The following is a 57,671-nucleotide window of genomic DNA, read 5'->3' as shown; positions in this document are numbered from 1 at the left end:
CCGTTGGCTTGTGCCCGTACCCGGAGATGTAAACCGGCAGCAAGCACATCCACCAGAGCTTCATGTTCTCCCGAGGGCACCGGGGATTCAACTTCTTCGTATTTCGGACTTGAATCGAATGATCGTACAACAGCAGCGTACATAAATAGGCCTCCATTTGCCCGATCGGGCGTTTTTTTTGTTTGTGGAACAAACTAAAAAGTTTGTAATACAAACAATATAGTTTGTTCCACGTACAAAGTCAATGGCTGCTGTGGTACAATAGTTGCAAACAGGTCTGAACTACAATAAAGTCCGGAGTGAAGCCAATGAGCAATTACGATGATTCATTTGATAAACTGGAGGAACTGTCGATGGTCGACAGCCTTGTACAGCTTTCTTTTGTTATTCAGAACATCCTTGCCAAAATAGGAACGCAGCATGATCTGTCGATCATTCAGATCCGTCTGCTAGGGATACTGCGCGACCGCGAGCCGAGTATGCTTCAGCTGGCCAAGCATCTGGGCCTCGACAAATCCAGTATTACGGGACTTGTGGACCGGGCGCAGCGCCGCGGGCTGGTTGAACGTACCGTTTCACAGAGTGACCGGCGGGGGTTCAATGTGAGGGCGACCCCGGCAGGCTGGAAGATCATCCATGAGGTCGGCGAGCAGATTGAGCGTCAGATAACGCTGGTAACCGAAGGTCTTACCGGGGAGGAAAGGGCGCAGCTTATTGCTCTTGCCAGCAAAATTCTGGTCACCACCCCAGGGGTGAGCCGTTGATTGTATGGGGTGAATAGGGAGTGACCGTTTAAGTAGGGAACGAGTGTTAATCAACGGGACAGTTACAACAGTGAATGGAATTGATATTCCTTTATGCTGTTCATATGCTGCTACCTAAAAGTGTGGAAAACGCCTAAGCAGCGAGATTAGAAGCTGGGAGCAGCGTGGCCACAGGTTTGGTGCACCTGTGGCTGCACTGGCTGCACTGGTTGCACTAGCTGCAAAGCTCGAACTGGCTGTACTGGCTGTGCTGGCCGCACCGGCGACACTGTCCTAGCTGGCTGCAATGCTCGCACTGACTGCACTAGCCGAACTGGCTGCGCATATTGTACTGGGTGCGCTGGTTGCACTAGCTGCAATGCTCGCACTGGCTGCACCTGTAGCCGGAAATAGTTGGATTTTCAGCACTTGTTTATGAGCAAAAGAGAGATTGAAAGGAAGCAGTTGGAAAAACAACACTTAATAAGCTGTAAAATAATCAGAGTAGTGGAAATGCAGGAAATTAAATGACGTTTATACAACTAATCACCTCAGACGCTCAAAAACGTCCCCAATAAGATACGTTTATCCAACTGCTGATTGCGGAGTCAGAGCCCACTGCCGGTTCGCCCGCATTCCAGAAATAACAAGACAATTCCACACGATCATGATATGCTATTATCACTTACCGACAGACAGTCGGTCGGTATATAGATAGATAAATAGGTACTTGATACAGGCGGAGTACTGCAGAACACCACAGATTGCACCAACGCACTACGTTCCGGCGCCAACGCACTACGTTCCGGCGCCAACGCACTACGTTCCGGCGCCAACGCACTACGTTCCGGCGCCAACGCACTCCGTTCGGGCGCCAACGCACTACGTTCGGGCGCCAACGCACTACGTTCTGGCACCAACGTACTACGTCCCGGCACCAATGCACTACGTTCTGGCACCAACGCACTACGTCCCGGCACCAACGCACTACGTCCCGGCGCCAACGCACTAACGTTCCAGCAACGACTAACTACGTTTCAACACACACCAACTACGTTTCGACTAATTACAGCTACACTATAAGGAGAATAGACGATGAGAATTGTAAAAGAAGCGGAAGCCCGCAGAAATGAAATTCTGGATGCAGCAGAGGAGCTTTTCAGCCAGAAGGGCTTCGACGGGACCAGCACGGGCGATATTCTGGGCAAGGTGGGCATAGCCCGGGGAACGCTGTATTATCACTTCAAATCGAAGGAGGATATTATGGATGCGCTGATCGAACGGACGAATGTCAATATTCTCGGGGAAGCGCAGCATATCGCTAATGATCAGAGCATCCCCGTAATCGACCGGATTCTCCGGGTGGTCATGGCGCTGAATATAAACAGTGGAAGCGGCGGCGGCACGGAAATAATGGAGCATATTCACAAGCCGCAGAATGCGCTTATGCACCAGAAGATTCAAAAGGCGATCATCAGCGGCGTTCCGCCGATTCTGGCTCCTATCATCAGCGAGGGCATCCGGCAGGGATTGTTCAATACACAGTATCCGTATGAATGTATGGAGATGGTGGTGATCTATGCGAACACCATTTTTGACAATGATATGGTTGAGTTGACGGATGACCAGCGGATGTCGCGCATCCTGGCGTTTATCGCCAACCTGGAAAGACTGCTCGGGGCCGAGAACGGAAGTCTGATGAGTGTGATGCAGATATTCGGCAGCGCGGAGGGAGCGGAAGGGGGTTCCGGCGATGAGTAGAGCAGATACAGGATTCGGCAGATTTCTGTTTCTGTGGTCAGGACAGCTAATCTCAGCAGTTGGCAGCGGGCTTACCTCGTTCGGGCTGGGCATTTATATCCTGCAGCAGACCGGGCAGGCATCGGCGATGGCTCTGGTTACGCTGCTGGCGTTCATGCCCTCGCTGTTGCTGAGTCCGGTCGCGGGCGTGCTAGCGGACCGCTATGACCGCAGGCTGCTGATGGTGCTGGGCGACAGTCTCTCTGCCACAGGACTGATCTATATTCTGGTCTGCCTGCTCAGCGGGGAAGCACAGCTCTGGCAGGTCTGCGTGGGGGTGACCGTTAGCTCGGTATTCTCCTCGCTGCTTGATCCCGCCTACAAGGCTACCGTTACTGATCTGCTCACCGAGGAGCAGTACACGAAGGCAAGCGGTTTCGTTCAGATCGCCGGGTCCGCCAAGTACCTGATCTCACCCGTCATTGCCGGGCTGCTGCTCGCCGTGTCGGATGTGAAGCTGCTGCTGATTATCGACATCTGCACCTTTGCCATTACGGTTCCGACAACGCTTGCTGTACGCAGCGGACTGGCTTCCAAGAAGGCGGAGCAGGCGCAGGCTTTTATCCGTGAATTCAAAGAAGGCTGGAGAGCCGTTTCCGGTAAACGGGGGGTGCTTGTCCTTGTGATTATGACCTCAGTCATGACCTTCTTCATCGGGTTCATTGAGACACTGTCGATGCCGATGATTCTGGCGTTCTCCAGCACTGCTGTCTTGGGGACGCTGGAGACCGTTATGGCTTCGGGGATGCTTGTGTCGAGTGTGATTATAGGGATGCTGCGGCTACAGAAGAATTTTGTCACCATGCTGTCGGTGTCGCTGTTTGCCTCAGGACTCAGTATTGCGGCGTTCGGACTGCGTGAGAATATTGTGCTGATTGGAGTTGCGGGGTTCCTGTTCTTCGCCATGCTGCCCTTCACGAACACGGCCCTCGATTATCTGGTCCGCACCAATATTGACAATTCCGTGCAGGGCAGAGCCTGGTCACTGATTGGACTGCTCTCCCAGCTTGGATTCGTTGTGGCCTATATGCTGGCGGGAGTGCTGGCAGATTACGTATTTACGCCACTCCTGGTGACAGGCGGGGTGCTTGCGGACAGTGTCGGCAGAATAATCGGCACCGGCAGCGGCCGGGGGATGGGATTCCTCATTATCATCGCCGGGCTGCTGTTAAGCGCCGCTTCCGTAATAATCTATCAGCTTAAGTCTATAAGAAGCCTGGAGAGCAGAGGTGAAGTATGTACTACCGAATAATCCGGAATGATATCCGCAAAAGCAAAGCAACCACATTAACTACGATGTTATTCGTCGCTGCCGCAGCAATGCTTGTCTCGCTGTCGGCTATCCTGATCGTTAATCTGACCGGGGCGATTGATACGCTCATGACGCAGGCCAAGACGCCGCATTTCCTGCAGATGCATTCAGGGCAGCTGGATAAGACGCGATTGACGGCGTTCGCGGAGCAGAACCGCAAGGTTGAAGAATTTCAGGTACTCGATTTCCTCAATGTGGAAAACGCGCAGATTGTCATCGACGGCCAATCGCTGGCCGACAGCGTTCAGGATAACGGCTTCAGCACGCAAAGCGGGGCCTTTGATTATCTGCTGGATCTGGACGGGAAGGTGATTACGGTACAGGACGGCGAGATTTATGTTCCGGTCACCTACATGAAGGATGGCTCGGCGAAGACCGGGAGTACCGTAAGGGTTGGAGACAAGAGCTTCAGTGTAGCAGGATTCCTGCGGGATTCCCAGATGAATTCGCTGCTCGCCTCGTCGAAGAGATTCCTCATCAGCCCGGGGGATTATGCGGAGATTCAGCATTCCGGCAGCACGGAGTATCTGATTGAATTCAGACTCAAGGACTTATCCTCGCTTGGAGCCTTCGAGACAGAATATACCGCAGCGGGGCTTGAAGGCAACGGCCCGGTGATCACCTACCCCTTGTTCAGGGTGCTGAATGCGATCTCTGACGGGCTGATGATTGCCGTTATTCTCATGGCGAGCGTGCTTGTCGTTATTGTCGCCTTCCTGTGTATCCGGTTTACCCTTCTGGCGACCATGGAGAGCGATTACCGTGAGATTGGTGTCATGAAGGCGATCGGCTTACGTGTCTCAGATCTGAAAAGGTTGTATCTGGCAAAATACGCAGCAGTTGCCGCTCTGGGCAGCATCCTCGGCTTGGCGTTATCGTTCGTCTTCAAGGGCCTGCTGCTTGACAATATCAGGCTATACATGGGCGAAAGCGGGAATCCTGCACTGGCCTTGGCCTGTGGAATCCTTGGCGTACTGCTCGTATTCCTTACGATTGTTGCTTATGTGAACAGGGTGCTGAAGCGTTTCCGCTGGATCTCTGCGGTAGAGGCCATCCGCTTCGGCACCGCGCAGGAGAAGCCTGCGGGCTCCGGAAGGCTGACATTAAGCGGCAACCGGCTGCTGAACACGAATGTGTATCTTGGCCTGAAGGATGTCTTATCCAGGAAGGGTCTATACGCAACGATGCTTGCTGTTCTCGTAATCTCTTCCTTCATTATGATTGTTCCCCAGAATCTCTACACTACGATATCCTCCCCGAGCTTCATTACCTATATGGGCATCGGAGACAGTGATCTGCGCCTGGATATCCAGCAGACCGGCAATATTGAGGAGAAGACGACAGCTATTGCGCAGGTGATGGAGAGCGATGTGATGATCTTCCGCCATGCGGTGCTTACCACCCGGGCGCTTAAGGTGAAGCTGGAGGATGGAACCGAGGAGCGGCTGAAGGTGGAGTTCGGCGATCATTCTTTTTTCCCGGTAGCCTATTCGGAAGGGCGGAGACCGGAAGCAGCGAATGAAATCGCGCTCTCCGCCGTGAATGCCAAGGAACTGCGCACCAAGCCCGGTGACTCGCTTACCCTCCTCGTTGACGGAGAACCCAGAGCGCTTGCCGTAAGCGGAATCTATTCGGATGTGACCAATGGCGGCAAAACAGCCAAGGCCGTATTCCCTGTGAATTCAGCGGAGGTGATGTGGTCCGTTATCTATGCCGAGCTGGCAGATTCATCGCTGGTCAGCAGCAAAGTAACCGAATATGCCGAACTGTTCAATTATGCCAAAGTATCAGGAATTGATGAATATGTGACGCAGACCTTCGGCTCTACCATAAGTTCAGTAGGCAAGGCTGCATGGGCGTCCATGGCGGTGATGCTGCTGATCAATGTGCTGATTACGCTGCTGTTTATGCGTATGCTGGTGGCCAAGGACCGGTATTCCATTGCCGTCATGAAATCCCTTGGCTTCCGGAATTCGGAGCTGACGGCGCAGTATTACGCGCGTTCGGTAGTGGTGCTCATCGTCGGGGTTGTTCTGGGCACCCTGCTGGCGAATACCCTGGGGCAGCTTCTGGCAGGAGCAGTTATCTCTTCGTTCGGCGCTTCGTCGTTCAAGTTCGTGGTGGACCCGCTCTCGGCATATGTGCTGTGTCCGCTGATCATGACAGGCTCCGTATTCATTGCCACGATTATCGGCACATCGGGAATCGGACGAATCCAAATATCCGGGAACATTAAGGAGTAGATCATGCAGATGAAGAAGATTATTTCGGGTGAAAATATAATCAAACAATACGGCACCGGCGGGGAGCAGCGCAAGGTGCTGGACGGGGTATCCGTCGATATTCACGAAGGCGAATTCGTGTCGGTGATGGGACCTTCAGGCTCAGGGAAGTCCACACTGATGTTCGCCCTAAGCGGTATGGACCGGATAGATGAGGGCCTTGTTACTTTTGAGGGCAAGGATTTGGCATCCCTGGAAGACGATGAGCTTGCCGATCTCCGCCGGACGGGAATGGGCTTCGTGTTTCAGCAGCCGACGCTGATGAAGAATCTGAACATCCTGGATAATATCATTCTGCCGTCTATGCGCGGCAACCGGCGCAAGGCCGCAGAGATTGCAGAGCAAGCGAGACAGCTTATGCAGAGGGTGGGGATTGCGGAGCTGGAGAAGCGGGATATCACGCAGGCTTCAGGCGGGCAGCTTCAACGGGCCGGTATCTGCCGGGCGCTGATGAGCCGTCCGCGGATTATTTTTGGGGATGAGCCGACCGGCGCACTGAACTTGAAGGCTGCCCAGGAGATTATGGAGCTGCTGTCTGACATCAATGAAGAGGGTACAGCGGTCATGCTGGTCACCCATGATGCCGTCATTGCGGCGAAGACGGAGCGGATTATGTTCATGTGTGACGGTAGTATTGTCGATGAACTGCGTCTTCCGAGATTCAGCGGCCAAGACATAGAGGAGCGGATGAACAGAGTCATTGCAAAAATGCGGGAAATTGGGATTTAATTACAATGAACGATTGGCGCGTGCTATTCGTAATATAGTTATTTGCTAACACCAAGGAAGAGGTGAGAGGAAATGCTAAGGATTCAACATTTTACGAAGAGCTATAAGGGCGGCCGTAAGGCAGTGGATGACCTCAGTCTGGTAGTCGAGCCGGGCGACATCTATGGCTTCATCGGGCATAACGGAGCGGGGAAAACCACGACCATCCGCGCTGTGGTAGGCGTACTCGATTTTGAGGAAGGGGAGATTGAAATTGACGGCATCTCTGTGAAGGCAGATCCGCTGGCTTGCAAGGCGAAGCTTGCTTATATTCCGGATAACCCCGATCTGTACGATCATCTTACGGGTATTCAATACCTGAATTTCATCGGTGATCTCTTTCACGTCTCCAAGGCGGAACGGGAGCGGCTCATCGGCAAATACAGTGATGATTTTCAGATTACGGCTAATCTTGGCGATATGATCTCCTCGTATTCCCACGGCATGAAGCAGAAGCTCGCTATCATCTCTGCGCTCATTCATGAGCCGAAGCTCTTGGTGCTGGACGAACCCTTCGTGGGGCTTGATCCCAAAGCAGCACATACGCTGAAGACTATCATGACGGACTTGTGCAGCAAGGGCAGCGCCATCTTCTTCTCCACGCATGTACTGGATACCGCAGAGAAGCTCTGCAACAAGATCGCTATCATTAAGGACGGACGGCTGATTACCCACGGCAAAACCGAAGTGGTACGGGGCGAGCACAGCCTGGAGGACGTATTCATGGAGCTGATTGACAATGATTAATATCTGGAGGTTAACGAAGCTGCAGCTATTGTCCTCCTTCGGCCTCAATAAAGCACTGCATACGAAAGACCCTGCGGAGAGACGGAAGGCGCTGCTGCTCAGTATCGCGATGATCGCCGGTATACTCATGATAGGATTCGTGTCTTACGGCTACAGCCTCATGATGGCGAAGACGTTCGAACAGCTCGGGCGGCTGGATCTGCTGCTGGCGGTGATGATGACGGTCACTTCGCTGGTCGGATTCTTCACTACGGTCTATAAGGCAAGCGGGGTATTGTTCAGCTATAAGGACTACGATATGATCATGTCGCTTCCCGTGAAGACCAGCCATGTGGTGGCGAGCCGTGTGCTTCAGCTCTATGTGATGAACCTGTTCTTCACGCTGCTGGTCATGCTTCCGGCGGGGGCTGTATATGCGCTGCTTGTGAAGCCGGGTGTACTGTTTTATCTGTTTTTTCTAATGACACTCTTATTCATCAGCTTACTGCCGATTATAGCGGCTACGATTGTGGGCTCCTTGATCAGCTGGGTCTCTTCCCGGTTCAGGGCGAGCCGGATGCTCAGCATTCTCTTCACGTTTGTCTTCATGATTGCCCTCATGCTGGGCTCATTTATGATTAACGGAGAGGAGCAGCAGCTCACGGATGTTGGAGAGGGCTTGGGTAAAATGATCTTCAAGCTGTATCCGCTGGCGTCCGTCTATGTTGATGCAGTCTGTTCGTACCGGGTTCCTGCATTAATTCTCTTCATCGCTGTCTCTGTACTGGCCTTTGTACTCTTCTCCACCGTGCTGGCAACCCGGTACAAAGCCATTCATACGGGACTGATGACCAGCCGTGCAGGCCGCAAGTACACCATGAAGCCCTTGCAGGAGAGCTCTGTGTTCAAGGCCTTGTATCTCAAAGAGCTGCGCCGCTACTTCAGCTCCGCCAATTATGTGCTGAACACAGGCGTTGGTATGGTTCTGCTCTTATTAATGTCGGTTTCATTATTGTTCGTCAGCTCAGAGAAGCTTGGGACCATCCTTGCCATTCCGCAGTTGTCGGAATATTTGAATACGTTCAGCCCGCTTGTGGTGTCCTTGTTCGTCATACTGAGCTGCACCACATCAAGCTCAATTTCGCTGGAAGGGAATCATCTGTGGATATTGACAAGCTCCCCCGTCTCCAAGCAGGTGATTATCCTCAGCAAGGTTGCCGTGAATCTCACCATTACGTTGCCGGTGATAGCCGTAAGCTCGGTGCTGTTTGTTGTTACGCTGGAGACCGGATGGACCGAAAGTCTGCTCCTGCTTGTGATCCCTGTAATCTATGCCTGTTATTCAGCCATGCTGGGCGTAATTGTGAACCTGAAGCTGCCCAAGCTGGAATGGACCAGTGAAGTTGCAGTCATCAAGCAGAGCGCAGCGGTGCTGGTCTCCATGGTTATCGGAGTCCTCACGCTGGCCGTTCCCGTCATGCTGTTCCTACTTATTGAACAGCTGAACGGCGATCTTCTTATGCTGATATACGGTGTTATTATAGCAGCGGTATGCGCTGGCATGTACAGATATATACAGACCCACGGGGAGCGGTTATTTGCGCGGCTGTAATCCTAACAGCCACTACTAGAGATAGAAGTCTGATCTAATTGTAACGTCCGATCTTTAATTTTACCTTCTTAAGCAAAGGTGCAGCTATGGCTCTTGCCTTCCGGGCACCCTCATTTAGGATGTCATCAATTTGCACTGGCGCAACCATCAATTTATTATATTTTTTACGCGGCTCCTCCAGGTAAGCATTTACCACCTGGAACAGTTCTTGTTTGGCATCTCCCCAACTGATACCGTTTAAATATTTGTTCCTGAAATCCTGTACTTGGGCAGGAGTCGCAAACTCTTTGTACAGTAAGTAAATATTTGAGGTATCCGGGTTTTTTGGTGCCTGTGGAGGCGTTGAGTCCGTTTTAATTTTGTTGATGAGCTTCTTCAAGTGTTCTGCTGGTTCAAACAGCGGAATCGTATTATTATAGCTTTTGCTCATTTTTCTTCCGTCCAGACCCGGAATAACTGCTGTTTTCTCATCGACAATATAGTCAGGCAGCTTGAAGGTATCTCCATAAATCCTGTTAAAGCCTTCGGCGATATCTCTGGCGATCTCCACGTGCTGTATCTGGTCTTTACCGACAGGGACCTTGTCTGATTGAAACAGAAGAATATCCGCTGCCATCAGAATCGGATAGGTGTAGAGGCCCATATTGACCCCGGTATCTGAATCCAAGCCTAATTGTTCATTTTTGTCATGAATGGATTTGTAGGCATGGGCGCGGTTCATTAGTCCTTTGGAGGTTAGGCATGACAAGATCCAGCTAAGCTCGAAGATTTCCGGCACATCGGATTGTCTATAAAAAATTACCCGGTCCGGGTCGAGTCCTAAAGCCAACCATGTAGCTGCAATGCTGTAAGACAAAGTATTGAACTCATCTCTATCCTGAATGAAGGTTAATCCATGGTAGTCTGCGATGAAGTAAAGAGAGGTGCAATCACTGGTCCCGGCAATTTGCAGCGCGGGTTTGATCGCTCCGATGTAGTTCCCCAGATGGACTTTGCCTGTAGGCTTAATTCCTGTTAACACAATTTCATTACTCATTTTATCCCTCCGTCTATGTAATCAAAAAGGGGTCCTCTCATCCTGAAAAGGACGAGAGAACCCCGTGGTACCACCTTAATTAGCCCGAAATTGGATCGGACCCGCTTAAACGTATCGAAATATCACTGGATATCTGAATACGCGTCTCTTGTAACGACGAGACTTTCGCCAAAGCCTACTTCCTAAGGTTCGGTTTGGATGCTCAGAAGTCCACTTCGGCATAGTCCCTACACTGATTCGCACCATCCATCAGCTCTCTGAAGTATTCGTTATGCGTACTCTCTTCGTCATTGCAAAGTTGTATAATATTGTATTACTGTATTTTTACAACACATTCGTGCGAAAGTCAATTTTATATTATATAGGTTTATGAGATTACTCCTTGAACTTGACGCGGCGTCAAGTGATACGATAGCTATGAGATCGAAGAGAGGAGGTAGAAATGAACAGGACTGTTGTTACCATACAGCAATTGTCAGAGCAAATGGGGCTGACGAGCCGCACGTTGCGGCACTGGGAAGCAGAGGGACTATTTCATAGCGGCAGAGATTCATCGTCGGGTTGGCGCACATACGATGAGGATGCGCTTCAATGTATCAGGATCACGGCTCTGCTGCGGAGAATGGATATTCCGATCAAAGAAATACAGCCTGTCGTGGAGAGAAAATCAGTATTTGAACTCATACGGGTCATTGAGAACAGGATAGCGGCTCTACAGGTGCACCAAAAAGGCTTGAAACGGGTTGAACAGCAATTACTTCATACCCTTGAATACCTGAACATTACCAATAAGAGGACCTCTGTCCTGGAGGAACTGCTTAACGAAATGGAGAATGTATTTATGAGTAATGTAACCGAGCGGTCAACATTCAAAGTGATTACACTGCCTGCGATGAGGGTTGCCTTTCATATCGTGGTAGACGTTTCTCCTGAAGACAAAGCGATGGGACCTTTAATGGACTGGCTGAAGTCTGCGACTCTCTTGGGTACGGCGCGGTTGTTCGGCGGGAATATGAAGCCCATGCCAAGTAGTACAGGTAAGCCCTATGGTTATGGAATGTGTGCGACAATTCCTGAGGGGGTCGTTGTACCGGAGCCATTCCAGGAGATGCTGCTGCCCGGCGGACTCTATGCCAAGCTTGACAGCGATGAAGACATTGGCGGCTCTTGGAACAACCTGATGAATCAATTATCACACAGTAAGAAATACACTTCGGACCCTACCCGGCTTTGCCTGGAAGAGCATATCCGCAATGATCATCCAGAGAACAGCGGCAATCTGTATGATTTGAACCTGCTGGAGCCGGTGAAGGCGAAATAAGTATAGACAGGCGGGCTTCTGAGTTAGTGAAGTACCGTCTTTTTGCGTCCAAAACTTACATGCAATATGTCATGGTGGAATTGTGTGATTAAATATAATATTTGTAAGTGAATTCAAAGAAGATATGGAGGGCGCATGGATATTGAATTTAAGAAAGTAAGTAGCTTAGAGCGGGGAATACTGGTTGAGCTATTGAAAGATGCCTATTCCTTTGATACCAGGTATGAGCATAGCTGCATTACGGATTGGCAGGCGTTTGACAGCTTTTTCTTTGACCATCTGCAAATTGCGGATAAGTATGGTTTTATAACAACGCTTAACGGTAAGGCCATTGGCTTTGTTTCATGGGACCCGAGGAATATGCCCCGATATGTGGAAATTGGTCACAATTGCATTGCTTCAGCATACAAGGGCAAAGGTTACAGTACGATGCAGCTCCAAGAAGCGGTCAATAGAATCCTCCAGAATGATGTGCAGCAAATTATTGTTACCACGAATGATGATCTGATCCCTGCCCGACGGATGTATGAGAGCATCGGATTTACTCTATCGCATAGAAGACAGAATAATCATATTGCAGGACTTGCTGGTGAACACTTGGATTATGTATATTTTCGATGAATTTGGAGGTACATACAATGGGGATTTCAACGGTTACGTTAAGTAAAGCGACAGTGGAGGATGCGGCGGTTATTCATGATATGCAGATCCAAGCCTTCCTGCCGCTCTTGGAGAAATATCAGGATTATGAGACCAGCCCGGCCAATGAGACTGTGGAGAGAGTGGTGGAACGGATCAATCAGCCTACTGTAGATTATTACATCATCCGGTATGCCGGTATCGCAGCAGGTAGTATTAGAGTCAAAAAGAAAGAAGAGCATGAATATTGGCTCGGGCAAATATTTATCCTGCCAGAACATCAAGGCCAAGGTATCGCCCAGCAGGTGTTCGCTCAGATTGAGCAAATCTATGCTGATGCTACAGTCTGGGGGCTGGCTACTATCATGCAAGAAGAGAGGAACTGCTACTTGTATGAGAAGCTGGGCTACAGGAGAACGGGTGAGATGCAAGTGATCAACGACAGGCTGACCTTGTGCTATTACGAGAAAAAGGTTATTTAAAGTTAACGCTGTAGATTATAGCAACGAAATACTGCATAAATTGCAACTCTGGTTCAGAGACACAGGCGTATTCAGGAGGATTGTTGTAAGAAAAGCAGGAATTATCCTGCTCAGTGGCTTGGTGGAGGCGGAAAGCTGACTTTTGTACAACAATTGTTAATCATGGACCTTACAATGAGGAGAATGTTGCAATATGAGCAGGATTGTTTCAGTCCCGGGCCGAAAACAGCTTTACTACATTCACTAATTCCCCTAAATCATCAATTACAGCATCAGCTTCAGTAATAGCTTCCCGTGGATCATTTCGTTTCCAAACCGCCTTCATCCCAACGTTACGGCTTGCCCGTATATCGTTATCAGGATGATCTCCTACAAAGAGAGCATTCTCAGCAGAGACTCCAAGTTTAGTTAGAGCACGCATGAAAATCGCTGGGTCAGGCTTCCGCAGCCTTTCCCATTCTGATATCAGCACCTCATCGAATAGATGCGCGATATGTAATGCCTTGAAATTATCATATTGAAATTGCCCGTAACCGTTGGAGACTAGTGCCAGCTTAATATCTTGTTTCTTCAAAGCGGTAAGCATATTCAGCAAATTCGGAAAACCTGTACAATGCTTGTGGAAATTGCTTATGTAATCCTCTAAAAGCGCCGTCCAGTCCAAATTTTGAATGGAGAACTCATGGATGAGCTGCTGATATACTTGATCCTTCCATACGGAACCATGATTATCAAGCTCAATGAACCGCTCCACAAAAGCATGTTCATCAACGATCTGCAACGGGGAGTAGCGATGGTATTGCTCTCTGGCAAACATTAATAGTGACGAGTCACGGTCTAGCAGTGTTCCATCCAGATCAAAAAGAACCGCTTGGATTATCATTTGAATCACTCCTCTTGAACTGAACCTTCGTCATACATAAACAGTATTCCTGCAAGGCAGGAGGCACAATATGCGTGGGGAGTAAATTGATTAGCATAATGAGCATAAAAAATCGACGAATGTGCCATCCCTTGTCCTAGTGGGAAAATGGCTTGTTCGTCGATAGAACTTCGTTCATTTCCCTCTACGGCCAGCAACGCGCTGAATTTTTACATCATCTGGTTCTAACTTAAAAGCCACCAGCCATGGCTGGAGTTTGATTGGTTATAAAACTATCATATCCATTTCCTTTATATACATATACAACTCCTTTAGCTGAGTAATTACCATATCCGTAAGTATTAATTTCAGTTGCTACGTGTGCGTAGGTTGGGAAATCAGTATAAGATGGAGAAGAACTGGCTACTAAAGCTCCATCTTTGTATAAAGCCGTTTGTGCACCAATATAACCTGCTGGAACTGCTTCCCATTCAACTTGGTTGTTGATGTACGTTTGACTTTTCATATTATTTGCGGCTGTTCTATCAATCTCACTCCAGGCGGTGTATCGGTAGTATTGATTGTTTACCACGTAGGTCGGTGTATTTATAAAGGGACCTCTTAAAGGAGCCGCCGATGCCAAAGTAGCCGTAACGCCAATCAGAAAACCCGCCATTAACACACCTGTAACTTGCTTGATTTTTTTCGAGAACATAGGATTATTCCTCCTTAGTATCTACGGGTTTAGTTTCGCCTGCCGTAAAAGTTCCGATCACCGTTTTGCCGTCTTTTTCGTACAAGGGGATTTGCCTCGGGCCTTCCGCTTGTTGCTTGTTCATCAATGCGGTTGCTTCTTCAGGTGTTTTTGGCATGTCGCCATCCAGATCTTTTTTACGGATATAACCTGTAACACCGTCTTCGCCGACCGCTTCAATCAAATCCGGTTTCTCTTCATTTGTACTTGCATGGAATGCCGAACCGTAGGTATCGCCGTTCTCATTTTTCGGATAGACAGTCACAGCTTTGGAGGACTTCTCGGTCAGAGCAATAGTTGATTCTGCTGCAATCGTTCCCAAGAGAATCCCCGCTGTCAAGATACCGCCGGCGATCAGAATCCGTCCTACGAGAATCGGAAAAGCCAGCTTCATTTTTCCACCCCTTTCAAGTTAGATTGGCCGTAAATGAATAGCGGACTCGCAAACAACAAAATACATAAAAAGGATTTATTTACAAGTAAAATTTTACCACAAATATTGACAAAAACAAGAACAAATTTTATGGATCTCCACGATGGTCAGGAGCAGCTTGAATGGCAGGCGTTTGTGCATGATAATGGGGATGGGATGACGCTTATCCAGAAAAGAGGAGGCACAATTATGATTTCGATTGATCCACTGCAAGGCACCGAGCGGGATAATTATAAGCTTCTGGTCGGGACGATTATTCCGCGGCCGATCGCTTTTGTCACCACGCTGGGGGATGAGGGGGTATTGAATGGTGCGCCGTTCAGCTACTTCAATATCGTATCCTCTAACCCGCCGATGATCTCTGTCTCCATCCAGCATACTGGTGCGGGCCAGTCCAAGGATACAGCGCGGAATATTAAGCATACGAAGGAATTCGTGGTTCATATTGTGGATCAGCAGAATGTCGGGCAGGTGAATATGACTGCGGCTCCTCTGCCGCCGGATCAGAGTGAGGTTTCTCTAGCCGGACTGACGCCTGTGGATAGTCTGCACATTGTCGTGCCGGGGATTAAGGAAGCGAAGGTGCGGATGGAATGTGTGTTGGAGCATTGCCTGGAGCTGCCTAATAATGATCTGATTATCGGCAGGATCGTGCAGTTTCATATTGATGAGGAGATCTATGAACAGGGAAGAATTGATCCGGTACAATTAGGGGCGGTAAGCCGGCTGGCCGGGAATAACTATGCGGGGATCGGGGAGATTTTTGAGATCGAGAGACCGGTATAATAGGACAGGTTATCATCTGAATAACAAAGCCCTGGCGCAAGCGCCAGGGCTAATTATGTACGAAAAATTATTGCATACAAAGAAATAATATGCTAATGTTATAAGACTGTTGACTATTTCAACAAATTAGATCGTAGGTAACGCATCATATTTATATCTTAATTATAGCAAAGGGACATCCGGTTTGTCAACCCGCCTGTTTGGGACTATTTCAAGAAAGAGGAGTGATCCGGTAATGGAGAAGGTAAGCAGCTGGGAGCAGGAGCAAGAGTGGCTGGAGCAGGTCAAAGAGAAGCTGAAATCGGGGATCGCAAGCCTGGAGCCGGAGGTTGGCCAGCTGAAGGACCAGGCCACGGACATCCGCCGCAGATTCTGGGAAGAGGTTACGGTCAATACGAGTACGGAGGAGGATTTCGAAGAGAGCTTCTTCACGATTACCCAGCAGGACGCCGTCCTGTCTGAACGGGAACGCAGTCATGCGCGGAAGCTGCGGCAATGGAAGAATATGCTGCGACTGCTGCCGTCGCCTTATTTTGGCCGGATTGATTTTCACGAGGGGGGTCAGAAGGCGGTGGAGCAGGTCTATATCGGAGTGTCTTCCTTCATCGAAGAGGATGGTCTGAGCTTCGTGGTCTATGACTGGCGGACCCCCATTGCGAGCCTGTATTATGACTATCCGCCGGGAAAAGCAGCCTTCGACACACCGGGAGGACGGATTAGCGGAACGATGGAGCTGAAGCGGCAGTACCAGATCCGTGACGGTCAGCTCCAGCATTTGTTCGATTCGAGCGTTACGATCGGAGATGAACTGCTCCAGCAGGTACTAGGCAAAGGCGCAGATTCACAAATGAAAAGCATTGTGGCCACGATTCAGGCGGAGCAGAACGCGATTATCCGTAACGATACCAGCCGGATGCTTATTGTGCAGGGAGCGGCGGGCAGCGGCAAAACCTCGGCAGCGCTCCAGCGCGTAGCCTATCTGCTGTACAAACACCGGGAGCGGCTTACGGCGGATCAGATTGTATTATTCTCCCCTAACCCGATGTTCAACAGCTATGTGTCTACCGTCCTTCCGGAGCTGGGTGAAGAGAATATGCAGCAGACGACCTTTCAGGAATATCTGGAAACGTGGCTGGGTCGGGATTACCGGATAGAGGATTCCTTCGACCAGATGGAATACGTGCTTACCGCTCAGCAGGAAGAGGGTTATGAAGCCCGTCTCAAGGGAGTCGGATATAAGGCGTCGGAAGCCTTCCTCCGGGCACTTCAGGGTTATGCGCAGTGGCTGAAGCTGGAGGGGATGCTGTTCAAGGACATTCGCTTCCGGGACCGCGTGTTAATCTCGGGGGAGCAAATCAAGAGCAAGCTATACAGCTATGATCCTTCGATTCGTCTGCCTAACCGGATTACGCTGGTGCAGAAATGGCTGCTCGAAGAGCTGACCCGACTGCAAAAGCAGGAGCAGGGAGCCGCCTGGGTAGAGGAAGAGATGAATTACCTCGACAATGACCAATACGCTGAAGTGCACGGTAAGCTGCACAGAGAGCAAGGGGTGTTTGATTTTGCCGAGAAGTACCTCCGTCTGCAGGAAATGCTGGTGCACAAGCGGCAACTGGATGAAGGGGACTTCGATTACGCCGAACGGGAGGAAGAGCTGCTGAGCGAGATGATTGTGAAGGAGCAGTTCAGACCGCTGAGACGGGGGATCAAGAAGTTCACCTTCATTGACATGAACGGGTTATACCGCGGGCTGTTCACTGATGAACGAGCCTACCGGGAGATGACAGGGGAAGCGGAGGTGCCGGAGCTGTGGCCAGAGATCTGCCGGCAGACGAAGGAAAAGCTGAGCGGGCAGGAACTCTTTTATGAAGATGCGACCCCGTATTTGTATTTAAAAGAGCTGATCGAGGGTGTGCGGACGAATACGCAGGTGCGGCATATTTTCGTGGACGAAGGTCAGGATTATTCCATGTTCCAGTATGAGTTCCTCAAAAAGCTGTTTCCGCGTGCCCGCATGACGGTGCTGGGAGACTTCGGCCAGGCGATCTTCACGCAGGCGACGAATCTGTATGGAAGCAGCTCACCGCTGCTAAAGCTCTATGGAGAAGAAGAGACTAACCAGTTCCTGCTGGTCCGCAGCTACCGCTCGACCTTTGAGATTGTGGAGTTTACGAAGCGGCTTCTGCCCGGCGGTGAGGCGATTGTGGCTTTTGAGCGGAGGGGCCGGAAGCCGGTGTTGGCTAAGCTGGGCAATCATGAGTTGAAAGCAGAGCGCATCGTGAAAGATCTCGCGGAGCTTCAGGCTGAAGGTTATAGCTCCATCGCTGTGATTACGAAGACGGCTCAGGAGAGTAGAGAAGCTTACGAGTGCCTGACTGCCCAAGGTGGCGCCCTGGAGCTGAGGCTGATTACGAAGAATACGCCAACTTTTGAAAAAGGAATACAGGTAATTCCCGCCTATCTTGCCAAAGGTGTCGAATTCGACGCCGTGTTGATCTACGACGCTTCTCCGCAGACGTACCACAGGGAGAGTGAGCGTAAGCTCTTTTATACGGCTTGTACACGGGCTATGCATCGGTTGCAGCTGTATTCGACAGGGGAATGGACGCCCTTTGTGGATGGGGTAGACGGGGAGTTGTATGAGCAGACAGTAGTTACGCTATAAATCTAAGAAGGCCACTCCAATTTAATGGAGGGGTCTTTGCATGTTGAGCCTGGTTCAACTATGAGAACACAGTGAATGCTCTGTGATATTTTTTTCATATCAAAATACCCGTTAAAAGATATTTCACCTATTAAAAGTGATTTGTTACGCTTAGATGGCTATTAAAAGGAGGTAAGAAGATGGAATATCGGAAATTGGGAGCTAGTGGTTTATCGGTTAGTGAGATTGCTTTTGGAAACTGGATTACGCATGGGGCGCAAGTGGATAATGACACGGCCAAAGCATGTGTCCATGCTGCATTGGATGCGGGAATTACTACATTCGACACCGCAGATGTATATTCGGATACGAAGGCGGAGACGGTGCTGGGGCAAGTCTTAGCAGGAGTGCGGCGGGAAAGCATCGAGTTATGTACCAAGGTCTATCAGCCTACAGGAACAGGCCCCAATGACCGGGGATTATCCCGGAAGCATATCATGGAAGCTTGTAACTCCTCGTTGAAAAGATTGCAGACGGATTATATAGATGTTTATTATGCCCATAGATTTGACAAGAAGGTATCGCTGGAGGAGACCTTCCTGGCATTCTCAGATCTGGTGCGTCAAGGGAAAGTTCTGTATGTGGGGATCAGCGAATGGACGGCGGAACAGATCACACAAGCAGCGGTTTTGGCCCGGGAGCTGAAGGTACCTCTGGTCGCTAGCCAGCCGCAATATTCGATGTTATGGCGGGTGATCGAAGCGGAGGTGGTCCAGGCTTCCGAGCGGGAAGGGATCGGGCAGGTCGTCTGGTCACCGCTGGCCCAAGGCATTCTTTCCGGGAAATATCTGCCGAATCAACCTGTTCCGCAGGGGTCCCGCGCTTCGACCTCGGCGGGTTCTCCGTTTTTTGAACGATTGGCTGGGCAGTGGCTGCATACAGAGGTTCTTACGGCGGTATCCCGGCTGTCCTCGCTTGCACACGAAGCGGGGCTGACGCTGCCGCAATTGGCCATCGCCTGGGTGCTGCAGAATCCGCAGGTGTCGTCTGCAATCATCGGGGCATCCAGACCAGAGCAAGTACAAGAGAATGTTAAGGCTTCAGGGGTGCGTCTTGGACCTGATTTGCTGGGTGAGATCGACAGCGTACTGGAGGGACTGGTTGAACGTGATCCTGCGAAGACCGGCTGAATCACTCTGTTCGCGCACTTTTACCTGAAATTATGATCTTGTAAAATCTCTACAAATGCAGAGATGATGGCCTGATTCGTATCCGTTCTCCAGGCAGCATAGAAGGGGACAGGCGGCACCTTGTCTTCAAAGGGTCTGAATACGACTCCGCTGCGCTGGAACACGGAAACCGAAGAAGGGACAATGGAAACCCCGAGGTTCGCTGCTACAAGGTTTACAATGGTATACATTTGTACGGCTTCCTGTACAATCTGAGGGTAAACATCATGTTCTGCGCAAAAACCCATAATAAGATCATGAAAAGGAAGCCCGTGCTTACGCGGAAAGAAGATAAAAGGCTCGGCACGCAAAGCGGAGACGGGCAATACCGGCAGTTCAGCCAAGGGATGCTGATCAGGCAATACGGCAACCAGAGTTTCGTTGATCAAGCTGCAATGGTTAATATTCTTGGCCGGCTCAATGAAGCGCATGAATCCAATATGGATAGTACCGTCATGCAACGCCTGCCATTGCTGGGCAGAAGTCATCTCCAGCAGGTTCAGCTGTATTTGAGGGAACCTTTGCCGGAATATTTTGAGCACATCGACCATGATTCCGCCCTCTGCTGAACCGATGAATGCAATGTTCAAATGTCCAATGATGCCTTGGCTGGCCAGTCGTACAGTTTGAATAGACCGCTCCAGTTGAGCTAAGATCCGGGTGGCTTCCTCCCAAAAAACAGATCCCGCCGGTGTGAGGCGGACTTGACGTTTGTTCCGTTCAAACAGCTTCACACCCAGCTCTTGTTCCAGAGCTTGAATCTGCTGGGTCAACGGAGGCTGTGTCATATTTAATTTCTCTGCGGCACGATGGAAATGAAGCTCTTCCGCAACCGCAATAAAGTATTGTAATTTTCGTATATCCATTGTTGTGGTCCTCATTCCCGGCGAATAAAGATTTGACGAGTCGTGAAAGCTGCTGTTACATGAATTTTTACAGGCAGTTCCCCTATTCCTCTTGGCATTATAACATATAAAGGAGAGCGGGGAGGGCGGCAGCCGGGGAGCAGAAATCCCATGAAAATGTGAGCGGTGTCTTATTGACATTGCCAAAAAGTTACACTACACTGTAACCGATACAGTATAGTGTAACTTTTGTTTTAATAAGAAAGGTGAGTACTATGAATACGTACACGGCGAAGCAATTGGCTGAGATGCTGCAGAATGAAGATCCGCAGATGAATCTGCGGACGGTCAGGTATTATACGCAGATTGGAATGCTTCCCCCTCTGGAGCTGGCCGGTAACAAGCGGGTCTACACGGATAATCATCTGCATTTTTTACGCGCCATACTTGTATTGTCCAAGAGTGGTGAGACGCTGGCCTCGGCGCAGGAGAAGTTGGCGGGCCTGCCGATGGAGGAATTGGTTAAAATTGGGGAGAATCTGCGGATGTACCAGTCGGATCAGCTACTGCGGAACGAAACGCATGTTGTCAGTGAGGATGTGATTCTCTCGGTTAGTCCGCGCATCTCACCGGTGCTGAAAGAAAAGATGATTGAGACCGTCACCCGATTACTTCAAGAGGAGGGAGACATATGATCCAGGTCCGCTATGCCAAATCTGCCATGGAGAACGAAGAAGGGATGAATCATCTCTGGATTCAGATGGTTCCGCCGGGGCCTGTGCAGAATGCCCGCTTGCAACTCCTTCTTCCGCCAGGACTTCACCGGTCGCGTAATCTGAGTGGTGTAGATGAAGACAGCGACGGGGTGATAAGCATCGGGAATACGTTGACTGTGACAGATGTATTCATTGAGATTTTCACGCTGGAGCCGGTCCCTTGCGGAGAGCATATCATTCAGGTTGAGCTGTCTTACACAGGTGCCGATGGAACGGTAACCCATGTGAAGCAGGAAACCATGCTTAAGGTCGTATCCGAGGAAGAGTCGGCGGAGATTTGTACGGATGATGAAGTGGTGCGCAGAATCAAAGCGCTGCAAGGGGTATGCGGTAGCAGTGAACTGAGACAGTACAACGAGTACACCCCCTCCAAGCTGATTAGGCTGGACTCTAGCCAGGTGTCGGAATGGGAGAAGAAGTACCGCGTCGAAGGGGCCACCCGATAAGGAATGGAATCTACAGGCAGGGGAACCTATGAATTATGAGAACGCCGGGGATGTTTTGCCGGAGCGGGAGAGGATGATGGAAATGAAATTGCCATTGTTTATTATCACGGGAGCAAGCGGCGTAGGCAAGACAACGGTTATGCACGAGCTGAGGAAGCAGCTGCCTGAATTTGTGCTGTTCAGTACGGATGATGATCATTTCGGAACGACAGGGAAGAAGCTGGAGTATCAGGACCGCTACAACCTGCTGCTGCATGCTGCCCATGCTGTTGCTTGGTCTGGACGAGGGACGGTGATCTGCGGGACTATGATGCCATGGGATGCGGAGAAATGTGATGTTTACGATGCGTTTAGCGAAGTTCACTTTATTAACCTGCATTGTGACGATGCCACCCGAAATGCCCGCCTGCGGGGCCGGGAGGATGCGGCGACCTGGACAGAGGACATGCTTAGGCAGCATGAGGTATTTGCCCAGTGGCTGCTGGATCATGCGGAGACGGATTATGATCCGCCGATGCCTACCTTCGACTCGGCTTCTACGCCGCCAGCCCAGTTAGCGGAGCAACTCAAGGAGTACATTACGTTGAAATGGCAGGAGAGTGTCGGGAAAGAGGAGAAGAGTAAGGTTGAATGAATGTGAAGCTGGAGAAATGAAGAGCAAGCGGATGAAGAGCTTATGGATAAATGAAGAGCAAACGGACAAATGAAGAGCAAAGGGTAAATGAAGAGCAAACGGACTAATGAAGAGCAAACGGACTAATGAAGAGCAAACGGTAAATGAAGAGCCAGCGGCAAATGAAGAGCCAGCGGTAAGTGAAGAGCAAACGGTAAATGAAGAGCCAGCGGATAAATGAAGAGCCAACGGACAATTGCCCGTTGGCTCTTAAAGTAACCGCACCTTATCGCCCCGATCGTCCCCGAACCTGATATCACACCTCGATGAGGTCCCCCCGCCTGCCTTGCCAGTAGGAAATAAGTTGATTGGAGTAGTTGGATACGCTCAGGAGGAGGGTTAGCTGAAGTAGTTGGATTTCCTCCACTTGCTGATGGCCGATTAGGTAGCTGCTACAACAACAGTTGGAAAAATGGCACTTAAATCTGCCCAGTTCACCCACAGTAGCGAAAACTAACTTTATTAGATGCTGTTTTTCCACTTGCTTCCGTATATTCCGGAGAAAGGGGCGAATTAAGATACCTTTTTCCATTTGCTTGTTGCCGGGGTGGGGATGGGGATAGGTGGGGCGGGGAGAGCTGCTCGGGTTCTTCCCGGGTTCTCCCTGCCTGTAACTTGTGTCACCCGATTGGACCGTCACGGTACCAAGAGATGTCAGTTTTCTGCTCTTAATCCTTTCACTGTTCGCTATCCGGCAGCCGCTTAAGGCTTCATGCTGTTCCACAGCGCCTGGAATGCCCCGGACTCAACCTCGAAGAATACGGGAGCCGTGCCGTAACGCACAAGCCCCTGACCGAATAAGGTCAGCTCCACCCGGGCTTTGTTATCGAGCTCCAAGTAGATAATCTTGCGGTCTTCGCTGTCATAGATGCCTTGCTCTGTCAGCGGCTCCGCTGCCAGCGGCTTCGCAGTCATGAGTGCTGCAAGGAAGCCGTCCCGTGCTGCCCCTTCCGGCAGCGCCAGATATTGCTGCTGGCCGTTATTCCAGCTGCTGAAGCTCTCCCACTTGGCAGAGGCGATGTGGCCTTCGAGATTCAGCTTGCCGAACAGATCGGCGCCGCTGTTAATCGTAATGCCATTTGTGTGTTCGTACAGCTCCGCGAACACCTGGCCGTCAGCCTCCGTATAGGACATGACCATGAACCCGGAATCATAACCCTTGACGGCATAGATATCTGTCTCACCGATGTTCGAAGCCAGCTCGATATATTGATCCTTGCCGCTCCATTCGTCGATTCCGCTGGTCGTCCGGCCCAGCTTCTCGCCGCGTAGTGCGGCGGCATCGGCCGCATCAATGCGGGTCGCGGCTTGCGTATAGATATTGCCTTTGTATACGACAAGTCCGACCATATCTACTGCAACGCCGGTACTCTTATCCGGCAGCTCGATCTTGGGAATGACTATCCCTGCGGAATTGCCCGGTGCAGGCGTGCCTGGATCTACCTGGGCCACCTGACCCGGGGCAGACGTTCCATTCAGCTTCTTCATAATGTCCGGTCCGGCCAGACCGATTCCGGCAGCAACCAGCAAGCTTGCTGCGAGATAGGCCATTCTACGCGGACGGCGTTTCTGTTCCATTTTATTGACCAGTCCTTGCTTCATCGTTTCATTTGATTTCATAGTATCCACCGCTTTCTTGTATGTTGTCCGAAATTGTTCTTCCTTCACTCCGGTTCCGCTCCTTCCAGCTCCAGTTTTAACAGCTGCCGCCCACGCTGTAGTCTCATCTTCACGGCAGACTCGCTGATTTGCAGAATCCTGCTGATCTCCTGGATGGGGTAATCCTCGTAATAATACAGATGAATCACAGCCTTATACTTCACTGGCAGTGCCAGCACGAGCTGCAGAATAGCCAATTCTTCGGGGTTATCGGACGTTACCGGCTCCACGCCTTCGAGCTTGACCTCGCGCTTGCGCCAGCCTCTGCCCAGCAGATTCTTACAATGGTTGGTAATTACACGGATCAGCCATGCTTTCTGATGTTCGTCATCCTTGAATACTGGAGCTTTCTCCATCAGCTTGATGAAGGTATCCTGAGTTGCTTCTTCGGCATCCTGGCGGCTGCCCAGATGAACCAGGGCAATCCTGTACAGCATTTCAGCATAGACTTCGTAACTTTGTATCACATGATTGCCCGGCCGGGTCATGGGTTGCTGCATGAGGTTATGCCCTCCTTTATCTATAACACCCTTTAGGACGGCATTCGGTCACATTTTGTTTCCGGTAAATTCTAATTGCTGCATTCCTGTTGTCCGGCGCACAAAAAACAAGGGAGGAAGAAGTCCTGAGACTTCCTCCTCCCCTGTGACAGAGGTCATATGAAGCGGCTGCACATCCGGTTACTTATCTGTTCAGGCCGTGCTGCGGTTATTCGGGGGTTCCCTGGGTCACCCCATGCACATATGTCTGCCAAGGGGAATCCAGCGCCCCTTGCCCTGGATTATAGGTGAAGGAGTACTCCACGGTATCCCCTTGCTGTAGGTTATTTACCGCATAGGTATAATTACCGTTACCCGCAGAGGTCATAGCCACGTTCTGCTGGCCGCCGTTGTTGATTTTGTAATGCAGGTCCGCGAAGGTAGCGCCGTTCACGTAGAAGAGCAGGTTATTTCCAGTTTTTTTGAGGCCGCGCACCTGATCGCCGATCACAATGACCGCCGGAGACGGTGCGGTCACGGTAATGGTGCTGCTGGCTGTTTTGTTACCGTCCGCTGTTGTAGCCGTTACGGTTGTTGTCCCTGCGGCCAGCCCGGTGACGAGACCGCTCTGGCTTACAGAGGCGGTATTACTGTTCGCAACGCTCCAGGTAACCTGCTTGTTGGTCGCACCGGACGGCGTCACATTGGCAGTCAGTTGGACGTTCTGTCCGGTCTGCACCTGGGCAGTAGCAGGAGTGACGGAGACACCGCTGACGGAGACGTTGCCCGGATTACCTGGGTTCCCGGGATTCCCGCCGCCGCTGCCTTCCTTGTACACCCGTACATAATCTACCAGCATCGTTGCCGGGATATCGGCTGGAGCAGGGGAGAGCCCGCCGTCGAAATGTCCGCCGACCGCCAGATTCATAATCAGGTAGAAAGGCTGGTCGAACGGGGCGTTCGGATTGTTCGGTGCAGCAACGGAATACCACTGCGCTCTGTTGACCTTGAAGAAGAATTTGCCGTCCACATACCACTTGACGTTGTCTTCTTCCCAGACCATAGAATACACATGATAGTCATTGGCAAAAGTCTGGCCCTGCGGGAAATGATATTCACCGGCAATATACTTGTTCACAGGCCATTGTCCGCCGAAGTGTACGGCGCCGCTGGTCGTGCCGGGAAGCCGTCCCTTGGCTTCCATAATATCAATTTCACCGGAAGCCGCCCATGCCCCGTAAGCGGCATCCTTCGGCAGCATCCAGAGTGCGGGCCAGATCCCGTTGCCTGTCGGCAGCTTGGCACGGATATCTACTCTGCCGTACTGGAAGGACAGATGATCCTTGGTGTTGATTTTGCCGGAGGAATATTGTGCATACCGGTTCGGGTCCTGCGGGAAGGACTTCGGATCGTTCTTGGCCCGGATATTCAGTTGTCCGTTCTGGACAAATACATTCTCGGTACTATTCGTATAATGCTGTAGCTCGTTATTCCCCCAGCCCCAGCTATTGGGGTCATTCGTAATATAGTAGCCTTGTTCATAATTCCATTTGCCGGTATCGAGCGTGGTCCCGCTGAACTCATCCTGCCAGAGGAGGTTCATGCCGGCGACAGCCGGGTCTGACGGGGTTCCCAGCGTAATATCTTCCTGGTCGCTCTCATCCGGTCGAGGAGCATTCGGATTGCCGGTGAAGGTGTAATAGACATAATTGCTGCCGACATTTCCGCCTTGCTGCCCGTTCAGCGGATAGCCGATGCGGATCTCCATATTTACCTGGATCGGCTGGAACCACAGTCCGTAGACATGATCGGCCCAGTAGCCCCACTGGTTGGCGGCGGACATATTGTTGTAGCCGTTACCGGCGTAGACGAATCCGCTCTGGCCGGAATTGCTCAGATCCACCCACTGGCCGCCGGTTTTGATCTGATAGACGAATTTGCTAAGCTCGGTGCCAATGGGTGCGCCCCCGTCAATCTTAGGCAGGGGGAAGCCGATGGAGCCGCTGTTATCTGCGGTGTAAGCCGTGCCGTCATAGGCTGTCAGGACATATGAATTACGGACCGGCTGATTGAAGGTGATCGTATAGACGAGACTGGCGGAGGAAGTCTTCGAGGCCAGCTTGACGTTGATGGATTCGGTTACGGTGAACCAGTACCCGCCGCCGCCGTCGGTGAACTGGCCGAAGTTGCTGTCATAGATCCAGCCGCTCGCTGCATTGTTGTCAATGTCAATCCAGGTGCTGCTGCCCACCGGTTTCACGAATACTTTGAGATCATCTGCCACGGCTTCATAAGTTAAGGCCGGATCATTGTTGAAGGTGGGGTAGGTGAAGCCTGCACCGCCCGTAAAGCCTGCTGTAATCTGCGGCCCTTGGGTAGGTGCCATTGCGGAGATCGTGGTTGTGTTCAAATTCTGAAAGGCAAGGGTATAGTTCAGCGTAACTGCACTATTCGCTTTGGAGTAGAGCTGGATTTCGGTTGTCGCCGAGAGGGTGAACCAGTAGCCGTTCTTCCCGCCGTCGCTCCAGTGTCCCCAGTTCTGGTTGTAGACGTAACCGCCTGCGCTGTCGATGTCTACCCAGTTGCCATTTACTTTCACTTTGACGCCCACATCATCCGACACATCACTCCAGGTGGCCGAGCCACCGTTGAACACAGGCATAACGAAGCCATAGCTCGCTTGCCCGACGCCGGATTTGGAGATTACAGGACCGTCTGCTGCTGAGAAATAAGTCATGGAGCTGACCGTTACACCTGCTGCGTCCGCCTTCTGAATTCTTGAAGCAGGTAACAGGCCGGTGCCGGCCAGCATCACCATAACCAGGAACACACTGAGTACCATCTGCATGAATCCGTGATCCCTAAGCTGAAGTCGTTTCATACTTGCCCTCCTTTAATTAAATGGTAGTGAAGGTAACCGCTTACATATGAGAGAACATCTTTATTCTATCGAATCTTATATACCGCTAAAAGGGACAATCCTTTTTGTTATGACCCAATTTTTTGTGTTCTGCTGCAAGTGAAGGGCTGGCGCGGGGCGTGGGGAGGGAATGTAATCGGAAAACCGAACACAATTGGACTGGACGCGCCATGGAGGCCGAATGTAATCGAAAAACCGAACACAATTGGACTGGACGCGCCATGTAGGCCGAATGTAATCGAAAAACCGAACACAATTGGACTGGACGCGCCATGTAGGCCGAATGTAATCGGAAAACCGAACACAATTGGACTGGACGCGCCGCGTAAGCCGAATGTAATCGAAAAACCGAACACAATTGGACTGGACGCGCCACGTAGGCCGAATGTAATCGAAAAACCGAACACAATTGGACTGGACGCGCCGCGTAGGCCAAATGTAATCGAAAAACCGAACACAATGGGACTGGGAGCGCCGCGTAAGGTGAATGTAATCGAAAAACCGAACACAATTGGACTGGACGCGCCATGTAGGCCGAATGTAATCGGAAAACCGAACATAAGTGGCCAGCGCGAGGCGTATGGGCTGAATGTGCGCACATATTTTTGGAGAATGAACTGGGGATTCCGCTTAAACAGAGGAGCGTCCACCCCAGTGCTCACGTTGATCTTACCTCGAAATCGTGGGTGTCCCGGTAATCTTCTTCCCGTTCCAGCTTCCGGCGGGTCAGCAGACGGTATTCGGTGGGCTGCATATTCATGGCTTCGCGGAAGGCCCGGGTGAAGCTTTTGTAACTCTCATACCCGACCATGGAGGCAATCTCCAGGATTCTCTGGTCGGTCTCGGCCAACAGGCGCCGGGCTTTGTCCAGCCGCACATCACGCAGGTATTCGGCGAACCCCTTGCCGATATTCTTCTTGAACTGGTTGGAGAAATAAGCATAATTCAGCGAGACATGGTTGGAGACCATCGCCAGATCCAGCGGCTTGTGGTAATTCTCGTGGATGAACCGGATGGCCTCGTTCAAGTCCTGGGAGCTGCGGTAGCTGCACTTGTAATCGTAGTAGAACTGGTTCAGCCGCAGGAGCTGCTGCTGCAACGCCTGAATGTAATCGCGGATGCCGGGATAATCGAACAGGTTGCGCAGGCACTGGAGATCGAGCGCTTCTTCGCCCATATATGGACGGATGACACGCTCATACTCCTCCATCATCTGAACGACGGCACGGCACAGCTGCTGGGTGTAGCGGATATGGTAACGCTGCAGCACATCCTTGTGGAAGAGGCCGGAGATCCCTTGGGCAATGCTGCCGCTGTTCTTGGTGCCGGCCAACTGGAACAGGGCATACAACTCCTCATAAGGAAGCTCCCATTGCTGCTCCAGCCGCTCGATGTGCCGGGGGAGAAGGCAGCGCTTCTCCGGAAAAAGGAAGCTGTGGCGGTATAGCTCAACTCCCTGCGTATAGCTGCCCGGCAGGCTTCTTAATCCCTGCTGCGGGCCGGTCATGGCGGTAATCACTTCAACCTGCTCAGCGGCGAGCGCAGCCGGGAAGACATCAGGATCAACGGCTGCATCCACCGCCAGAATGAGATAAGGACGGTGCTGGAGACAGATACAGCCCTGTCTGCCATATACCCGATAGGCAATGGATTCTATGCTATGGCTGCTGCTGGCCCCCGGCTGGTTAATCCACAGCTCCTCGCGCAGCAGGCAGAGGCGGTAGCTGCGCCACAGCTCCGTGTTCTGCTGCTCGGTCTCCGCAATCCAGGTCTCATCTCCCGCCGCACCCTGCATATACATGCGCAGCTCCTTGCGGTCCGCCTCCCGGGCCAGACGGGAGAGCTGTTCGAGGCTGCTGGAGAGCGACCTTCGCGTCTCTATCTCCTGCCAGACATGCTCTACCGAGGCTTGCAGATCCTCGCGCTTCACGGGCTTAAGCAGATAACCTTTGGCCCCCAGCCCGATGGCCTTCTGGGCATAGGCGAAATCGCTGTAGCCGCTAATAATCAGGTAATCCACTGTCAGTCGTTCCTGACTGGTCTGCGCCATAAGCTCCAGGCCATCCATATCCGGCATACGGATATCGGTAATTACGAGCTGGATGTCGTGCTGGCGCAGCAGCTCCAGCGCTTCGATTCCATTGGCAGCGCTGTAGATATGGCCGGGCTGCAGCGGGAATTGGCGCAGCATCGCCTGCAGCCCGTCGCGGATATGCTTTTGATCGTCCACAATCAGAATGTTGATCATGTCTACCAACCTCCAAGATTCACATTTTCCCAGGGCAGCCGGATGGTTACAGAGGTATAGGCTCCTTGTATGCTGTCGATCCAAAGACCAGAGTCGCTGCCGTAGTGCAATTGCAGGCGCTTATGTACATTCTCCAGCCCCAGGCCGCTATTGCTGCTGATAATCGGTGTGTCCGAATGGCCGAGCAGTACAGACTGCAGACTGTCCAGCATCAGCGGATCTACTCCGGTACCGTTATCACGGATCTCGATCAGCAGCAGGCTGTCCTTCTCTACACGTACCGAAATGCCGATATGAACACTGCCACCCGAGGGGGCCGCATGGTGTACGGCGTTCTCGACGATGGGCTGCATGCACATTTTGGGAATATTATAGCGCTGCACCTCAGGGGGAAGGTCCGCCGCGAGTTCAATATTTCCGCCCTCCATGAAGTTGATGAACCGGATGTAGCTCTGAATGTTGGCCAGCTCTTCACCGAGGGTAACGGTGTCGCTGCGCCACATCATGCTGTAACGCAGCAGCGAACCCAGCGACACAAGGGCACCGGCAATCGCAGGCTGCTGCTCAACCTCCGCGCGCATTCTGATAGACTCCAGCGCGTTGTAAAGGAAATGGGAATTGATCTGTGAGTGCAGGGAGTGGAGCTGGGCGTTCTTGGCGATTAGCTGCTTATCCACCACCTGGGTCATCAGGCGCTGGATTTCGTCCAGCATATTATTGTAACTGACCGCCACGTAGTCGATCTCGTCACCGGTTTCGTTCTCCCGGAGTCCCGTATCAATCTTGGCATCGAGCTGGCCCCTGCGCACCTTGCGCATGGAGACCAGCACCTTCTCCAGCCGGCGGAAGATCCGCCGGGTCATCCGGGAGACGAGCAGCAGCATCAGCAGCAATACACAGGAGGTGACGGTGATCACGATCAGGTACCAGTTCCGCGGGCCCTGCATCATCACCTGGCGGGAGGCGATATCGACCACATAGGCGTTCAGCGGAGCAATGTAACGATACAACGCATAGTAGGTCTGATCCCCGGAATGAATCTTAATCGGGGTCTTCTGCTCCAGCACCTCCAGTTGCTCATGAACCCCGGTCAGGATGTCGTCCAGCTTCTCCCCGGCCTTCTGCGGGAACTCATGCCCCGGGAGGTATACATTGCGGGAGGCATCCGAGCCGTCCATGATCACCGTGAAGAAATCCCGCCCGCTGTCCTCCAGCAGATCGCTGAAAAAAACACTGTGCCTGGCGCGGATCTCCATAATGGTCGGGAGCTTCTGCTGTTGGCCCTGAAGCCGCACCAGCCTGTAGTAAGACAGCGTATCACTGCCATCCCTGAAGGAGAAAAGGCTGAAGGCGGCGCCGCCTTCATCGCGGAGCGTCATCCAGTAATCCTGCGGCCGGAACTTGGAATAATGATAGATTTCCGGCCAGATCTCATACACCTCGGGGTTATCGACATAGAAGCTCAGCGAGCTGATCATCTCATGGCTTTGAATAATATTGTGCATTTGCTCATACTGGTTCTGCTTGAATTTCACGAGCCGCAGACCCTCTCCGCGCATATTGGAGTGAATGAAATCCACAAATGCCTTTTGGGTCAGGGCGGTCGCGGAAGCGTTCTCAAGAATGTCCATCCGGCTGCGCAGCCGTTCGTTCAGCCGGGCGACATGATTGCTGCCTTCCGCCATGGCTTCCTTGTAGAGCTGACTCTCCTGGGTGCGGATGAACAGGAAGGAGACCACAATGGCAGGGATAGCAATCATCAGGCTGAAGGCCAGGAAGAGCTTTTGCGAGATGCGGGAATTGCGGTATAGCCGCCTTGCGGTTGTCAGCGTAGCCTTCATCTGGAATCCCTCCCATCCCAGTAATATAGCACAGATTACCAATCGGCTGGTAGGGTATAAGGCATTGCAGCCTGAGGCGGATTCCTATCTAAGCAGGGAATACCGGCAGCCCTTCCGGCCGCCGGTACACAGTAGGTTATAGGGGTTATTCCTTTTCCTTATTCCGCCATTTTGGCCTTGCGGGCATCCAGCTCCGTCTGGCGGAACTCCATGACCTGCGCGAAGCCGTAGCTGTCGCGGCGGGAGAGGAAGATCTCGAAGATTTTGTCAAAAGCCGCTTCGTCCTTGGCCGTAATCAGCTCAGGCAGCACTTCCTCCCAGTTCTGGGAGATGCGTGACCAGGCAACCGCCACCTCGGAATCGCCCAGCGGGTCGAGCCCCTTGTAGATCCCGCTGTCGATATCGGCCTGTGCGTTGGCGAAATCCTCCATCTGCTTGATCACAGGCGCTTTCTCCGGTCTCCACTGGTTGACGATGACCGGATTGCGCATCATCCAGTAGGTGTCCAGAATGCCGTATTCCTTCTCCAGCTTCTCGATATTGCTGCCCAGCATGTCTGCGAATTCGGCCTTCAGCTGCGGCTTGCCGTCCACGTTATCCCAGGTTTCGCCTTCCTTGCCGAGGAACAGGTCACGCTGGCCTTCTTCACTGGCGAGGTAGGTCAGGAAGCGGATCGCCCGCTCCGGATTCTCAGTGGACTTGCTGATCATCGTCACCATCCAGCCGTCCATGTTGCCGGGGAACAGCTTGGCGCTGTCGCCCTTGCTGTTCTGTGGCCCGTCAACTGCGATGTAATTGGAGTCCGGATTTGCGCCCGCAGCCAGCATCGGATTGACAGCGGTCATGCCGGTCCATTCGCGGATCATCATGAAGTAGCGGGCATTGTTCGTTTTCTCTTCCACCTGGGTATCGGAATCGACCAGGAAGTCCACGTTAATCAATCCGCGCTCGTAAGCGGTGCGGAAGGTCTTGAGCCAGGCGATATAATCGGGATCGGTCATGCGGTCATAGATGCTGCCGTCCTTTTCATGCGGAACGGCCAGCAGATTCTGGAGATATTCCGTCATCCCGTAAGGGACATTCCCCTGGGCGAAAAAGGGGCTGATCGGCTGACCCTTATACTCGGCATATTTGTCCTTCAGCAATTGCAGCGCCCCCAGGAAGCCGTCAGGGGTACTGAGATCCGGTCTGCCCATCTCCTCATACAGATCCTTTCGAACGAGGAAGGTCTGGTTGGCTGCGGTCATACCGGTCTCATGCATCAGATTGGGGCTGTAGGAATCATTCGGAACCCCGTAGGTGTTGCCGTTCTCCTGCCGGTACCACTTCAGCGTACCGTCTCCGGCGACCTTGAAGAAGTAGGGATCGTACTGATCGGCCAGTTCATTGAGGGCATAGACATGATCGCCTTCCCACAGCTTTTTGACGGCGGTCTCCCAGGAACCCATGGTGATGAGGTCCGGCAGCTTGCCCGAGGTCATCATCAGCGTGATTTGCTCATTCGCTTCACCGGAGGGAACCTCCAGCTTGACGTTAACACCTGTTTTCTCCGTGACATATTTGGAGGCGAGGCTCTCGCCCCAGGTGTGGGCATACCAGTTCGCGCCAACGAACCAGGTTAGATCTACCGGACTGGTATCGAGCTTCCAGGCAGGCTCATCACCGTTCAGCTTGGCTTCGGCCGACGGCGAGGGCGAGGCTTCAGCCTGCGGTGCAGCCGTTGGGGTATTCTCCTTGCTTGCGGAATTGCTGCTGCAGGCGGCCAGCGTTAACGTTAAGGTTACGGCCAGCAGAGTGGCTAAGACGGGTCTTACAGGTTTGCTTTTCACGGCAGAATCATCCTTTCAGTATAGAGTTCAATGGAATGACTGGGTTAGCCCTTAATCGCGCCGATCATCACGCCCTTGACCAGATAACGCTGAATGAAGGGGTAAAAGATAAGGATAGGCAGCGTGGCCACCATCATCGAGGCGAATTTGATCGAATTGCCGGGCAGCCGGGCACCGAATTGGGCCATCGCCTGCTGCTGCATGAAGGACATGGTGTTCTCGGCGATGATTTTGTACAGCATCGTCTGCAGCGGGAGCAGCTCCTGAGAATGAATGTAGATGACGCCCTGATAATAATCATTCCAGTGATAGACCGCAGAGAAGAGGGCGATAGTGGCAATGACCGCCATGCTGTTAGGCAGTACAATCCGGAACAGCACACCGTAATCCGAGGCACCGTCGACCTTGGCGGATTCCTCCAGGCTGTCCGGAATAGTGCGGAAGAAGCTCATAAATATAACCATATTGAAGAAAGTATACATGGACGGGATGATGAACACCCAGAAGCTATCATACAGGCCCAGCTTCGTCATGAGAATGAAGGAGGGAATCAGCCCGCCTGAGAACAACATCGTAATCAATGAGATTTTGAGATACAGCTTGCGGCCCATGAGACTCGATTTGCTCATTCCGTAAGCAATGATTGCAGTGAACAGCACATGCACTACCGTTCCGATTACCGTACGCAGCGTTGTGATGTAGAAGCCGTTCATCAAGGTTCTGTCGTTAAAAGCAACACTGTAGCTGGCGAGTGACAGCTCTTTGGGAAACCAGTTGACGGTACCCAGCGAAGCCTGCGCCGGTGAATTCAGCGAGTTGACGAGCACGAACCACATCGGGTACAGCGTCAGGAAGCAGACTGCCAGCATCAGCAGGGTGTTGATAAGATCAAAAGCGCCAATCCGCCGCAAACCTCCGCGTCTTGCCATGAATCTGTTGTCTCCTTTCCAGGGGGAGTCGGCTTCGCCGCTCATAATCCGTTTCTCCTAAAAAATACTGTCCCCCGTCAGCTTCTTGGACGTCTGATTGGCTAACAGGAGCAGTCCCAGCGCGACAATCGAGCGGGCAAACAGGACTGCGGTGGAGAAGGAGTGACGCCCGGAGACCAGCCCCATGTTATAGATGTAGAGGTCCAGACTCTCCGCCATCTTCATGTTCATATTGTTCTTCAGCATGAAGATCTGCTCAAAGTTGCTGCCGAGAATTCCGCTGACGGCGAGGATGAACAGAATCGCAATCGTGGGGCGGATGCTCTGAACCGTGATATGCCACATCCGTTGCCAGCGGTTCGCTCCATCGAGTTCGGCTGCCTCATACAGCCCCGGATCAATGCCGGCTATGGCTGCTATGTAGATGATGGCACTCCAGCCGGTCTCCTTCAGCGTATCAGTGAAAAAGGTAATCCACCAGAAGTACTTAGGGTCGCTGTTAAACAGGATCTCCCGGTCCTGAAGCCCCAACGCCAGCATCAACTGGTTGATTACACCGCCCTCGCCCAGCCAGTTGAGTGCGATGCCGCCGAAGATCGTCCAGGCAATGAAATGGGGCAGGTAAGAGATGGTCTGCACCGTACGCTTTAACTGGAGACTGCGGATCTCATTGAGCAGCAAAGCGAAGAAAATAGGGATGGGAAAACCCAGCACGAGCTTGATCGTACTCATGCCGAGGGTGTTGCGGATTGAACGCCAAAACCGGTCATCTGTGACGAAATCCTGAAAATGCTTCAGACCGACAAATGGAGACTCCAGCATGGGCTTGGCGATACTGAAGTCCATAAAGGCAATGATCAGCCACAGCATAGGGACGTAACAGAAGATGAACATCCAGAGGATGCCCGGGATCACCATGCTTTGCAGCTGCCATTGCCTGAGAAGCGCTTTCATTTGTTCCGTTCTCGTGTGGAACATATCTTGTGCCCCCTTCCTCTATCATCGTATGAGAAAAGGGCTGAGGAAAAAAGGCCATGATTATTGACCCTATCCCAATTTTTTGGATTCCGCCCACGGGGGCCGGAAATTCATTATGCTGTGATTAAACGAAAGGAGTGTGCAGTGGATGAACAAGCTTGTATGGGAGCAGGATTTCACAAGTGAAGCGGCGGATTTGAAGCTCTGGAACATTCGCCTGGGTAACGACCTGCTGGACAATGACGGGAATCCCGTATTTCCGGGCTGGGGCAACGGGGAGCAACAATTCTATACAGGGCATCGGGGGAATCTGTCTATCGGAGAGGAAGGATTGCAGCTATGTGCGCGCCGCGAAGTGACGGAGCAGGAGGGGCGGAGCTTCGAGTATACCTCGGCACGGCTGGATACGAAGAACCATTTCGCTTATTGCTACGGCAGGCTGGTCGTGCGCGCCAAGCTGCCGGTAGGGCAGGGGCTCTGGCCTGCCATCTGGCTGCTTCCGCAGGATCAGGCTTACGGCCCTTGGCCTGCCTCCGGTGAGATCGACATCCTGGAGGCGAAGGGCCGCCTGCCCAGGCACATAGCGGGGACGCTGCACTATGGGCCGGATCTGGAGCATAAGGTCGTCGAAGAATTCACCCATGAGCTGGAGCGCGGAATGATTGATGAGTTCCGGGAGTATGCGCTGGAATGGGACGAAGGCTCCATAAGGTGGCTGGTAGACGGGCACTGCTTCGCGGAGCGGCGGCTGGAGCCGGGTGTCATGCCGTTTGATCAGCCGTTCTATCTGCTGCTTAATCTTGCTGTTGGCGGGTGGTATGATCATGTGGAAGTGGACTTAGCGGTTTTTCCGGCCGTAATGACTGTGTCAAGTATCCGGCTGTACCAGAATTGAGCCCGCTCAAATTCCGGCAAGAAGATCCTCCAGGCGGTCCCAGTTGGCGGCGACCCAATGATTTTCGTGGCGGAACCTTATGAGCGGCGTGAATTCATCCGGCTCAGGAACCGCGATCCATTCGGCTTCTCTCCACCAGGTTAATTTAATGGAGCGGATCAATTTGCTGAGCGGTAAGGGACTATATTGGCGGTAGCCTGTTACAAAGGCCTGAACGCGGTCCAGCCGGAGCTGATTGTCTGACAAGGCGCAGGAGAGGAGGGGCCGGGAGATATCGAATTCAGGATAGATGAAATGCAGCCTGTCGAAGTCAATGAGGGCCGCTACCTCATCTGCACGGAATAGAATATTATCCACGAACAGATCCCGGTGTCCCCAGCCCCGCTCGCAGTTTGCGAAGATTCCGGTATCCATTCCATCAATGATCCGCCGCTGAAGCTCAAGTGCTGCAACCGTTTCGCCATTATGAAGGGCGGTGGCCTGAAGGTATCTTTTCTCCCAGTTGCTCACCATAGCTTCTTGGGTCCGTATATTCCAGTGGAGCGGCAATGGAGTCAGATCTGTGTTCAGCACCTTATGCATCCGGCCGACGACGCTCCCCAGTGTATACATTTGCTGCACCGTTGCCGAGCCGGGCGCAATACTGTGTCCGTCACATAGTTTCATCAGCACATACCGTTCCTGTGAAGGCGTTCTCAACACATAGTTGCCCTGATGGGAGAATAACTTCGGAACCGGGAGTCCTTGCAGGTGCAGCCGATCCTGATGGGTCAAGGAGACCTCAAGTCCGCGGGTAAGGTGCTCCGGGTAACGGACCTTGCTGTACTGCTTCACGAACAAAGGCCCGTGGTCGCTTGCGAGCTTCCATTTCAGATTCAGGAACCCCTGATTAATCTGCACAGCTTCAGTGACATGTACCCCGAAAAATTCAGTAATGGAGCCCAGGATTTCATCCCGGATTCTTGCGGCGGTGTCTGACATACCATATCTCCTCACCAGGGTAATATAGGGGCTGGGTAAGCGAAGTGTTCACACTAGTGTAAGCTTTGTATTCTTGCGATATGACTTTATTTTCGCCGGAGTGAGGAGATAATTCAAGATAAATATTGGGCGGGAAAATGAAGGGGGAATGCAGCAGTTTACCGTCCGGTTGATCTATGTTCATAGATGAGTGAATGCAGCAAGCGGGTTCTTAAGATTCAGCCTGCATAGGCTCAAATGTTGTACAAATTGCAGCTTGGTTTCCTGGATAAATAGGTGTTGGGACAGATTGTTGCAGGAATTGCAGGAATTGTCCCGCTAAGCTGCTTGGAGAAGGGGAGAATGCTGCAATTTATACAACAACTGTGGATTATAGCGGCAATCATAACGGAAATGTTGCAATATGAGCATGATTTGGTAATGGGCAAGCAAAAAAGGGGTGTCCCAAGCCGCAGTAACTGCTGGGGACACCCCTTAATTGAAATATAACTCTATCCTTCTATTTCCCGCTGAGGCGGTTTATAGCAGGGACAGCTTGAACTTGAAGGCATAAGGACGGTTAGCCGGCAGGGTGAACTGCTCATGGGTTGGAGCACCCCAGCTGTCGTCGCCGCCGACGCCCATCTGCTTGTAATTTACACGCAGCACCGTTCTGCCGGACGCCGGAAGCTTATAGCCGTGGTCGCTGGCCTCAAGCTCGGCGGGAGTCCAAGGAAGCGCATTGACTTCGATAGGGACAGCGCTCTCCACGGACAATCCTTGTCCTTCACGGCCTGCGGTGACGGAAGCAAAGCGGACATCCGTCTTATTGCCGCACTCCTGAGGGCGGAGGTAATTCGTGAATTGCTCACTCACCTTGCCGGTATAGCGTCCCAGCTTAGCTCCGGCTTGCCGGTCCCAGTAGTTCTCATGCGGCCCGCGGCCGTACCAGGAGACCGTGTCCAGGCTGCTGTCCAGCTCGAAGACCAGCCCGAATTCCGGGATCTCCGGCAGGCTGCCGCTGCCCGGGTTAAGCTCTTGCGCAATCTCGACAGAACCATCTGTACGAATCTCATAATGAACACGCAAGGTGGATGCCGGCAGTGTATCCAGCAGGTAGTCAACGGTTACGAAGCCGAGGTTGCCTTCAACCCGGCAGCTGAATCGGGCCAGCTGGCGCTGGTAAGAGGCTTCCTTCCAGCTGGCGCAGCGCTCCGGATGCTTGTTGCCGAGATCGTTGTCCGTTACGGCTCTCCAGAAATTGGGTCTGACCGGTGCAAGCAGATACTCCTTCCCGGAGGACTTCAGAGAGGTCAGCGCGCCGGTGGCAGTCTCGAAGGAGAGTGCAAAGCCATTGCCCTCGAAGGTCAGGAAGCCATCCTGCTCGTTCACCTGTAGCGTACTGCCTGAGCTATCCGGGTTGCCGGATGGAATGTACGGTGAGAGTACGAACTGTTCCCAGGCAATCTCATGCTCTGGAGCCGACCAGGAGGTTGCCCCGTCTTGAACCAACGACAGGGTAAGCACAGCTTCCTTATCTGCCTCCAGCAGGCCCCAATCCAGCGGGATCGTGAAGCTGGCTGCTTCGCCGGGTGCTACGGAGAGCGGCAGCTGTCCTTCACGGGCAGTCTCGCCATTCAGAGCGAGATTCCATATCAGCTTATAGTCTTCCAGGTCTGTGAACAGGAAGTTATTGCGGGCCTGGAAACGTCCGCTCTGGAGATCCAGCGCTGTAAAGGTGACGTTCTGGTAGCATTTTTTAACCTCGTAGAGCTTGGGAGTAACGGTCCGGTCCGCGAACAGCAGCCCGTTGCCGCTGAAGTTGCCGTCATGCGGCTTCTCCCCGAAATCCCCGCCGTAGGCCAGGTAAGAGATCCCTTCGGGAGTGGAAGTGCGGATCGCTTGATCCACCCAGTCCCAGATGAAGCCGCCCTGGATGCTGTCATATTTGTCGAACAGCTCTGTATAGAGATGCAGACCGCCGCAGGAGTTCCCCATAGCATGGCTGTATTCACACAGAATGTACGGCTTCTGCGGATTGCTGAGTGCGTACTTCACCACATCATCGGGCTTGATATACATGGTCGATTCGATATCACTGGCCGCTTCCGAAGGTCTGTAATGATAGATCCCTTCATAATGTACCGGACGGGTCGGATCGGCTTCCTTGAGATAGTCGTACATCGCCAGGAAGTTATCGCCGCCGAAGGATTCGTTGCCGAGCGACCAGATGATCACAGACGGGTGGTTCTTGTCCCGCTGCATCATGGAGTTACAACGGTCGATTACATTCGCACGCCATTCCGGGCGGCTGCCGGGAACATTGCCGTCGTGCAGCTCCTGCTGCCCGTATTGCCAGGAGCCGTGGGTCTCCAGGTTCGTCTCATCAATGACATAGAGACCGTATTCGTCGCAGAGCTCGTACCAGACGGATTGATTCGGATAGTGGGAAGTCCGCACGGCGTTGATATTATGCAGCTTCATGAGCTTGATGTCGGTGATCATGTCCTCTTTGGAGAGAGCACGGCCGGTATCGCAGGAGAATTCATGGCGGTTGGTGCCCTTGAATACGATCCGTTTGCCGTTGATCTTCATCAGGCCGTCCCGGATCTCGAAGGTCCGGAAGCCTACTTTGCAGCTAAGCGCTTCCAGTAGTTGTCCCTGATCATCCTTCACCGTAATCAGCAGGGTGTAGAGGTTAGGCTTCTCCGCGCTCCACTTCTCCGGATTACTCACCGCTGCGGACAGCTTCAATTCCTGAGTGCCATCCTGCTCAAAAGCAAATCCGGCTGACAACGGCGCTGTCCATATCGGCTGCTGCTTACTATCGTACAGCTGTACCTCTACCGAATGCGCCGCGATGATGCGGTTATCATAATTCTCCACCTTCAGGTCCACCTGGAGCTGCGCATCGGTGAAGCTCTTGTCCAGCTCTGTGCGGACGAAGAAGTCGGCAACCCGCACGGAAGGTGCGGTATACAGATAGACATCGCGGAAGATTCCGCTCAGCCGCCAGAAGTCCTGGTCTTCGAGCCAGCTCGCATCGCACCAGCGGTAGACTTCAACGGCAAGCTTGTTCTCGCCGGGAAGCAGGTAGGCTGTGATATCGAATTCTGACGGAGTGAAGGTATCCTCACAATATCCGGCCAGTTCACCGTTCACCCATACATAGAAAGCGGATTCCACACCCTGGAAGCTGAGGAACACAGGCTGGCCGTCCCAATCCTGCGGAACACTGAATGTACGGATATAAGAGCCTACCGGATTGTATACTGTCGGTGCATACGGAGGCTTCAGATCCGGCTCGGATACTTCCCAAGGGTAACGCACGTTAGTATATTGAGGATAATCATACCCCTGGAATTGCCAGTGGGAAGGGACCGTAATCTCTGCCCAATCCGCTGAGTCATAGCCGGTGGTATAGAAGTCTTTGATCCGCGCATCTGCGGTCTCGGCGAAGGCGAATTTCCAGGTTCCATTCAGAGACTGGTAACGGGAAGAGGCTTCTTTGTTCCCCTGCAGGGCATCGGCTGCTGCCGGGAAGGACATCATGGAGGCGTGTGCATCTATACGGTTCAATTGAAAAATCTCGGGATTATTGTTCCATTCGGGATATCCGTTGGCAGGCTGCTGATACGAGAGTTTGTTGCGCAAGTTAACATCTCCTTATATTGTTATATTCATATTATAGAATGGGAAATGTTCTGGGTATATATAATGATTTTATTCGGATATAATAGAATATGAAACTAAGGGATGCCAGTTTGCATCCGGAGGGAGGCTGCTATGGACAGTAAGATGATCTTTTGCGAAATGGAAGATATGCTTCTGCTGCCCCTGTATGCCATGACCATCGGGTATTGGGAGCATCAGGGCGAGATGTCCCGGCCTGCGGGCTTCCCGGATTATCAGCTGCACCAGGTTCTTGGCGGCAAGGGTGAGGTGATTATTAGGGGAAAATCCTATATTGCCGAGGCGGGCGATATCTTCTGTCTCTACCCGGATGTGCCCCACTCCTATACGCCGCTTACCCGCGAATGGGAGCTGGCCTGGATCTCCTTCAACGGGAGAGAAGCAGCCCAGATGCTGCTATACGCGGGAATACGGGAGTCCGGGGTGGGACGTCTCAGAGCAGAATCCATCCTTGCTCCGCTTGAGGAGATGCTTACGCTCTCCTGCGGCAATGAGCTTCAGGACAATATGGAGCGTGCCAAGCTGCTGTACGCGCTACTGCTTGACCTGAAACGCAGCCTGCTTCCTGCCTCGAATGCAGACAATGAGCTGGAGCGGGTGAAGCCGGTGCTGCAATATATTGAGCTTCACCTGCACCGTCCGCTGCTGCTGAGGGAGCTGGCCGAAGTAGCGGAGGTCTCCCCGCAGTATCTGTGCCGGCTGTTTCAGCGGACGGTCCGTGAGCGGCCGGTGGCCTATATTAACAAGCAGCGGATCAACCGGAGCAAGCAGCTTATGTTCAGCAGCCGGGGGCAGCGGATCTATGAGATTGCCCAGCGGGCAGGGTTCGAGAATGTCAGCTATTTCTGTGCCGTGTTCAAGCGGGTCACCGGGATGCAGCCGGAGGAGTGGAGGGGGCTGCACGGCCTGGACTAGGCTGGCAGGCCCCTTTTATAGCGCGAGTGGAGAATACAGGGCGAAGTCTGTTAAAATAGAATTACTGTATCATACATATCAAAGGAGAACTGAATGTGAACGATAACCTGAAGCAAGCGTACGTGCGGTTAGACTTACCTGAAACCGTAACCAGAGAGGAACTGAACAAACGGTTCGATCTGCTCCTGAAGCGCAGACGGGCCCTTTCAACGGATGAAGAGATAGCAGCGTATGAGGCGGATTTCCGGGCGTACAAGCTGATTCTCGATACCTGGGATGAGCAAGAGATTCAGCAGGCTGAAGATGAGCGGCTGGCCAAATACGGGCGCTTCTCCGGTACGGCAAGCAAATGGGAGACCTTCATGCGGCTGTACAAAACCCATGTGATTCTCGGCATTATCGGTGTGCTTGTGCTGATCTTCGGCGGGAAGGCGCTCTATGATAACTACCAGCACCGGCAGTATCTCGCTTCTCTGCCTCCGGTGGATGCGACGATTATGTTCATTGGCAACTTCGGAGCCAAGGATACCAGCGGCAAAACAGATGAGCTGGAGAAGGCCATCGTCGCTGCTTATCCCGAATGGAAGCGGGTCGAGGCCAATATTGTGTATCTTCCCCGGACCGGGGAAGGCTCCGATACGCTGGATATGAACCACATGCAGAAGGCTGTAGTGGAGCTGGCAGCGAACCGGCCGGATATCCTCATTCTGGATGAGGCTACCGTCGATTGGATCGGCGGACAGACAGGATTCCAGAATCTGGAGCCGATTACGGCGGATGGCAAGCTTGCCGCTGACGATACGCGCATGAAGTGGGGAGTCAATGAGGAGACCGGCAAAAACGAACTGTTCGGTGTCGATATTCTCAAATCACCGTTCATCTCCGCCATGCCTATTGATTATAATGCGAAGTCCATTATTATCAGCGTGCTTGGCGAGAGCAATAAGGATAAGCTGATGGCCTTTGTCAAGCATATAGCGGAGGAACCCGCAGTTAAGTAGGACACGCAACAAGAAACAAAGAAACCTCTCTTCGAGGGCTGTTCACCCAGCCGTTACGAAGAGAGGTTTTTGTGTACGGGTATTTAAAATTGTCAACAGTCCGGTCTTACTGCTCCAGGCGGTAGCCGCCATGGAATACAGGGCCGACATATTGGTTGAAGGCATAGCCGTTACGGATGGCGGCGGACACGAAATCCTTCGCTTTAACGACAGCTTCCTTCACCGACAACCCGTTGGCCAGTCCGCCGGTAATCGCGGCAGCGAAGGTGCAGCCGGCTCCGTGGTTGTGGGCAGGCTCAATCTTCGCCGTCTCCAGGATAACATATTCGCTGCCGTCGAAGAAGATATCAATTGCTTTATCGCCGCCCAGCGCTTTGCCGCCCTTGACGACTACATTCTGTGTGCCGAGCTGATGAATCAGTCTGGCAGCTTCCTTCATCTCTTCAAGGGTAGTCAGCTTGCCCAGGCCGGAGAGAACACCGGCTTCGAACAGATTCGGTGTAGCTACAGTAGCCAGCGGCAGCAGCAGATCGCGGATTGCATTGGCGCTCTCCGGGTTCAGCACTTCATCTTCGCCTTTGCAGACCATTACCGGGTCGATCACGACATTGGTCTGGAGGTTGTTCTTCAGTGCCTCTTCCGTCACCTGAACAATCTCCACGCTGCCCAGCATACCGGTCTTCATGGCATCCACTGGACCGCCGGCGAAGATGGTCTTGAGCTGCTCGGCAACGATTGCGGCATCAATCGGATATACATTATGATGCCAGCCCCGGTCAGGGTCCATCGTAACAATGGTAGTCAAGGCACTGAAGCCATAGGTGCCGTATTCCTCAAAGGTTTTGAGGTCAGCCTGAATGCCTGCGCCTCCACTGGAGTCACTGCCGGCAATAGTTAGCGTCTTAATTATTTTTGACAAAGCAAACGTCCCCTTTTGGTATATGGATAGTATGCTGCTTATTATAACAAAAATCACGGCCGGAGTCCGCAAAAAAAGTACAGCTCCCAAAACACCCGGAATCTCTGGGTTAGAACAAGGGGTCCCTGTTAGTTGCACTGCATATCATGATAGCACAATGGATCATTCATTGAGGAGGCTGCCATGATAGAGATCAGTTTGTGCATGATTGTCCGCAATGAGGAAAAAAGCCTGCCCCGCTGCCTGTCGTCCGTGAAGGGACTTGTAGACGAGATCATCATTGCCGATACGGGATCGACCGACCGCACCAAGGAGATTGCCGCTTCCTTCGGGGCGGTGATTTATGATTTTGCCTGGATTGAGGATTTCTCGGCGGCACGCAATTTCGCCTTCAGCAAGGCAACCAGGGAGTACATCTTCTGGCTGGATGCGGATGACTATCTGCAGGAGAGAGATCAGGCGCTGTTCAGAGAGCTGAAGCCATGGCTGCCGGGAAATGTGGACAGTGTGAATATGCAGTACAATCTCGCTTTTGACGGGGAGGGCAAGGTGGTTACTTCCTTGCGGCGCAACCGGCTGGTCCGCCGGGCCTGCGGGTTCAGATGGATCGGTCCGGTGCATGAATATCTGGAGGTGTACGGTCCGTCGCTCAGCAGTGACGTCTGTGTTACCCATGACAAGGATAAAGAGCATACCGACCGCAATCTGCGTATCTACCGCAAACGGGCGGCAGAGGGGGAGAGCTTCACTCCGCGCGATCAATATTATTATGCCAACGAGCTGCGTGATCATAGACTTCTGAAGGAAGCTTGCCATTACTATGAGTTGTTCCTGAATGGCGGGCTGGGCTGGATTGAAGACAATATTCAGGCCTGCCTGCGGCTGGCCGAATGCCGGGAGGGTCTGGGGGACAAGGAAGCTTCGTTCACGGCTATCGCCCGCACGCTGCAATATGATTCTCCGCGTGCCGAAGGCTGCTGCCGGCTGGGAGCCTGGCATCTGGAGAAGGGCCAGCTTCACCCGGCCGTCTACTGGTATGAGCTTGCACTTGTGCTGCCCGACCGGGCGGAATCCATGGGGGTGAGAAACGAAGCCTTCAACACCTGGATTCCGAATCTGCAGCTTGCACTCTGTTATGACCGGCTGGGCCAGCATGAACGGGCGAATAGGTATAATGAAACTGCGCTGCTTCTATTTCCCGGCCATCCCAGCATGATTTACAACCGTACTTACTTCCAGCAGCTTCTGGGTGACAGGTATGTCTCGCTGTAGCCTTGAGCATATAGAAGCGCTCCTCCTGCCGAAGCTGGGGGAGCGCTTGAATGTTGAGTTGAGTTTATCATCCACGCCCCGGCATGGCCGCAGGGTCCAGCAGCAGCTGGGGTTCGCTGGTGCGGATGAAATCCAGAACCTTGTCATAGATAATCCGGTGCCCTTCCCGGTTGGGGTGGATGCCATCCCGGCAGATGAACTTGGTGTAATCCGGCTGCTGGAGGAAAGCGCCCCGGACATCAATAATCTTGGTCTTGGTACTCTCGGCAACCTTGATGATCGCGGAGTTGTAGCGTTCCTGCCACCAGTAAATCTTGGTGACGCTGCCGAGGAATTTCATAATGTTGACCTCGGAATCGGGATTATTGCCGCTGACCCACTTGAAGTAGTTGTCCGCATTCAGCGGGGGCAGACTCATCAGAATAGGGGTGATCCCCTGGTTCTTGAGGAAATCAATCATATCGAGCAGCATCCGCTCGAAGGCCGGAAAATCTGTTTTGGGACTATGCTCAGCTTCGGGGTTGCTCGCAATCTCTCCCCAGTGATAGTCACAGTCATTGCCGCCGTATTCAATCAGGACCACATCCGGTCTCTCCTTGAGTACATCCCGCTTCAGGTTGCCGAAGCCCTTCATCAGCGTATTGCCGAATCTGGCTGTGTTGCGCATTGCCCCCTTGAGCTTGCCCTGGAGCATAGATACATAATTATCTTCCAGAATGACATAACGGCTTCGTGCCTCATCATAGACAACGCCCTTGGAGATAGAGTCTCCGCTCACCATGTATTTGAACTCAGGTCCCGTGGGTTCCTTGTATTCTTCATTCGTATTCATTGTCCCGCCTCCGATAACCCTAGTGTATATAAATTCAGTGTAAACCATACATACAGCCGTGCCTATGTATAGATGTCATGGTTTCGTACGGCTGGGTGTTACATCCCGTTGTTAGTCCAGTCAGCAGATTGAATTCTTCATAGAATAGAGAGAATGAATTTGATACTGGGAGGTTACAGGATGACTCAAATCATTGATTTCAGTAAAAGCACAATCACAAGCTTCAGCCAGTCCATTGCCATACCCGTTCTTGCTTCGCCCTCCAGCAATACGCTTACCCAATTTGGCATGGCGACAGCTCTGGGCGGGAGTGTTCTGCTTAATGCTTCGGTAGGTGTGCAGACGGTGTTCGGCACTCCAGATCTGTTATTCACTATCCTCCGCGGAGCTGCGCCGGTGTTCACACTGCGGACCACGGTGCCTGGTGCCGGGCTATTTGATCTGATCAGCCTCTCCTATGTCGATACTGGTTTTGCCGCAGGATATTTCGCTTACACCTTAACGGTGTCACTAGTGAATTCCTCCGCTTCTAACGCTGCCAATCTGATAGGTCCCGTGGATTTCTCGGGACTCTCGCTGGTGTGATTGATGATGAACGTTATTGATTTCAGCAAAAGCGTCCCGTCGAGCTTCAGTCAATCCGCTTTACTTCCTGTAATAGCCCTGCCGGGCAGTACCATTCTGGGACAATTTGGAGTGTCTGCCGGACCGAACGGGCTGGTATTGCTTGAAGCAACGCTTGGCTTGCAGAACAGCCTGACTAATGCTTCGGATCTGATCATTACTATTGTTCGTAATGCGGTACAGATTTTCACCGCGCGGTCCAGTTCATTGACCGGGAACAGCTATGAAGCCATTCATCTGGCGTTCACCGACAGCGGTCTTCCCGCCGGTTACTATGGATATGCCCTCACTGCATCTGCAGTCAGCAGTGTGAATCCGCCGACGATTATAGGACCGCTCGTGTTCTCGGGCCTATCCGTTTCTTAGCATTACGCCGGGGAGGCTTCATTTCCCCGGTTTTTTGATGCTGGAATATAGATTTCCTCATCGGACAAATCGAGGGATACATATACATAGGCAATTGGAGAAGTCTGCGGCCGGGAAGGGGGGCAGAGAACCTGATTTAAGAAGGAGCTATCTTCCGAAAAACGGGAAGGAGTAATTGACTTATGCCTTACACAACGGGAGCGGTCTACAATTCGCCTGCCGGAACATCACATATCGACCGGATTCAAATTTCCTGCCTGAATGATTCCATTATCGCAGCCATTAATATTAATTTGCAGATCTTTCATTTCATCGGCAGCAATTTTACGCGGGTGCCTGTGGGAGAAACACTATTCCAAGTGAATCCTCAGCAACTGGTGGTACAGACGTTCTCGGTTAATGCTGCCAGCTACTACGAAGCCCAGATTAACTTTTACAGTGCGGTCAACACTATCATAAATGTGTTTGCACTGGATGCCGCAGGGAATATTATCGAGCAAATCCTTCAGCATGAACTTACATACATTGACCGGTTGTCCATTATTAACACTTGAAACGGGGTGATGTCTATTGGCGAATGTCAATGTTACAGCAGGACTTCCGGGGAATCATATTGAGCCTTCTATTGCGGTAAATGAACTGGATCCCAATATCCTGTGCGCAGTAGCGGTAGATTCCAGTACCGGCACAGCTTTGACCGGATTCTACCGGTCGGTTGACGGCGGAGCCACCTGGTCCTCAACGATCCTGCCACAGGCACCGGGATTTATGAGTGCGGAAGCACCGACGATTGATTATACTTTTCCTGATACATTTATCGTAGCGGTCCATTTTTTCAATGAATTCAATGACGGGACCATTGCAACGTACACCACATTTGACAACGGGCTGACCTTCAATCCCCCTGTTATCGTCCAGCGGGGCTATGGCTTGTATGTCCATAATGACGAGCCTTTTCTTGCTGTAGACCGTTCTCCGTCCAGCCCCTACAGGGGCAACGCATATGTAGGCTATACCCCACTATTCTATTTAGGGACTAATGCTGCGATCTTCTTCCAGCGTTCGCTGGATCAGGGACTGAGCTGGGAACGGCCACAGCGTATTTCTGATCCCCGGGGGGATCTGGAACGGGCTGCACTTATTGTCGGACTGGCGGGAGAAGTCTATGTAGGATATATTCAGCTTGGACCAGGTCCGAAATATGCCTATATCCGTGTCTCCCAGGATGGGGGAGTCAGCTTCAATCCTCCGGTGACCCGGGGAGCGACTTTTCTGGCGAGTACTGTTCCCGTGCCCAGCCCGCTGCCGGTTCCGAATTATAACTTCCGCGTACAGACCAATTTAGCCCTTGGAGCAGATATTTCCAATGGTCCGTTTGCGGGTTTTGTCTATGCGGTGTGGAATGATTTCCGGCTGGGTTATGCCGATATTTTCTTCTCGCGTTCCCCGGACGGGTTGCTGTGGTCCCAGCCGGTGAGCATCACAGGGGCTCCGTCCGGGTCGCAGAATTTCTCGCCTGCGATCACAGTATCCCCCTCAACGGGTACGGTGCGGGTGATCTATTATACCAACCGGCTGGACGGCTTCCTGCTGGATGTGTTTGTGGCCGAATCCATCAACAGCGGCTTGTCCTTCACGAACCGGAGGGTCTCAGATGTGTCTACCAATCCGAACGGCAATTCCCCGGTTCCCACTCCGCTGATTGGGGACTACATTACAGCAGCTACCATTTTCCCTGATACGCTGGCGGCGGTGTGGAATGATACCCGGCTGAACAAGCAGGATGTTATTTTTGGCAATTGAGGTGCGATGAAGCACAAGTAGATATGCAGAAGCAGGCCCAACCTCTGTCCATTCAGGTTGGGCCTGTTGCTGCATCCCCGCTCATAACTGCAATTTACTGCTTGCGCACTCTGGAGCTGACCAATCTCTGCAAAAGGGTGGACGAAGGCGGATGAGTAACACCATTCCCCGTTAGGAAGGCTGCCGTTGTCTGTTCCATAATTCTTACACTGTTCTCCCAGGTCCATTCCTTGGAATCGGCTTCGCCGCGTGCGGCAATCCGCGTACGGAAGAAGGGGTCCTGAATAAGCCGGATTACATCCTCTGCAATCCGGTTCTCATGCCGGTAAGATAACAGGCAGTTCTCATCATGGCGGGCATACTCCAGATTCCCGCCGGAGTAGACGGATACTAACGCAGCTCCGCAGCGCATGGCTTCCAGTCCCGGCAAAGAACCGGTATCAAAGATACTCGAGCTGACAAAAATATCAGCACCGTTATAGTGATAGCATAACTCCTCGTCATTAAGCGGGGTGAAAAACCGGTATTTCCCGCTGTCCTTCATGCTCTGAAGTGACGCAGAGCTGTAGAACTCATCCGGCGGACTGATGAAATTGATATTCACCCACGGAATGTTCTGCTTCACGATTTCCAGCTGACTTACCAGATACTCCTGCTCCCGGTGCCAGGAGAAGCCGTGCTCTACCTTGCGGAGAATCGCCGTAATATTCAGCGGTTCCTGAAGCTTGTGGCGGATATTCATGTTACGGAAGGTCGAACTGATCCCTACGGGCACAATGCTTCCGCTGATGCCATGACCCAGCTCAATCAGTTCCTGCTGCCACCTGGAGAGCACAATCAGCTTATCGGTAGCATGATAAGAGGGGAAGGAGACTTCATTTTCCGGTAAAAACAGCGGTTCATAACACAGAGACAGGCGCACATGAATGCCCTTGCCGTTCCGGCTTGCGGCTTGTGAGACCGGAACTGTAGTGTAGAAATTGGACACGATGATATCGCTGACCGGGAAGTCGGATTCACGGAGCAGCGGATAGTCGGTAATCAGCAGAATGGAATGAACTTCATATGAAACAGCCCCTCCCAGCGGCATAACGATCACAACCTGGTGGCCCCGGGCAGTAAGACCGTTCGTAAGCTCTACGAGCATGCGTTGTGCCCCGCCATGGCATAGGGTAAGAATGGGGAAAGTGAACCGCATCTGTGATCCCTCCCTTTCTGAGCACGAATCGCTTGCAAATACGCGATATGTATACTATTTTATTCAGTAAAAAGCGAAAAGTACCGCTTAGCGGTACTCTTCGGGGAAATGGGCCGCCCTATGCTTCCTTACGCAATCTGCGCAGCTCAGTCAGGCTGTCCCTGATCTCCAGACCCGTGACGTCTTCCAGTGAAATGTCGATCATCGGCTTATGGGCCTCAAGCTTGGCCAGGAACTCCCTGGTGTGGAACAGCCCGCGTCCGGGGGCACCATGGCGAATCCGGGAACCCTCCTGATAGATCCCTTTCAGATGGGCCAAGATGATCCGGTCGCCGAACAGGCTGAAGGAACTGTCCACGATCTCATCCTGCAGGTGAACCTCTTCACCGATCAGGTTGCACGGATCGAATACCACACCGATGGAGCTGGAGGGTACCTCATCGAGGATACGCCGCATTTTGGCCGGGGAAGACAGGGTGTGGGTGCTGACGCCTTCGAGTCCCAGGAACACGCCCCATTTCTCTGCTTCCTCTGCCAGCTCCTCGACGGTTGCCTTAAGGGCCTCCCAGCCGAGCTCCTCATAACGGTAAGGGTCGAATTCCTGGAAGGTTGTTAATGCTCCGGTCTCGGTAGCGACCATGGGGGCCCCGAACAGGCGGGCGTAGCGCAGATGCTCCTTGAAGCGGTCGATCTCCACCCGGCGGACCGCAGGATCGGGATGAATCGGATTGATATAGCAGCCAAGCACGCCGATGCGGATGCCGGCCCTGTCGAATTGCTCGCCGATATAGGAGGCCAGACCCGGACTCAGCTTGCCGGGGGACAGGTCGATGTCCTGTATCGCTTTGGACAGGGCGAGCTGAACGAAGTCAATATTGTAGGTCTGAAGAGCGGCGGTCAATTCCTTCAGCGGCAGGCGGCCCGCAGTGTGGGCCAGGGTTCCGTAACGAATAATGAACAACTCCTTTGGAATTCGATGGATTTATACTTATAATATTAATGACGCTTACATAGACATGCAAGGTTACAGAGTGCATGCAACACAGGAGGAATAGAGATGAACGCAATAGAACAACGCAAGCAGGAGCTTGAGCATTGCCGGCCGGAGCCGACACTGGACCCGGAGACGATTGATGAATTCTGGAATGATCTGCTGGCAGAGGATGAGGAGCAGCCGCTGGATATTACCATTATACCTGAAGCAACCCCTTATCCGGGAATGAAGGTCAGCAAGGTCAGCTATATGAGTTATAGTGAAACTACAATTCACGCCTGGTATCTCCAGCCTGCGGTTGACCCTGACGGCAGCGCAGAGCGGCCATGTATTGTAACCTTTCCGGGCTACACCGGAGACCGGGGTTATCCTGAACGCTATGCACATTTCGTGCTGCTTGGATACGCTGTACTGGCCGTAGATGTTCGGGGTCAGCTTGGAGAGACCGGCAACCTGCTGCCGCAGGAGCATGGGATCGTCAGAGGCTGGATTACCCAGGGGCTGCTGGAGAAGGAGCAATCCTATTATCTGGCGTTAGCCATAGATACCGTCCGCGCCATAGAGACGGCAGCGCAGCTGCCTGGGGTTGATCCGGCGCGGATTGCGATTACAGGAGCCAGCCAGGGAGGGGGGATTGCTCTGCTGGCAGCAGCGCTTAGCCGCCGCGTAGCTGTAGTATCCGCAGATATTCCTAACCTTTGCCGGCTGGATTTCGGGGTGCTGAATTCCACCAGCTCGCTCACTGAGATTGCGGAGTATCTGAAGCGTTACCCGGAGCATCTGGAGCGTGTGCTGCAGAACCTGGCCTATTTTGACATTGTGAATCTGGCCCACCGGATTACCGTTCCTGTCCTCATGTCTGTAGGCTGGAAGGATACGGTGTGTATGCCAGAGACAGTATATGCCGCCTATAATCGGATTGAGTCGCCCAAGGAGATGAAGGATTATCCGTTCTCCGGGCATGAGGTGAGCGAATTCCAGCGCAGACAGACGGCCCTGTTCTTCCAGGAGCATCTCGGTTCAACATTGAATCCGGTAGAGTGAAATTGATTAGCAGCAGGCGAAATGGTGTGAAGTTATAGTGAGGGTTGGCGCAAGGCCGCGCGGAGGCTCATTCTAATCACCGGGAGGGAACGACGGATGGACAAAGAGGCAGGCAAGCTGCCGGCAGGAGTATTGGTGGAGAACTTTGAGTATGACAAGAAGAATGAAGAGCTGGTCAAGAAGAGCTTTTGGAGCAAAACCAAGAAAGTTGCCGGTAAAATTCCATTCACCAGAGAAGCGATAGCCATGTACTACTGTGCACTGGATGCCAAAACGCCGTTATGGGCAAAAGGGATTGCTTTTGGCGCGCTGGCTTATTTCATCTCCCCGATTGATGCCATTCCCGATGCGCTGATCGGACTGGGCTTCACGGATGATGCTGCTGTTATGGCAGCCGGTATCCGGGCCATTGCCGGGCAGGTCAAGGAGGAGCACAGGCAGAAGGCGGAGGAGTTCTTCAAGAATTGATGAATTCATGACCACAGGACAAGGATGCGGCGGGTTGCTGCATCCTTATTCTGCGTCTCCCGCTAACCCTCCACACCCAGAGATTGGCTGCCTGTAGTCTGCTGCATCGCCTGGTACTCCAGCCCCCAATCTCTCATCAGCTTGATGATCGGAATCAGAGTCGTGCCGAATTCGGTCAGGGAATACTCGACTTTGGGCGGCACCTGATGATACACCTCGCGGTGGACCACACCGTCTTCCTCCAGCTCACGGAGCTGCAGGGTCAGCATACGCTGGGTGATGCCAGGGCAGATCCGGCGGAATTCATTGAACCTTTTGGCGGAATCCATCATGTGGTATAACAGTACGCCCTTCCATTTGCCGCCGATGACATCAAGCGTAAATTCTACAGGGCAGGCTGGGCCCTTGCCATCCGTGCAGGAGCCAAAGCCGCCTTTGCGGTTGCGCATCATGGACCACGCTCCTTAGTATCATTTTGTATACTACATAACAAAAATGTGCGTACTTCTATAAATGCTGTTCATCCATTACTATAAGCATGAAAGCAGGATAACGTCAATTCCTGAATATGAAGGATAGATACGGAAAGGGAGTGCCTAATATGGATAACACAAGCACAATACCGGCATTGGACAAACAGCAAATCCTGGCCGCCTATGAGTATAGACATGCGACCAAAGTGTTCGACGGCAGCAGGAGGATCAGCGAAGAGGATTTCGGCTTCATCCTGGAAACGGGACGTCTGTCCCCAAGTTCATTTGGTTTCGAGCCATGGAAGTTCGTGGTGGTCCAGAATCCCGCTGTCCGTCAAAAGCTGCTTCCCTATGCCTGGGGCGCTCAGAAACAGCTTCCGACAGCAAGCCATTTCCTGCTGATTCTGGCAAGACAGCCCCGTGATATGGCCGCAGGCTCAGACTATATTCAAGGCATGATGCGTGAGGTACAGAAGCTGCCCCCTGAGATTGCCGAGGGGAAGAGCCAGGTCTATGATGGCTTCCTGAAATCCGATTTCGAACTGGAGGGTAATGAACGGGCGATGTTTGAATGGGGTGTGCGCCAGACTTACCTGCCTCTCGGCAATATGATGACCGCAGCGGCGCTGATTGGCATTGACTCCTGTCCGATTGAAGGCTTCGATAAGCAGAAGATCGAGCAGGTTCTGGCTGACGAGGGGATTATGGACCCTGAGCATTTCGGAATCGCCTGCATGGTTGCCTTCGGCTACCGGGCCGGGGAACCCCGTGCCAAAACCCGGCAAACCGCTGCACAGGTGGTGGAGTGGGTCTAACGGCAATCACTTCCTATCCTATCGCCGTAGAGCATGATCTGAAGCTTAACAAAAACGGATGTTGTCCTTAGGGCATCATCCGTTTATGCTTGGAATATAAGAATTTTAAGTTTTACATGAAAGTACATAGAAGCGTCGAAAAAAGATTGAAAATTTACTGAAAATTCTGATACGCTTAAGGGGTCGGCTGTGACCTGTAAGAGGCTGCTTGTGACCGTCAACTCAAGATTGAAGGGATTCCTGCATTATGAAAATCATCCGTGTTATCGCTGAAGTCTGTTTGCTGTATGTGTTCTTCCTGGCCGGAGAATATCTGCAAAAGCTGCTGCATCTGCCCATTCCGGGCAGTATCGTAGGACTCTTGCTGCTCTTTGTGCTGCTGCTCGTGAAGATCGTTCCCGTCAAGCTTATAGAGAACGGCTCGTCTTTTATACTGGCCTATCTGCCCATGTTCTTCATCCCGGCAACCGCAGGCATTATGAACCATCTGGATATCTTCAGCGGAAGAGGGCTGCTCCTGATCGGCATTCTCGTGATCAGCAGTGTGCTGACCATGGTGGTGACGGCCCATTCCAGTGAGTGGATTGCCAGCCGCAGCGTTAAACGGCTAACACGCCGGACTAACCGGGCACGCAATCTTCAAGGGAAGGGGAAGGAAGCATGAGGGCTCTGCTGGCTATTGGTTTTGTACTGATGAACGTCCTGATCTATCTGCTCATGTCCATGCTGTACAAACGCTACCGTCTTCCTGTCCTGCTGCCTGCACTGACCGCAACGTTCACGGTTGTCGTGCTGCTTATGGGCTTCCAGATATCGTATGAGACTTATATGATCGGTGGCGACTGGATTAACCGCCTGCTTGGACCGGCAGTGGTATCGCTGGCCTATCCTTTATACAAACAGCGGCATGTGCTGTGGAAGAATCTCCCTGCGATTCTTGGCGGAACGGTTACGGGTCTACTGGTCGGAATGTTCAGCGGACTCCTGATGGCCGCCGGCCTGGGGTTCTCCAAACTGTATGTGCTGTCCATCCTGCCCAAGTCGATTACCACCGCTGTTGCGATCCAGATTTCCAGCGATCTCGGCGGCGACTCCTCGCTGACCTCCGTCTTCGTGATGATTGCCGGATTCACCGGGGCGATCGGCGGACCCTATATCATCAAGCTGTTCAGAATCCGCGGAGAGTCGGGAATCGGCATTGGTCTGGGAACGGCTTCCCATGCCCTCGGCACAGCCAAAGCCCTGGAATACGGCGAGGAGTCCGTATCCATGAGTTCTGTAGCCATGACCGTGTGCGCCATTGTCGGCTCCATTGCCGGACCGCTCGTCGCCTGGATCATGTACCATTAGTCATGCCATATCTCAGCCGTTCACGCGCAGACGGATCACATTCCAGGACGCGGCCGGAAGCAGGGCGGCTACCCGTCCGCCGTCTGCGGCTGCCGTTCCGCGGTTATGCGGAAGCACATTCGCCGGATTAGAGCGGGTATTCGCCGCTTGAAGATCTTCATTCTCAAGGATGGTATGCTGAAGGACCTCTACGGCTCCGAAGCTCCGCAGATCGACAGCCAGGTCCAGGCCTTCGCTCAGATGGCGGTTGACGGCAAACACAGTAACCTCGTTCAATTCCTCATTATATACACTGACAGCTTCCAGATAAGGAACGTCGGTGAAATCCTTGGAATCATATTTTGGGCTTGTGATCAACGGGTGAAGCACGGTTCCCCGGCCATAGACAGAGGCGTGCATATAAGGATAATACGTGGTCTGAAGCCATAGCGGGCCGCCGTTCTCCGTCATAATCGGTGCAATGACATTGATCAGCTGGGCGATACAGGCCATTTTGACCCGGTCTGCATGTTTGAGCAGGCTGATCAGGCAGCAGCCGACCACCAGCGCATCCTCCAGCGTATAGACATCCTCGAATTCAGGCGGTGCAATCTGCCAATGCTGCTCCGCGCGGCTTGAGCCCTGTGATTTCCACACATTCCATTCATCCAGCGACAGATAAATCTTTTTCTTGCTTTTCTTCTTAGCCTTGATATAATCACATACTGCTGCTACGCTGTCGATGAACTGATCCATATCGAGAGATTGGGCCAGGAAATTCGCTGTATCACCATTATTATTGTTGTAATAGGTATGCAGCGAGAGGAAATCGACATTCTCGTAAGTGAGATCCAGTACGGTGGCTTCCCATTCGGCAAAAGTGCTCATATTGCTGCCCGAGCTCCCGCAGGCCACAAGCTCCAGGGAAGGGTCGACCCAGCGCATGGCTTTGGCGGTTTCATTGGCTAGACGCCCATATTCAACGGCAGTTTTGGCTCCAATCTGCCACGGGCCGTCCATTTCATTGCCCAGACACCAGGTACGGAAGTTATGGGGAGCCTGATATCCATGGGAGATGCGCAGGTCACTCCAATAAGAACCGGAGGGGTGGTTGCAGTATTCGACCAGATTCCTTGCAGCGTCGATACCGCGTGTGCCCAGATTGACGGCCATCATCACTTCGGAACCGGCCAGCTTGGCCCAGTCGGCGAATTCATTCGTGCCTACCTGGTTAGTCTCAGTAACCCACCAGGCCAGTTCAAGAGAGCGCTTCCGTTCTTCCTTAGGCCCGACACCGTCTTCCCAGTTATAGCCGGATACGAAGTTGCCTCCAGGATAACGGATGATCGGCACATTCAGCGCCTTGATGGCCTGAAGCGTATCTCCGCGAAAGCCGTTAGCGTCTGCGGTTGGATGCCCCGGCTCATAAATTCCGCCGTACACGGCCCGGCCCAGATGTTCAATGAATGAACCATACAGCCTCGGGTCCACCTCGGCCAGCTTGAAGTCCTTGTCGATAATCATTTTGGATGGAATGCTCATAGGGTGAATCTCCTTTATGCTTGATTAATGTAATGGTTAATTGGTTAGGCTCGATTATGATTACATAATACGGATTACGGGACATACTAAGCAATAACTAATTTCAGGATTAATGAAAAAACTAATTCAAAGAGCGCGGAGGGCAGCTTAATGTATTTAACAACGGATTCCGAATCGCTGAAGGTCTATGAAGCACTTGCCAGTGAAGTGCGGCTCAGGATTATCGACCTGCTCAGCGTCCAAGAGATGCATATTAAGGAGATTGCCGCCAGGCTGTATCTCAGCAGTGCAATTGTCAGCTCACATGTAGCCAAGCTTCAGAAGGCAGGCATTGTCAGCTCCCAGATGAAGCGGATTGATGGGGGGACCTATAAATTCTGCTCCCTTTCCGCCAATTTTCTGCAGATTAAATTATCCGGTGCCAAAGGGATTGCCCGCAAGGTAGTCGAGGTCTCAGTGCCTGTCGGACATTATACGGATCTGGAGGCTTCACCGACCTGCGGCATTGCCACAACCGAGAAGCTGATCGGGTATTATGACGACCCGCGTTATTTCCTGGACCCGGAACGGGTGGATGCCGGCATTCTCTGGTTCGCCAAAGGGTACGCTGAATACAAGGTTCCGAATTATCTGTTCCTGGATCAGACGGTACAGGAGATTGAGATTTCGATGGAGATCGGCTCGGAAGCACCGAGTGTCAACGAGAAGTGGCCTTCCGACATTTCTTTTATGATGAACGGCATCCCGCTTGGCAAATGGACCAGTCCCGGCGATTTCGGCGTGATGAGAGGCCGGCTGACCCCAGCCTGGTGGAATTCGGATGTGAACCAGTATGGCCTGCTGAAGGTGCTGAGGATTAATGCAGGAGGAACTTATATAGACGGCCAGCAGATATCCGCAGTTACCATAGATGAAGTAGGATGGCAGCGGGATCAGTGGAGCTTCCGGTTCACGGCAGAAGACACCACCCGAAGGCGGGGCGGCTTAACCTTGTACGGGCGCGGCTTCGGGAATTACGAGCAGGATATTGTATTTCGTGTGTATTACGAATAATGGGCCTCTGTGAAATGTAATGTTTGCAAAAGAGGACTATGGGTAACTATAACTAAGTAGTCCCAAACCTTGCACAACTTGCATAAGGAGGAGTTCACATGTCAGATCATACTCAAAATGAAGCAGACCTCCGCAACAAAGAGAATAAAGACGGTGATTCTCTTGCGGAACGTAAAAAGATGGAGAATGGTGTGGATATTGAACCGGAAGCCGATGATTGGGTAGCCAAACCGGCGGAATCCGCCCATCCTGACCCGCTTCCGAAGAATTAGGGAGTAATAAGAAGGTTGGCCTGAGACGGAGGGGCTGTCCCAAAAGCCATGAAATGGCTGCTTGGGACGGCCCTTTGTTTTGGAGTAAGATCAACGTGGGCACTTGGGTGGACGCTGCGCGAACGGACCGTTATTCCAATCGCTGTGCTCT

Annotated in this window: 54 protein-coding genes and 1 other annotated feature (1 of these 55 running past the window's edge); of the genes, 32 read left to right on the top strand and 22 right to left on the bottom strand. The window is 52.4% G+C overall.

Annotated features, from left to right (window positions below):
* Positions 1-143: the 5' portion of a quinone oxidoreductase family protein gene (locus HQN87_RS28175; protein WP_173140075.1), read on the bottom strand. The gene continues 826 nt to the left of window position 1, outside the view; the window shows 143 of its 969 coding nt (coding positions 1-143); it begins with the start codon at positions 141-143; its stop codon lies beyond the left edge, outside the window.
* Positions 144-308: 165 nt separating this feature from the next.
* Here HQN87_RS28175 and HQN87_RS28170 point away from each other — a divergent pair, with 165 nt between their 5' ends.
* The 8 genes from HQN87_RS28170 (at position 309) to HQN87_RS28135 (ending at position 9,243) form a co-directional block, all read left to right on the top strand.
* Positions 309-764: a MarR family winged helix-turn-helix transcriptional regulator gene (locus HQN87_RS28170; protein WP_173140073.1), complete on the top strand. Its 456-nt coding sequence runs from the start codon at positions 309-311 to the stop codon at positions 762-764.
* A 726-nt stretch (positions 765-1,490) separates the two neighbouring features.
* Positions 1,491-1,826, top strand: a complete 336-nt coding sequence (locus HQN87_RS33130; protein WP_173140145.1) for a hypothetical protein — start codon at positions 1,491-1,493, stop codon at positions 1,824-1,826.
* A gap of 12 nt (positions 1,827-1,838) precedes the next feature.
* On the top strand, positions 1,839-2,504 hold the full coding sequence (locus HQN87_RS28160) for a TetR/AcrR family transcriptional regulator (protein ID WP_173140071.1): 666 nt from the start codon (positions 1,839-1,841) through the stop codon (positions 2,502-2,504).
* Positions 2,497-3,795, top strand: coding sequence for an MFS transporter (locus tag HQN87_RS28155; protein WP_173140069.1), 1,299 nt, complete (start codon positions 2,497-2,499; stop codon positions 3,793-3,795). Before HQN87_RS28160 ends, HQN87_RS28155 begins: the two co-directional genes overlap by 8 nt.
* Entirely contained in the window at positions 3,780-6,098 is a 2,319-nt protein-coding gene (locus tag HQN87_RS28150; RefSeq protein ID WP_173140067.1) for an ABC transporter permease, read from the top strand. Before HQN87_RS28155 ends, HQN87_RS28150 begins: the two co-directional genes overlap by 16 nt.
* 9 nt (positions 6,099-6,107) lie before the next feature.
* On the top strand, positions 6,108-6,866 hold the full coding sequence (locus tag HQN87_RS28145) for an ABC transporter ATP-binding protein (protein WP_173140065.1): 759 nt from the start codon (positions 6,108-6,110) through the stop codon (positions 6,864-6,866).
* 72 nt (positions 6,867-6,938) lie between these two features.
* Complete coding sequence (locus HQN87_RS28140) at positions 6,939-7,652, top strand: ABC transporter ATP-binding protein (RefSeq protein WP_173140063.1); 714 nt, start codon at positions 6,939-6,941, stop codon at positions 7,650-7,652.
* The gene (locus HQN87_RS28135) at positions 7,645-9,243 is read left to right on the top strand and encodes a permease-like membrane multi-spanning protein (protein ID WP_173140061.1); all 1,599 of its coding nucleotides are present in this window, start codon (positions 7,645-7,647) and stop codon (positions 9,241-9,243) included. Before HQN87_RS28140 ends, HQN87_RS28135 begins: the two co-directional genes overlap by 8 nt.
* Positions 9,244-9,277: 34 nt before the next feature.
* Here the strand turns inward: HQN87_RS28135 and HQN87_RS28130 are convergent, their stop codons facing one another.
* Positions 9,278-10,279, bottom strand: a complete 1,002-nt coding sequence (locus HQN87_RS28130; protein WP_173140059.1) for a tryptophan--tRNA ligase — start codon at positions 10,277-10,279, stop codon at positions 9,278-9,280.
* Positions 10,280-10,323: 44 nt separating this feature from the next.
* Positions 10,324-10,579: a binding site (T-box leader), on the bottom strand.
* A 142-nt stretch (positions 10,580-10,721) separates the two neighbouring features.
* Here HQN87_RS28130 and HQN87_RS28125 point away from each other — a divergent pair.
* The 3 genes from HQN87_RS28125 to HQN87_RS28115 all read left to right on the top strand — a co-directional run bounded on the left by HQN87_RS28125 (position 10,722) and on the right by HQN87_RS28115 (position 12,721).
* Positions 10,722-11,600, top strand: coding sequence for a MerR family transcriptional regulator (locus HQN87_RS28125; protein WP_173140057.1), 879 nt, complete (start codon positions 10,722-10,724; stop codon positions 11,598-11,600).
* A gap of 135 nt (positions 11,601-11,735) precedes the next feature.
* A complete protein-coding gene (locus HQN87_RS28120) occupies positions 11,736-12,221 on the top strand; it encodes a GNAT family N-acetyltransferase (protein WP_173140055.1) in 486 nt (161 codons plus the stop codon).
* A gap of 17 nt (positions 12,222-12,238) precedes the next feature.
* A complete protein-coding gene (locus tag HQN87_RS28115; protein ID WP_173140053.1) occupies positions 12,239-12,721 on the top strand; it encodes a GNAT family N-acetyltransferase in 483 nt (160 codons plus the stop codon).
* 208 nt (positions 12,722-12,929) lie between these two features.
* On the opposite strand, the gene HQN87_RS28110 is transcribed toward HQN87_RS28115, so the two are convergent.
* The 3 genes from HQN87_RS28110 to HQN87_RS28100 all read right to left on the bottom strand — a co-directional run bounded on the left by HQN87_RS28110 (position 12,930) and on the right by HQN87_RS28100 (position 14,731).
* Complete coding sequence (locus HQN87_RS28110; protein ID WP_173140051.1) at positions 12,930-13,604, bottom strand: HAD family hydrolase; 675 nt, start codon at positions 13,602-13,604, stop codon at positions 12,930-12,932.
* Positions 13,605-13,833: 229 nt separating this feature from the next.
* Entirely contained in the window at positions 13,834-14,298 is a 465-nt protein-coding gene (locus tag HQN87_RS28105; RefSeq protein WP_173140049.1) for a hypothetical protein, read from the bottom strand.
* Between the two features lie 4 nt (positions 14,299-14,302).
* Positions 14,303-14,731, bottom strand: a complete 429-nt coding sequence (locus HQN87_RS28100; RefSeq protein WP_173140047.1) for a peptidase M56 BlaR1 — start codon at positions 14,729-14,731, stop codon at positions 14,303-14,305.
* Between the two features lie 228 nt (positions 14,732-14,959).
* Here HQN87_RS28100 and HQN87_RS28095 point away from each other — a divergent pair, with 228 nt between their 5' ends.
* The 3 genes from HQN87_RS28095 (at position 14,960) to HQN87_RS28085 (ending at position 19,390) form a co-directional block, all read left to right on the top strand.
* Complete coding sequence (locus HQN87_RS28095; protein WP_173140045.1) at positions 14,960-15,556, top strand: flavin reductase family protein; 597 nt, start codon at positions 14,960-14,962, stop codon at positions 15,554-15,556.
* Between the two features lie 235 nt (positions 15,557-15,791).
* A complete protein-coding gene (helD, locus tag HQN87_RS28090) occupies positions 15,792-18,221 on the top strand; it encodes an RNA polymerase recycling motor HelD (RefSeq protein WP_173140043.1) in 2,430 nt (809 codons plus the stop codon).
* 179 nt (positions 18,222-18,400) lie between these two features.
* Positions 18,401-19,390 (top strand): aldo/keto reductase family protein, encoded by a 990-nt coding sequence (locus tag HQN87_RS28085; RefSeq protein ID WP_173140041.1) that lies wholly within the window; start codon positions 18,401-18,403, stop codon positions 19,388-19,390.
* Positions 19,391-19,410: 20 nt separating this feature from the next.
* Here HQN87_RS28085 and HQN87_RS28080 read toward each other — a convergent pair whose 3' ends face one another.
* Entirely contained in the window at positions 19,411-20,295 is an 885-nt protein-coding gene (locus HQN87_RS28080; RefSeq protein ID WP_173140039.1) for a LysR substrate-binding domain-containing protein, read from the bottom strand.
* Positions 20,296-20,549: 254 nt separating this feature from the next.
* Here HQN87_RS28080 and HQN87_RS28075 point away from each other — a divergent pair, with 254 nt between their 5' ends.
* The 3 genes from HQN87_RS28075 to HQN87_RS28065 are packed head-to-tail and all read left to right on the top strand — an operon-like array spanning position 20,550 to position 22,130.
* Positions 20,550-20,969, top strand: coding sequence for a MerR family transcriptional regulator (locus tag HQN87_RS28075; RefSeq protein WP_173140037.1), 420 nt, complete (start codon positions 20,550-20,552; stop codon positions 20,967-20,969).
* Positions 20,966-21,496 carry a hypothetical protein gene (locus tag HQN87_RS28070; RefSeq protein WP_173140035.1) on the top strand — a complete coding sequence of 177 codons (531 nt, stop codon included), beginning with the start codon at positions 20,966-20,968 and terminating at the stop codon, positions 21,494-21,496. Before HQN87_RS28075 ends, HQN87_RS28070 begins: the two co-directional genes overlap by 4 nt.
* Before the next feature lie 28 nt (positions 21,497-21,524).
* Positions 21,525-22,130: a P-loop nucleotide/nucleoside kinase family protein gene (locus HQN87_RS28065; protein ID WP_254075702.1), complete on the top strand. Its 606-nt coding sequence runs from the start codon at positions 21,525-21,527 to the stop codon at positions 22,128-22,130.
* Positions 22,131-22,871: 741 nt separating this feature from the next.
* Here HQN87_RS28065 and HQN87_RS28060 read toward each other — a convergent pair.
* From HQN87_RS28060 to HQN87_RS28025, 8 genes are all read right to left on the bottom strand, one after another.
* Positions 22,872-23,789, bottom strand: a complete 918-nt coding sequence (locus tag HQN87_RS28060; protein WP_216857476.1) for a hypothetical protein — start codon at positions 23,787-23,789, stop codon at positions 22,872-22,874.
* 44 nt (positions 23,790-23,833) lie between these two features.
* Complete coding sequence (locus tag HQN87_RS28055) at positions 23,834-24,328, bottom strand: RNA polymerase sigma factor (RefSeq protein ID WP_173140031.1); 495 nt, start codon at positions 24,326-24,328, stop codon at positions 23,834-23,836.
* A 208-nt stretch (positions 24,329-24,536) separates the two neighbouring features.
* Positions 24,537-27,188 carry a family 16 glycosylhydrolase gene (locus HQN87_RS28050; RefSeq protein ID WP_173140029.1) on the bottom strand — a complete coding sequence of 884 codons (2,652 nt, stop codon included), beginning with the start codon at positions 27,186-27,188 and terminating at the stop codon, positions 24,537-24,539.
* 697 nt (positions 27,189-27,885) lie between these two features.
* Positions 27,886-29,475 (bottom strand): response regulator, encoded by a 1,590-nt coding sequence (locus HQN87_RS28045; protein ID WP_173140027.1) that lies wholly within the window; start codon positions 29,473-29,475, stop codon positions 27,886-27,888.
* A gap of 2 nt (positions 29,476-29,477) precedes the next feature.
* The gene (locus HQN87_RS28040; RefSeq protein WP_173140025.1) at positions 29,478-31,316 is read right to left on the bottom strand and encodes a sensor histidine kinase; all 1,839 of its coding nucleotides are present in this window, start codon (positions 31,314-31,316) and stop codon (positions 29,478-29,480) included.
* A 158-nt stretch (positions 31,317-31,474) separates the two neighbouring features.
* Positions 31,475-33,145, bottom strand: coding sequence for an extracellular solute-binding protein (locus tag HQN87_RS28035; protein WP_173140022.1), 1,671 nt, complete (start codon positions 33,143-33,145; stop codon positions 31,475-31,477).
* A gap of 44 nt (positions 33,146-33,189) precedes the next feature.
* Positions 33,190-34,074 (bottom strand): carbohydrate ABC transporter permease, encoded by an 885-nt coding sequence (locus tag HQN87_RS28030; RefSeq protein WP_173140020.1) that lies wholly within the window; start codon positions 34,072-34,074, stop codon positions 33,190-33,192.
* A 57-nt stretch (positions 34,075-34,131) separates the two neighbouring features.
* The gene (locus tag HQN87_RS28025; RefSeq protein WP_173140018.1) at positions 34,132-35,052 is read right to left on the bottom strand and encodes an ABC transporter permease; all 921 of its coding nucleotides are present in this window, start codon (positions 35,050-35,052) and stop codon (positions 34,132-34,134) included.
* Between the two features lie 148 nt (positions 35,053-35,200).
* On the opposite strand from HQN87_RS28025, the gene HQN87_RS28020 reads away from it, so the two are divergent.
* The gene (locus tag HQN87_RS28020; protein WP_173140016.1) at positions 35,201-35,947 is read left to right on the top strand and encodes a glycoside hydrolase family 16 protein; all 747 of its coding nucleotides are present in this window, start codon (positions 35,201-35,203) and stop codon (positions 35,945-35,947) included.
* Positions 35,948-35,953: 6 nt separating this feature from the next.
* Here the strand turns inward: HQN87_RS28020 and HQN87_RS28015 are convergent, their stop codons facing one another.
* The gene (locus tag HQN87_RS28015; RefSeq protein WP_173140014.1) at positions 35,954-36,928 is read right to left on the bottom strand and encodes a phosphotransferase; all 975 of its coding nucleotides are present in this window, start codon (positions 36,926-36,928) and stop codon (positions 35,954-35,956) included.
* Between the two features lie 519 nt (positions 36,929-37,447).
* Complete coding sequence (gene lacZ / locus HQN87_RS28010) at positions 37,448-40,561, bottom strand: beta-galactosidase, LacZ type (RefSeq protein WP_173140012.1); 3,114 nt, start codon at positions 40,559-40,561, stop codon at positions 37,448-37,450.
* 132 nt (positions 40,562-40,693) lie between these two features.
* Between lacZ and HQN87_RS28005 the strand changes: the two genes are divergently transcribed.
* Both HQN87_RS28005 and HQN87_RS28000 read left to right on the top strand, forming a co-directional pair.
* Positions 40,694-41,515: an AraC family transcriptional regulator gene (locus HQN87_RS28005; RefSeq protein ID WP_173140010.1), complete on the top strand. Its 822-nt coding sequence runs from the start codon at positions 40,694-40,696 to the stop codon at positions 41,513-41,515.
* Positions 41,516-41,610: 95 nt separating this feature from the next.
* A complete protein-coding gene (locus HQN87_RS28000) occupies positions 41,611-42,516 on the top strand; it encodes a hypothetical protein (protein WP_173140008.1) in 906 nt (301 codons plus the stop codon).
* 106 nt (positions 42,517-42,622) lie between these two features.
* Here HQN87_RS28000 and thiD read toward each other — a convergent pair whose 3' ends face one another.
* On the bottom strand, positions 42,623-43,435 hold the full coding sequence (thiD, locus tag HQN87_RS27995; RefSeq protein WP_173140006.1) for a bifunctional hydroxymethylpyrimidine kinase/phosphomethylpyrimidine kinase: 813 nt from the start codon (positions 43,433-43,435) through the stop codon (positions 42,623-42,625).
* Positions 43,436-43,618: 183 nt separating this feature from the next.
* Between thiD and HQN87_RS27990 the strand changes: the two genes are divergently transcribed.
* On the top strand, positions 43,619-44,707 hold the full coding sequence (locus tag HQN87_RS27990) for a glycosyltransferase (RefSeq protein ID WP_173140004.1): 1,089 nt from the start codon (positions 43,619-43,621) through the stop codon (positions 44,705-44,707).
* Between the two features lie 67 nt (positions 44,708-44,774).
* Here HQN87_RS27990 and HQN87_RS27985 read toward each other — a convergent pair whose 3' ends face one another.
* On the bottom strand, positions 44,775-45,539 hold the full coding sequence (locus tag HQN87_RS27985; protein WP_173140002.1) for an SGNH/GDSL hydrolase family protein: 765 nt from the start codon (positions 45,537-45,539) through the stop codon (positions 44,775-44,777).
* A gap of 180 nt (positions 45,540-45,719) precedes the next feature.
* On the opposite strand from HQN87_RS27985, the gene HQN87_RS27980 reads away from it, so the two are divergent.
* The 4 genes from HQN87_RS27980 (at position 45,720) to HQN87_RS27965 (ending at position 48,332) form a co-directional block, all read left to right on the top strand.
* Positions 45,720-46,124, top strand: a complete 405-nt coding sequence (locus HQN87_RS27980) for a hypothetical protein (protein WP_173140000.1) — start codon at positions 45,720-45,722, stop codon at positions 46,122-46,124.
* Positions 46,125-46,529, top strand: coding sequence for a hypothetical protein (locus tag HQN87_RS27975; protein ID WP_173139998.1), 405 nt, complete (start codon positions 46,125-46,127; stop codon positions 46,527-46,529).
* Positions 46,530-46,711: 182 nt separating this feature from the next.
* Entirely contained in the window at positions 46,712-47,083 is a 372-nt protein-coding gene (locus tag HQN87_RS27970) for a hypothetical protein (protein WP_173139996.1), read from the top strand.
* Between the two features lie 16 nt (positions 47,084-47,099).
* The gene (locus HQN87_RS27965) at positions 47,100-48,332 is read left to right on the top strand and encodes a beta propeller repeat protein (protein ID WP_173139994.1); all 1,233 of its coding nucleotides are present in this window, start codon (positions 47,100-47,102) and stop codon (positions 48,330-48,332) included.
* A gap of 94 nt (positions 48,333-48,426) precedes the next feature.
* Here the strand turns inward: HQN87_RS27965 and HQN87_RS27960 are convergent, their stop codons facing one another.
* Entirely contained in the window at positions 48,427-49,530 is a 1,104-nt protein-coding gene (locus HQN87_RS27960) for a glycosyltransferase family 4 protein (RefSeq protein WP_173139993.1), read from the bottom strand.
* 118 nt (positions 49,531-49,648) lie between these two features.
* On the bottom strand, positions 49,649-50,491 hold the full coding sequence (locus HQN87_RS27955) for a sugar phosphate isomerase/epimerase family protein (protein ID WP_173139991.1): 843 nt from the start codon (positions 50,489-50,491) through the stop codon (positions 49,649-49,651).
* Positions 50,492-50,587: 96 nt separating this feature from the next.
* Here HQN87_RS27955 and HQN87_RS27950 point away from each other — a divergent pair, with 96 nt between their 5' ends.
* Entirely contained in the window at positions 50,588-51,568 is a 981-nt protein-coding gene (locus tag HQN87_RS27950) for an acetylxylan esterase (protein WP_173139989.1), read from the top strand.
* A gap of 96 nt (positions 51,569-51,664) precedes the next feature.
* Positions 51,665-52,036: a YkvA family protein gene (locus HQN87_RS27945; protein WP_173139987.1), complete on the top strand. Its 372-nt coding sequence runs from the start codon at positions 51,665-51,667 to the stop codon at positions 52,034-52,036.
* Between the two features lie 62 nt (positions 52,037-52,098).
* Here HQN87_RS27945 and HQN87_RS27940 read toward each other — a convergent pair whose 3' ends face one another.
* Positions 52,099-52,485: a winged helix-turn-helix transcriptional regulator gene (locus tag HQN87_RS27940; protein ID WP_173140141.1), complete on the bottom strand. Its 387-nt coding sequence runs from the start codon at positions 52,483-52,485 to the stop codon at positions 52,099-52,101.
* Between the two features lie 152 nt (positions 52,486-52,637).
* On the opposite strand from HQN87_RS27940, the gene HQN87_RS27935 reads away from it, so the two are divergent.
* The 3 genes from HQN87_RS27935 (at position 52,638) to HQN87_RS27925 (ending at position 54,674) form a co-directional block, all read left to right on the top strand.
* Positions 52,638-53,324 (top strand): NAD(P)H-dependent oxidoreductase, encoded by a 687-nt coding sequence (locus tag HQN87_RS27935; protein ID WP_173139985.1) that lies wholly within the window; start codon positions 52,638-52,640, stop codon positions 53,322-53,324.
* 247 nt (positions 53,325-53,571) lie between these two features.
* Positions 53,572-53,988, top strand: coding sequence for a CidA/LrgA family protein (locus tag HQN87_RS27930; protein WP_173139983.1), 417 nt, complete (start codon positions 53,572-53,574; stop codon positions 53,986-53,988).
* The gene (locus HQN87_RS27925; RefSeq protein WP_173139982.1) at positions 53,985-54,674 is read left to right on the top strand and encodes an LrgB family protein; all 690 of its coding nucleotides are present in this window, start codon (positions 53,985-53,987) and stop codon (positions 54,672-54,674) included. The genes HQN87_RS27930 and HQN87_RS27925 overlap by 4 nt, the downstream gene beginning before the upstream one ends.
* A gap of 12 nt (positions 54,675-54,686) precedes the next feature.
* Here HQN87_RS27925 and arfA read toward each other — a convergent pair whose 3' ends face one another.
* On the bottom strand, positions 54,687-56,195 hold the full coding sequence (arfA, locus tag HQN87_RS27920) for an arabinosylfuranosidase ArfA (RefSeq protein ID WP_173139980.1): 1,509 nt from the start codon (positions 56,193-56,195) through the stop codon (positions 54,687-54,689).
* Between the two features lie 150 nt (positions 56,196-56,345).
* On the opposite strand from arfA, the gene HQN87_RS27915 reads away from it, so the two are divergent.
* Together HQN87_RS27915 and HQN87_RS27910 are read left to right on the top strand one after the other, a co-directional pair.
* On the top strand, positions 56,346-57,248 hold the full coding sequence (locus tag HQN87_RS27915; RefSeq protein WP_173139978.1) for an ArsR/SmtB family transcription factor: 903 nt from the start codon (positions 56,346-56,348) through the stop codon (positions 57,246-57,248).
* 98 nt (positions 57,249-57,346) lie between these two features.
* Positions 57,347-57,520, top strand: a complete 174-nt coding sequence (locus HQN87_RS27910; RefSeq protein ID WP_173139976.1) for a hypothetical protein — start codon at positions 57,347-57,349, stop codon at positions 57,518-57,520.
* The last annotated feature ends 151 nt before the right edge of the window (positions 57,521-57,671 follow it).

Source organism: Paenibacillus tritici (assembly GCF_013204885.1).
GTDB lineage: Bacteria > Bacillota > Bacilli > Paenibacillales > Paenibacillaceae > Paenibacillus_AQ > Paenibacillus_AQ tritici.
Note: the sequence above shows the minus strand (reverse complement) of the source record. Positions and strands in the feature narration are given on the sequence as shown.

Excerpts from the sequence above, each read along its gene's own strand:
- HQN87_RS28150 (WP_173140067.1), top strand. The coding sequence starts at position 3,780 with ATGTACTACCGAATAATCCGGAATGATATCCGCAAAAGCAAAGCAACC.
- HQN87_RS28065 (WP_254075702.1), top strand. The coding sequence starts at position 21,525 with ATGAATTATGAGAACGCCGGGGATGTTTTGCCGGAGCGGGAGAGGATG.
- HQN87_RS28075 (WP_173140037.1), top strand. The coding sequence starts at position 20,550 with ATGAATACGTACACGGCGAAGCAATTGGCTGAGATGCTGCAGAATGAA.
- HQN87_RS28160 (WP_173140071.1), top strand. The coding sequence starts at position 1,839 with ATGAGAATTGTAAAAGAAGCGGAAGCCCGCAGAAATGAAATTCTGGAT.
- HQN87_RS28145 (WP_173140065.1), top strand. The coding sequence starts at position 6,108 with ATGAAGAAGATTATTTCGGGTGAAAATATAATCAAACAATACGGCACC.
- HQN87_RS28005 (WP_173140010.1), top strand. The coding sequence starts at position 40,694 with ATGGACAGTAAGATGATCTTTTGCGAAATGGAAGATATGCTTCTGCTG.
- HQN87_RS28055 (WP_173140031.1), bottom strand. The coding sequence starts at position 24,328 with ATGCAGCAACCCATGACCCGGCCGGGCAATCATGTGATACAAAGTTAC.
- HQN87_RS28110 (WP_173140051.1), bottom strand. The coding sequence starts at position 13,604 with ATGATAATCCAAGCGGTTCTTTTTGATCTGGATGGAACACTGCTAGAC.
- HQN87_RS28115 (WP_173140053.1), top strand. The coding sequence starts at position 12,239 with ATGGGGATTTCAACGGTTACGTTAAGTAAAGCGACAGTGGAGGATGCG.
- HQN87_RS27945 (WP_173139987.1), top strand. The coding sequence starts at position 51,665 with ATGGACAAAGAGGCAGGCAAGCTGCCGGCAGGAGTATTGGTGGAGAAC.
- HQN87_RS27985 (WP_173140002.1), bottom strand. The coding sequence starts at position 45,539 with ATGAATACGAATGAAGAATACAAGGAACCCACGGGACCTGAGTTCAAA.
- HQN87_RS28015 (WP_173140014.1), bottom strand. The coding sequence starts at position 36,928 with ATGTCAGACACCGCCGCAAGAATCCGGGATGAAATCCTGGGCTCCATT.
- HQN87_RS27990 (WP_173140004.1), top strand. The coding sequence starts at position 43,619 with ATGATAGAGATCAGTTTGTGCATGATTGTCCGCAATGAGGAAAAAAGC.
- HQN87_RS27980 (WP_173140000.1), top strand. The coding sequence starts at position 45,720 with ATGACTCAAATCATTGATTTCAGTAAAAGCACAATCACAAGCTTCAGC.
- HQN87_RS28140 (WP_173140063.1), top strand. The coding sequence starts at position 6,939 with ATGCTAAGGATTCAACATTTTACGAAGAGCTATAAGGGCGGCCGTAAG.
- HQN87_RS27940 (WP_173140141.1), bottom strand. The coding sequence starts at position 52,485 with ATGCGCAACCGCAAAGGCGGCTTTGGCTCCTGCACGGATGGCAAGGGC.
- HQN87_RS28130 (WP_173140059.1), bottom strand. The coding sequence starts at position 10,279 with ATGAGTAATGAAATTGTGTTAACAGGAATTAAGCCTACAGGCAAAGTC.
- HQN87_RS28045 (WP_173140027.1), bottom strand. The coding sequence starts at position 29,475 with ATGATCAACATTCTGATTGTGGACGATCAAAAGCATATCCGCGACGGG.
- HQN87_RS28060 (WP_216857476.1), bottom strand. The coding sequence starts at position 23,789 with ATGAAATCAAATGAAACGATGAAGCAAGGACTGGTCAATAAAATGGAA.
- HQN87_RS28050 (WP_173140029.1), bottom strand. The coding sequence starts at position 27,188 with ATGAAACGACTTCAGCTTAGGGATCACGGATTCATGCAGATGGTACTC.
- HQN87_RS28105 (WP_173140049.1), bottom strand. The coding sequence starts at position 14,298 with ATGTTCTCGAAAAAAATCAAGCAAGTTACAGGTGTGTTAATGGCGGGT.
- HQN87_RS28085 (WP_173140041.1), top strand. The coding sequence starts at position 18,401 with ATGGAATATCGGAAATTGGGAGCTAGTGGTTTATCGGTTAGTGAGATT.
- HQN87_RS28080 (WP_173140039.1), bottom strand. The coding sequence starts at position 20,295 with ATGGATATACGAAAATTACAATACTTTATTGCGGTTGCGGAAGAGCTT.
- HQN87_RS28120 (WP_173140055.1), top strand. The coding sequence starts at position 11,736 with ATGGATATTGAATTTAAGAAAGTAAGTAGCTTAGAGCGGGGAATACTG.
- HQN87_RS27930 (WP_173139983.1), top strand. The coding sequence starts at position 53,572 with ATGAAAATCATCCGTGTTATCGCTGAAGTCTGTTTGCTGTATGTGTTC.
- HQN87_RS27950 (WP_173139989.1), top strand. The coding sequence starts at position 50,588 with ATGAACGCAATAGAACAACGCAAGCAGGAGCTTGAGCATTGCCGGCCG.
- HQN87_RS28030 (WP_173140020.1), bottom strand. The coding sequence starts at position 34,074 with ATGGCAAGACGCGGAGGTTTGCGGCGGATTGGCGCTTTTGATCTTATC.
- HQN87_RS28020 (WP_173140016.1), top strand. The coding sequence starts at position 35,201 with ATGAACAAGCTTGTATGGGAGCAGGATTTCACAAGTGAAGCGGCGGAT.
- HQN87_RS28135 (WP_173140061.1), top strand. The coding sequence starts at position 7,645 with ATGATTAATATCTGGAGGTTAACGAAGCTGCAGCTATTGTCCTCCTTC.
- HQN87_RS27910 (WP_173139976.1), top strand. The coding sequence starts at position 57,347 with ATGTCAGATCATACTCAAAATGAAGCAGACCTCCGCAACAAAGAGAAT.
- HQN87_RS28025 (WP_173140018.1), bottom strand. The coding sequence starts at position 35,052 with ATGTTCCACACGAGAACGGAACAAATGAAAGCGCTTCTCAGGCAATGG.
- HQN87_RS28155 (WP_173140069.1), top strand. The coding sequence starts at position 2,497 with ATGAGTAGAGCAGATACAGGATTCGGCAGATTTCTGTTTCTGTGGTCA.
- HQN87_RS28070 (WP_173140035.1), top strand. The coding sequence starts at position 20,966 with ATGATCCAGGTCCGCTATGCCAAATCTGCCATGGAGAACGAAGAAGGG.
- HQN87_RS28095 (WP_173140045.1), top strand. The coding sequence starts at position 14,960 with ATGATTTCGATTGATCCACTGCAAGGCACCGAGCGGGATAATTATAAG.
- HQN87_RS28040 (WP_173140025.1), bottom strand. The coding sequence starts at position 31,316 with ATGAAGGCTACGCTGACAACCGCAAGGCGGCTATACCGCAATTCCCGC.
- arfA (WP_173139980.1), bottom strand. The coding sequence starts at position 56,195 with ATGAGCATTCCATCCAAAATGATTATCGACAAGGACTTCAAGCTGGCC.
- HQN87_RS28170 (WP_173140073.1), top strand. The coding sequence starts at position 309 with ATGAGCAATTACGATGATTCATTTGATAAACTGGAGGAACTGTCGATG.
- HQN87_RS27915 (WP_173139978.1), top strand. The coding sequence starts at position 56,346 with ATGTATTTAACAACGGATTCCGAATCGCTGAAGGTCTATGAAGCACTT.
- HQN87_RS28125 (WP_173140057.1), top strand. The coding sequence starts at position 10,722 with ATGAACAGGACTGTTGTTACCATACAGCAATTGTCAGAGCAAATGGGG.
- helD (WP_173140043.1), top strand. The coding sequence starts at position 15,792 with ATGGAGAAGGTAAGCAGCTGGGAGCAGGAGCAAGAGTGGCTGGAGCAG.
- HQN87_RS27970 (WP_173139996.1), top strand. The coding sequence starts at position 46,712 with ATGCCTTACACAACGGGAGCGGTCTACAATTCGCCTGCCGGAACATCA.
- HQN87_RS27935 (WP_173139985.1), top strand. The coding sequence starts at position 52,638 with ATGGATAACACAAGCACAATACCGGCATTGGACAAACAGCAAATCCTG.
- HQN87_RS27925 (WP_173139982.1), top strand. The coding sequence starts at position 53,985 with ATGAGGGCTCTGCTGGCTATTGGTTTTGTACTGATGAACGTCCTGATC.
- HQN87_RS28100 (WP_173140047.1), bottom strand. The coding sequence starts at position 14,731 with ATGAAGCTGGCTTTTCCGATTCTCGTAGGACGGATTCTGATCGCCGGC.
- HQN87_RS27960 (WP_173139993.1), bottom strand. The coding sequence starts at position 49,530 with ATGCGGTTCACTTTCCCCATTCTTACCCTATGCCATGGCGGGGCACAA.